Genomic DNA, 55609 nt, shown 5'->3' on the forward strand with positions numbered 1-55609 from the left:
GAGGCGAATCCTACAGCATCCTGAGACGCTGTCAACCCCCTCCGCTTCATTTCGTCATCACCCTGAGGTGAGAGCCAAATGGCGAAGAATCCGTGGACCCCTCGCCCGGCTCAGACCTAAGTGCTTGATTTTCAAGCCGCTTCAGCGTCTGCGCCGGAAGTGGGGCGCATTATAGGGGAGTTTCGGAGCAGGTCAACAGGTTATTTCAAGAAACTTCAATAAAGTGGGATGGGCGCCAGGCGATAACCCGCTTCGGTCGCGATGATCCGGTACTGCTTGATCTCGCCAGGCGTCAGCAGAATGGACTGGGAGATGCTGCTCGCCATGGGTGCTGCGCAACCGCCCGGACCGGAAGAGGTGAGACTCACGGCGACTTCGCCAGGCGGCAGATTGAAGGAGGCACTCTGACCCGCCATGAGGGTGCCGGCCAGTCGCCCCTGGATCACCAGACCTATATCGCATCCGGACCCTGAGTAGGCGTCGCCGCGGGTGATCATGAGGATGCCCGGCTGTCCTGTCCCGCCCTGGGGGACCTGAGCCGAGGCGAAAGAGCTGCAGAGTAAGGCCGTCAGCACACCGATAAGCAACTTCATGACTATCTCCTGCGGGGTCGCCAAGCACCTTAGCACTGCGCAGCCTGCCGTGCGCTGTTTCGCAGCAGGACCGCTTCAGGCGCCGCTTCAGGGCACGAAAACTGAGCAAGCGGTCAGGTTTGGTGCCAGGCCAGGCATCTGAAATTTTCCAGAATCCTTATACAAGGCGTTGAAAAATAACTATTTTCGCCCGCCCACCGGAGCTTGGCGTCGATCTTGCTGAGCACGGCGAACGCTGTACATAACGAGAAAGCACTTCCAGGAGCCTACATGCGCAAGATCCTAACCTCCGCGCTGCTGACCACGAGCCTGATTACAGCCGGTGTAGCCAACGCCGCAGACAGTCCACTGCTGTGGCACGGTGAAAGCCTCACCTATCTATATGGCAAAGATTTCCGGGTCGATCCCCGTATCCAGCAGACCGTCACCTTCGAGCATGCCAGCAGTTGGATCTGGGGCGATCTCTTCCTCTTCGTCGACAGCATCTGGTTCAACGGCGCGACCAATGCCAGCGACGGCCATCAGGGCTTCTATGGCGAACTCAGTCCACGACTGTCCTTTGGCAAGCTGTCCGGCCGTGATCTTTCCTTTGGCCCGGTCACCGATGTGCTACTCGCCACAACCCTGGAATACGACCAGAACGATGGCGAGGGCGCCGGCCGTGATCAGCGCAACTACCTGGTCGGCCCGGGTTTCGACCTCAAGGTGCCGGGCTTCGACTACTTCCAGCTGAACCTCTATTACCGCAAGCCGGATGGCGGCAGTGCGCCCTCGGGTGCCTGGCAGCTCACGCCGGTATGGGCCTACACCCTGCCCCTGGGCAATTCGGATCTGCTCATCGATGGCTACATGGACTGGGTGATGAACAACAAGGGTAGCTACCACGCCAACCTGCACTTCAATCCACAGGTCAAGTACGACCTGGGCAAGGCCATGGGTTACGAGGCCAAGCACCTTTATGTGGGTACCGAGTATGACTACTGGTCGGACAAGTACGGCATCAAGGACAGCGAGGGATTCCGTACCGACCAGAGCGTTTTCAGCTTCCTGGTGAAGTATCAGTTCTAGTCCGGCCAGACCCACTTGCGGCGCTGCGGTCGCTTTCCAGGCCAGCAGCGCCGCCGCGAGGTAATCACCATGACCAGTCCCGTCCGCGATGATCTGCTCTATGGCCTGGACGAACGTCCGGCCCCGTTCGCTGCCTTTTGCGCTGCCCTGCAGCACGTCCTGGCGAGCTTCGTGGGGATCGTTACTCCACCGCTGATCATTGCCGGGGCTCTGGGTCTGCACGAGCACCTGCCCTACCTGATCAGCATGGGGCTGATGGTGTCGGGCGTCGGCACCTTTCTGCAGGCCCGCGGTGCCGGTGGGCTGGGGGCGGGCATGATCTGCCTGCAGGGCACCAGTTTCTCCTTTCTGTCCGCGGTGCTGGCAGCCGGGATGCTGGTCAAGCAGCGCGGCGGGACACCGGAGGACATCCTGGCGATGATCTTTGGCGTCTGCTTCTTTGGCGCCTTCGTGCAGATCGGCCTAAGTCGCTGCCTGGGCCTGTTGCGCCGGGTGATCACGCCACTGGTGACGGGCATCGTCATCACCCTCATCGGCATCAGCCTGATCAGGGTAGGCGTCACCGATCTCGGCGGGGGCACCCGGGCGGCCAACTTCGGCGCGCCGATCAACCTGGCCCTCGGCGGCCTGGTCCTGGTGGTCATCATCGGTCTGAACCTGTCGCGGCGACCCTGGTTGCGGCTGTCGGCGGTGATGATCGGCCTGCTGGTGGGCTCCCTCGCCGCCTGGACCTGCGGCCTGTTGAAACCTCAGCCGCTGCCGGACCTGCCTCTGGTCAGCGTCCCCCTCCCCTTCCATTTCGGCTTCGCCTTCGACTGGTCGGCTTTCCTACCGGTCGCGCTCATCTATCTGATCAGCACCCTGGAAACCACCGGCGACCTGACCGCCAACTGCCTGATCTCGCGGCAGCCCATCGAAGGCCCGGGCTATCTGCGACGGTTGCGGGGCGGGGTCCTGGGTGATGGCGTCGCCTGCCTGCTCGCCGCCACCTTCAATACCTTTCCAAGCACCACCTTCGCGCAGAACAACGGGGTGATCCAGCTGACCGGCGTGGCCAGCCGCCATGTCGGCTACTGGATAGGCGCCATCCTGCTGGCGCTGGGCCTGTTCCCCGTGCTGGGCGCCATCCTGCAGCAGATTCCCAAGCCGGTGCTGGGCGGTGCGACCCTGGTGCTGTTCGGCAGTGTCGCCGCGGCTGGGATACGGCTGCTGGCGCACTGCCCCCTGGATCGCCGCAGCCTGCTGATCATCGCCACCTCCCTTGGCGTGGGTCTCGGTATCGCCAGCCAGCCGACGCTGCTGGATCAACTGCCGCCACTGGTGAAGAATCTCTTCGACACCGCGATCACCAGCGGCGGCATCACCGCCATCCTGCTCAACCTGTTGCTGCCCGAGGAGCGCCGCGCCGCGGTGACGGAATGCAGCTCGCCAGCGCCACACCGGTAAAAGAGCCCTTGTGCCCAGGGCGGCGGGTACGCTATTGATGCCTGCCGCGCCTTTGGATCCTGCAGTTGTCATGACCCCTCTCGTACCCGCCCATCACGCCGGCCAGGACAAGCCGGCCGGACGCATCCGGCAGAAGAATGAGGAGTCGATCCTGAGCGCGGCGGAGGAAGAATTCGCCCGCCATGGCTTCAAGGGCACCAGCATGAACACCATCGCGCAACGCGTCGGGCTGCCCAAGGCCAATCTCCATTACTACTTCAACAACAAGCTCGGCCTCTATATGGCGGTGCTGGGCAACATCCTCGAACTCTGGGACAGCACCTTCAACCACCTAACCGTGGAAGACGACCCCGCCGAGGCCCTGAGCCGCTATATCCGCGCCAAGTTGGAGTTCTCGCGGCGCCAACCGCTCGCCTCGCGGATCTTCGCCATGGAGATCATCGGCGGCGGTCACTGCCTGTACGAGTATTTCGATCAGGACTACCAGACCTGGTTTCGCAGCCGGGCGGCGGTATTCGAGGCCTGGATCGCGGCCGGCAAGCTGGATCCGGTGGATCCGGTCCATCTGATCTTCCTGCTGTGGAGCAGCACCCAGCACTATGCCGATTTCGCCAGCCAGATCTGCCAGGTGACCGGTCGCACCCGTCTGACCCGGCAGGATTTCGACGAGGCGGCGCAGACCCTGACCCATGTCATCCTCAAGGGACTGGGTCTCCAGGCACCATGACCTTTACCCTGATCCAGGATGCCGCCTTCGAAGAAGAGGTGCGCAAGAGTCGTTTCCTCGCCCTCGCCGCACCCGTCACCACGGTGGAGGCGGCCATGGCTTTCATCGAGCGCGTGAGCGTGCCGACCGCGACCCACAATTGCTGGGCCTGGAAGCTCGGCAATCAATACCGCTTCAATGACGACGGCGAGCCCGGCGGCACGGCGGGCCGGCCCATCCTGGCCGCCATCGAGGGGCAGGATTGCGACCAGGTGGTGGTGGTGGTCATCCGCTGGTACGGCGGCATCAAGCTGGGTACCGGTGGCCTGGTACGCGCCTATGGCGGTTGCGCCGCCCGTTGCCTGCAGCAGGCGGCCAAGCAGCCGCTGGTGGTGCGGCAGGATTATGGCTTCGCCTGTACCTATGCGGAATGGCCGCTGATCAAGGCCCGCTTGGCGGGCCTGGCGGTGCTGGTGCTCGAAGAGGATTACCAGGCGCTGGAAATCGCCCTGCGGATTGCCGTGGAGCCGCAACGGCGCGACGAGGTGGCGACCCTGCTGAGCAACCTGAGCAGCGGCCGCATCGTCCTGCGCGCGCTTTAGCGGCACGACCTTTGCTGTCTGGTGGTGCACGCCCTTCCGATTCGCACCGCCCTGGCGCATCCCTGCGCCAATCCGCTGTTGCGCTCTGTCTGGCGGCAAGACTGAACCTGCCGAGAGCTGCCAGGCGCCCCAAAAACGCGCATCAGACAGCCGCCAGGCATGTTTTTGGTGCAACCCTTTGCGACGACTGCCCTGATGAACGAATTGCCTTCTGCCGTGGCGACCCTGGTCCACAGTGCCAATACCCTGTTCCTGCTGCTGGGCGCCGTGATGGTGCTGGCCATGCACGCCGGTTTCGCCTTTCTCGAAGCCGGCACCGTGCGGCACAAGAACCAGGTGAACGCCCTGTCCAAGATCCTCGCCGACTTCGCCATTTCCACCCTGGTGTACTTCTTCGTTGGCTACTGGATAGCCTATGGCGTGACTTTTTTCGCCCCCGCCCAGGTGCTGACCGCCGACAGCGGCTACGGACTGGTGAAGTTCTTTTTCCTGGCGACCTTCGCCGCGGCCATTCCGGCGATCATTTCGGGCGGCATCGCCGAACGGGCGCGCTTCGTGCCACAGCTCTGCGCCACCGCGCTGATCGTGGCCTTCGTCTATCCGTTTTTCGAAGGCCTGATGTGGAACAACAATCTCGGCCTGCAGGATAGGTTCGAAGCGCTGTTCGGTGCGCGCTTCCATGATTTCGCCGGCTCCGTGGTGGTGCACGCCATGGGCGGCTGGCTGGCGCTGGCAGCGGTGATGCTGCTGGGCCCCCGTCAGGGTCGCTATCGCGAAGGTCGGCTGGTGGCCTTTCCGCCGTCGAACATTCCCTTCCTGGCGCTGGGCTCCTGGATCCTGATCGTCGGCTGGTTCGGCTTCAACGTGATGAGTGCCCAGAGCCTGGCCGGCGTCAGTGGCCTGGTGGCCCTGAATTCGCTGATGGCCATGGTCGGCGGGACGGCTGCCGCCCTGCTCCTGGGACGCAACGATCCCGGCTTCCTGCACAACGGCCCCCTGGCGGGCCTGGTCGCCATCTGCGCGGGCTCCGATCTGATGCATCCCATCGCGGCGCTGGGGACCGGCCTGGTGGCGGGAGCCCTGTTCGTCTGGGCCTTCACCGCGGTGCAGACACGCTGGAAGCTGGACGATGTCCTGGGGGTCTGGCCGCTGCACGGCCTCTGCGGCGCCTGGGGCGGCATCGCCTGCGGCCTGTTCGGCCAGACCGCGCTCGGCGGTCTGGGTGGGGTGAGTCTGCTGGCGCAGCTGGCCGGCACCGGCTTGGGCATTGTCGTCGCCCTGCTCGGTGGCCTGGCGGTGTACGGACTGCTCAAGGCGGTGCTGGGTCTGCGTCTGAGTCAGGAAGAGGAATACCAGGGCGCCGACCTGTCGATCCATCGCATCGCCGCCAACAGTCACGACGGCTAGCCGCCCAGGTTACCCACAGGGACCGTGCACAGTGATGTGGATAACCCGTGCATGAAGTCACGAGAACGCCACAGGGACCGGTCTGGCGGCGACTGGTGAAGAAATGAACACACAGCCAGTGTCGTGGCAGAGACCGGAGACGGCGGGACTCAGGTAGCCCACTGGCGAGCGGAGTCGGTAGAGTAGGCGACCCTTTCCCCAGGAGCGTTCCATGCCCGCCCTTTCGACCCTGCTGCCCTGGCTGCGCGAGGTGGACCGCACCACCCTGAAGGCGGATCTGGGTGCGGGTCTCTTGGGCGCGGTGCTGGCGTTGCCCCAGGGCGTGGCCTTCGCCACCCTGGCCGGACTGCCACCGCAATACGGCGTCTATGGCGCGGTGGTGCCCTGCATCGTTGCTGCTTTGGCGGGCTCCAGTCGCCATGTGGTGACCGGTCCGACCAACGCCAACTCCCTGGCCCTGCTGGCAGCGCTGTCACCGCTGGCGCTCGCCGGCTCTGGTCCCTATATCGATCTGGCCCTGGCGGTGACCCTGCTGGTCGGCCTGCTGCAATTGACGGTGGGTGCCCTGCGCCTCGGCGCGGTGGCCAACTTCATCTCGCCCTCGGTGCTGCTCGGCTTCATGAGTGGCGCCGCCGTGCTCATTGGGCTCTATTCGCTCAAGGACCTGCTCGGGCTGTCGCCGCCGCTGGGCACCTCGGCCTTTGGCGTGCTTGGCTATGTGCTCACCCATCCCCTGGCGATCCACTGGCCCTCGCTGGTGATCGGTGTGGTGACCCTGGTCGCCACCCTGCTGCTGCGCCGACTGCGCCCGCGCTGGCCGACCATGCTGCTGGGCCTGCTGGCTGGTTGTCTGAGCGCCTGGATTCTGGAGCGTAGCGTGGCGGGCGCGGCTCAGGGGATCGCTACGGTCGGACGGATTCCCTCGGCGCTGCCGCCCTTCCATCTGCCCGACGTCACCCTGCAGGATCTGGGCAATCTCTCCGGGATCGCTGTAGCCCTGACCTTGGTGGCCCTCGGGCAGTCGCTGTCGATCGCCAAGGCGGTGGCCCAGCGCTCCGGACAGCGGCTGGACGTCAATCGCGAATTCCGTGGCCAGGGCCTGGCCAACCTGGTGGGCGGCTGCTTTTCGGCCTATGTCTCCTGCGGCTCGCTGAATCGCTCCATGCCCAATTTCGAAGCCGGCGCCCGCACCCCGCTGGCCGCAGTGTTCGCCGCCCTGCTGGTGGTAGCCCTGGTGGCCTTCGGGGGTGCCCTGATCGCCGCCATTCCGCTGGCGGCCATCGCCGCCACCCTGCTGCTGGTGGCGCGCGGCCTGCTGGACCTGGGTCGCTGGCGCGAGGTGCTGAAGGTCAGCCGTACCGAGGCGCTGGTGGCCGGGGTGACCTTTCTGGCGACCCTAACCATTCCGCTGGACCGCGCCGTGCTGCTGGGCACCCTGGTGTCCCTGGTGGCCTACCTCTATCGCACCTCGCACCCGGCGATCCGCCCGCTGGTGCCGGACCCCCGCACCCCCGAGCGTCGTTTCACCCCGTTGGACGAACTGGGCCAGCCGGCGCAGGAGTGTCCGCAACTCAAGCTGGTGCGGGTGGAAGGCTCGGTGTTCTTTGGCGCCGTGCCCCATGTGGGCGATCAGTTGGACGGCTTTCGCAGCGCCCAACCCGGCCAGAAGCATGCGCTGTTCATGACCAAGAGCATGAATTTCATCGATTTGGCCGGTAACGACCTGTGGCGGCGCGAATGGCGCGAGCGCCGGGCCCAGGGCGGCGATCTCTATTTCCATCGCCCGCGCACGCCGGTGCTGCAGCTGTTCGCCAAGACCGGGTTTCTCAAGGAGCTGGGCGAAGGCCATATCTTCTCGTCCAAGGATCAGGCCTTGCGCAGCATCTATCCGCGGCTGGATCCGGAAGTCTGCCGCAGCTGCACCGCGCGGACCTTCGTCGAGTGCGCGGCGCGCGCGGCGGAGCAGGCGCCAGGCGCGGACGCTGCCCGAACGGACTGCTAAGCTGGCGGTTTCCTTCTGCTGCTGGAGATCTCCATGACCGCTGTCCTGCGTCTCGCTCGCCGCCTCGCCCTGACCACTCTGCTGTTGCCGGGGCTGGCCCTGGCCCACGGCCATCTCAAGAGCGCCGAGCCCGCGCCCGACAGCACCAGCCCGGCACCGAAGCAACTGAGTCTGAGCTTTTCCGAGGGGATCGAAGCCGCCCTGAGTCAGGTGCAGCTGCAACGGCTGGATGGCCAGGCCAGCACGGCCATCACCACCGGCAAGGTCATTTCCGGCCGCGACGAACGTACCCTGGACGTCCCTCTGGAGGCGCCGCTGGAACCGGGTCGCTACCAGGTGAAATGGCGGGTACTGGCCAAGGACGGGCACAAGACCCAGGGCGATTACCGCTTCACCGTCCAGTAAGGATGGACGGCACACTGGCGACGCCCGATGCCTGGCGTCCCCTCGCCCGTACCCTCTTCCTGCTGCCGCTGCTGCTGACCTGGGGCTATCTGGCGCTGGCACTCTGGCTGGGTCGACCCGCATTGCGTCTCTGGCTGCTGGAACGGGCACGGTCCACCGCCCGCCTGCTGGGCGCACTGCTGCTGCTCGGGGTGCTGAGCCTGTTGCCGCTACAGGCAGCGCTGGTGGGGGATGGCTGGGCGGATGCCTTCAACCTGCCCCTATGGCAACTCTATCTGGGCACGGCGGCCGGCCACGGCTGGCGCTGGCAACTGCCGCTGGGCCTGTTGCTGGCCCTGTGGCTGCTGGTGGGGCCCGGGGTCCGCAGCAACCACTGGCTGTGGGGATTCAGTGGCCTGCTGCTGGCCAGTCTGGCCCTGGGTGGCCATGCCGCCGCGACAGCCGGCTGGCTTGGCGGGGTGCATCAGCTGAATCAGGCGCTGCATCTACTGACCACGGGGCTCTGGCTGGGCAGCCTGCCCGGGGTGCTGCTGTGCCTGGGACGGCCACCGGCCAATCTGAGGGATGACGTCCAGCAGCTGCTGCGCAGCTACTCCCTGCCCGGGCAGATCAGCGTGGCGCTGGCGCTGCTCAGCGGTGCCTTCAATAGCCTGCTGATCCTCGGACCGGACGGCCTGCTGCGTTTGACGCCCTACTCCGGCCTGCTGCTGGCCAAGGTGCTGGCCGTGGCGATCATGGTCGCCCTGGCCCTGGCCAATCGTTACCTGCTGGTGCCCCGATTGGGACGAGGGCCCCGAACATGGCAGCTGCTGCGCCAGGCCACCGCCGTAGAGATCGCCCTGGGGGTGGTTGCCGTGGCACTGGTGGCAGCCTTCTCCGACCTGGATCCCTATAGCTGAAACCGGGGCGACCGCTGTCGCCCCGGCCCTGCCTCAGAAGTAGACGTTCATGCCCAGGTAGATTTCCTTGCTGCTGTCGAGCTGGCTCGAACCGAGCTTGGCGCCGTCCTGGTCGATGTCCGGCTTGGCGTTGCTGCGCAGGTAGCGATAGCCGGCTTCCAGGGAGGTGCGCTCGTTGACCTGCTGCAGGATGCCGGCCTGGACCCCGGCCACATAGCCAAGGTCGCTGTCGTGGCCGAAGCTGGAACCGTCCTGGGTGACCCGGGCGACGCCCAGGGTCCCGCCACCGAACAGCTTGGTATTGCGGCCCAGGGGATAGAAGGCATCGTAGCTGCCAGTCAGGTCCTGCTGCTTGAGCCTCAGGCCAGCGCTGCTGCCACTGGCCTGGTCGAGGGTGGCGTAGTAGCGACCGGCAGTGTTCTGCTGGCCAAGACGCAGCCCCCAGGTATTGCTGCCGTCGAGGGCACCGTCGGTATCGGGGCTGTTCAAGTTGCGGTCGAGGGCGTGGCTGTTGCTGAAGTTGTCATAGCTCTTGCCATAGGTGAGGCCGGCGAAGTTCTGGGTATCGGCGGCAAACGCCTGATGGCTGGCCAGGGCCAGCAGGCCAAAGAGGACGACACGGGATTTCAGGGCGTTCATGGTGAAAAGCTCCTCACGCGATGCGAATACAGCCCGACCGGCTGCGCGGCCATCTTCGGCGGAGGCGGATTAGCGGCGGATTAAGGAGGCTGAATCGGAGCTGAACGCTGAGGCAAGACGCGAGGAGTGAACCGGACCGCCCGTTGCAGGCGGCCCGGTTTCTGGAATCAACGCTGACGGTGGTACTCGGTCACGCGCTGCACTTCTTCCTTGGAGCCCAGGAACACCGCCACCCGCTGGTGCAGGCCATCGGGCTGGACGTCGAGGATGCGCTGGTGACCGTTGGTGGCGGCACCACCGGCCTGCTCGACCAGCATGGACATGGGGTTGGCCTCGTACATCAGGCGCAGCTTGCCGGGCTTCTCGGGCTCACGGGCATCACGGGGGTACATGAAGATGCCACCGCGGGTAAGGATGCGATGGACGTCGGCCACCATGGAGGCGATCCAGCGCATGTTGTAGTTCTTGCCCAGGGGACCTTCCTTGCCGGCCAGCAGCTCGTCCACATAACGCTTGACCGGGGCTTCCCAGTGGCGCTGGTTGGACATGTTGATGGCGAATTCGGCGGTGGTCTCGGGGATGGTGATGTCTTCGTGGGTCAGCACGAAGCTGCCCAGTTCGCGATCCAGGGTGAAGCCCTTGACGCCGTCGCCCAGGGTCAGCACCAGCATGGTCTGGGGACCGTAGATGGCGTAGCCGGCGGCGACCTGCTCGGTGCCCTTCTGCATGAAGGCTTCTTCGGTCACGTCACCGGTGGTGCTGCTGACGAAGTCCTTGCGCAGGATCGAGAAGATGGTGCCGACGGAGACGTTGACGTCGATGTTGGACGAGCCGTCCAGCGGGTCGAACATCAGCAGGTAGGCGCCCTTGGGATAGTGACCGGGGATCTGGTGAACCTGATCCATCTCCTCGGAGGCCATGCCGGCCAGGGTGCCGCCCCACTCGTTGGCTTCCAGCAGGATCTCGTTGGACAGCACGTCCAGCTTCTTCTGCACCTCGCCCTGGACGTTCTCGGTGCCCATGCTGCCGAGCACGCCACCCAGCGCCCCCTTGGACACCTCGTAGCTGATGCGCTTGCACGCCCGGGCCACGACTTCGATGAGGAAGCGCAGGTCGGCCGGGGTCTTGTGGCTGCGGGTCTGCTCGATGAGGTAACGACTGAGGGATATCCGGGACATCGCGGTGCTCCTTGTAATGATGGGCGCGAGTGTAGCGCCAAAGCTCAAGCTCCGTCTCAAGCAGAGCGGACCGTCAGGCCAGGTCTGCCAGCCAGTGCCGATTCCGGGTTTCATCAATGGGGTGATGAGACGCTGGACACCGGCGGCCGACAGGGAACGCACACCTAGGGCGCGTCCGGGGTCTCCACGGCCAGCAGTACGCCTCGACCCGCACGGAGATTTTCGGCGCTGGGGTAGACTGCCGAGTCGGGTTCCAGTTCAGGCTGACGGCTGTCCAGCTGTATCAGCCAGTGATGTCCGTCACGTGACGGGGGCAGGCGCAGGTCGATTTCCTCCCGACGTGGCTGGAAGGCCAGCCAGATCCGCGCGGCCTGGGGTTGGTCCTCGCCATCGAGGGCTTCCAGGGTGAGGCTCAGCGGCAGGCTGCCACCGGCCTGCCAGCGGCCGTCGTCCATCGGCGCGCCGTCGCCATCGAGCCATTCGATCCTCACCCAGCCACGGGGATTAGGGCGGCCCAGCAGTCGCTGGGCTTGCAAGGCCGGCAACTGCTGGCGCAGCGCCATGAGGCGACCGACGAAGGCGCTCTGCCGCTGTCCGGCGGGGCTGCCGGCCTGCTGCCAGTCCAGCCAGGACAGTTCGTTGTCCTGTACATAGGCATTGTTGTTGCCCTGCTGGGTGCGGCCGAATTCGTCGCCGGCGGTCAGCATGGGTTCGCCACCGGCGAGGATCAGGGTCGCCAACAGGGCACGCTGGTCGGCAGCGCGGGCTTCCAGGACGGCAGGGTCGTCGCTCGGGCCTTCGACGCCGTTGTTCCAGCTCTTGTTGTCGGTGGTGCCGTCGCGATTCCCTTCGCCGTTGGCTTCGTTGTGCTTCTCGGCGTAGCTGACCAGGTCGGCGAGGGTGAAGCCGTCGTGGGCGGTGATGAAGTTGACGCTGGTGCGCAGCAGGCGATCGCCGGCGCCGAAGAGATCGGCGCTACCGGCCAGGCGGGTGGCCAGGGCGCCACGCAGCCCCTCGTCACCGCGCCAGAAGCGGCGGACGTCGTCGCGGAAGGCGTCGTTCCATTCCTGCCAGGGCGCGCGGAAGGCGCCGACCTGATGCCCACCGGGACCGATGTCCCAGGGTTCGGCCACCAGCCGCACCTGGCGCAGCACCGGATCCTGGGCCAGGGCCTGGAGCAGTGGTGCATCGCGCTCGAAGCCGCTTTCCAGACGACCGAGCGCGGGCGCCAGGTCGAAGCGGAAGCCATCGACGCCGGCAGCGGTGACCCAATGGCGCAGGCTGTCCAGGGTCAGGCGCAGCGCTGGCGGGCTGTAGAGCGCCAGGCAGTTGCCGCAGCCCATGTCGTTGATATAGCGCGCCGGATCGTCCGGCTGCAGGCGGTAGTAGCCGGCGTTGTCCAGGCCGCGCAGATTGAAGGTGGGGCCCAGTTCGTCACCTTCGCCGGTATGGTTGAAGACCACGTCGAGCAGCACCTCGAAGCCGGCCGCCTGCAGGGTAGCCACCGTCTCGCGCAATTCGCCCAGGGCATCACGCCCGGCCAGGCGCGGATCGACGGCGGCCATGACCACCGGGTTGTAGCCCCAGTAGTTGGCCAGCCCCAGGGCGGGCAGATGGCGATCGTCGGCCCAGGCAGCGATGGGCAGCAGCTCCAAGGTGGTGACGCCGAGGCGCTGCCAGTGCTCGATCAGCGCGGGATGCCGCAACGCCGCCAGGGTGCCGCGCTGGCGGGCCGGGACCTTCGGATGCAATTTGGTCTGGCCGCGGACGTGCAATTCGTAGATCAGCCCGGCATCGCCTCGCTTGGGCGCAGGCGTCAGGGCGTCAACGGGCGGCAGGACGATGGCCTTGGGAACATGGGGGCCGCTGTCGCGCTCGTCCGGGCGGTTGGGGTCTTCGGGGTGGAAGCCATAGGTGCTGGGGTGCAGCTGGAAAGGCCGGTCCACCGCCAGCGCCCAGGGGTCCACCAGCAGCTTGTGCGCATTGAATCTGAGCCCGTCCTGGGGACGATAGGCGCCGTGGGCGCGCAGGCCGTACCTCAGCCCGGGCTTGGCGCCGGGTAGGAAACCGTACCAGACGCCGCCCTCGTGTTCGCGAAAGGCCAGGCGCTGGGTCTCGGCCTCTCCCTTGGCATCGTAGAGGCAGAGGTCGACGGCTTCGGCGGCCGGGGACCAGACGGCGAAGTTGATCCCGCCGTCGACGAGGGTGGCGCCGTAATGGGCGGGATTGCCCGCTTCGAGGCGGGTGGAGGTACGGGGCATGGGGACTCCGGTGACGGGCGTGTGGGGCGGATGCTGCAAGCATGTAGACGGCGCGGAAGGCGTGGGTTCTCCATGGGGGGGGTAGGTGATCGCAGCCATGGCGGTCTGCCGAGACGGCCGCTCCGCTCTATGATCGCGGCCATGGGCCGCTCCTACGGATGCCCTGTAGGAGCGGCCCATGGCCGCGATAGACCCTATAACGACTACAGCGCCCTCCAGATCTCCGTGGCGTATTCGCGGATGGTGCGGTCGGAGGAGAACCAGCCCATGCTGGAAGTGTTGATCACCGCCGATTGCCACCATTTGTCCGGCTGCTGCCAGCGGGTCTCGACCTGGCGCTGGGCGTCCCAGTAGGCGTCGAAGTCGGCGCACACCAGGAAGCGATCGTGCCAGGTCAGGACGTCGAGCAGGCTGTTGTAGCGCGCCGGCTCGTCGGGCGAGAACTGGCCGGCGCGCAAACCAGACAGCACCTGCGCCAGGCGCGGCGAATTCTCGATGATGTCAGAGGAGATGCCACCGCTGCGCTGGCGCTCCTCCACCTCGGCCGCCTTGAGACCGAAGATGAACATGTGTTCTTCCCCGATCAGCTCGCACATCTCCACGTTGGCGCCGTCCAGGGTGCCGATGGTGAGAGCGCCATTGAGGCCGAACTTCATGTTGCTGGTGCCCGAGGCCTCCATCCCCGCGGTGGAGATCTGCTCGGACAGGTCCGCCGCCGGGATGATGACCTCGGCGAGGCTGACATTGTAGTTGGGCAGGAAGACCACCTTGAGCAGGTCGCGGGTCAGGGGATCGTTGTTGACCACCTTGGCCACGTCGTTGGCCAGCTTGATGATCAGCTTGGCCTGGTGATAGCTGGCCGCGGCCTTGCCGGCGAAGATCTTGACCCGGGGCGTCCAGTCGCCGTTGGGGTTGTCGCGGATGGCCTGGTAGAGGGCGATGGTCTGCAGCAGATTCATGAGCTGCCGCTTGTACTCATGGATGCGCTTGATCTGGACATCGAACAGCGCGCCGGGATCGAGATCGATCTCCAGCCGCTGCTTCACCAGACTGGTGAAGGTGTCCTTGTTGCGCTGGCGCTGCAGGGCGAAGCGCTCGCGGAAGTTGGCGTCATTGGCATAGGGCTTGAGCTGCGGCAGGGTCTTCTCGGGGTCGTGCAGCACACCCTGGCCGAGGGTATCCACCAGCAGGTCGGTGAGCGCCGGATTGGCCTGGTGCAACCAGCGGCGGAAGGTGATGCCATTGGTCTTGTTGTTGATGCGATCCGGATAGAGGCGGTGCAACGAGCGGAAGACCGTCTTGCGCATCAGGTCGGTGTGCAGCCCGGAGACGCCATTGATGCTGTGGGAACCAAGGAAGGCGAGGTTGCCCATGCGCACCCGGCGACCCTGGCTTTCGTCGATCAGGGAGACATAGGAGATCATGGCGCCATCGGTTTCGCCGCGGGCGCGCAGGGAGTCGAGGAACTGCGCGTTGATCAGGTAGATGATCTGCATGTGGCGCGGCAGCAGGCGCTCCATCAGCTGCACCGGCCAGGTCTCCAGGGCTTCGGGCAGGAGGGTGTGGTTGGTGTAGCTGAGGGTGCCGACGGTGGTGCTCCAGGCGGCGTCCCAGGGAATGCCGTGGACGTCCACCAGGAGTCGCATCAGCTCGGCCACGGCGATGGCCGGGTGGGTGTCGTTGAGCTGGATGGACACGTGCTCGGGCAGGCTGAGCAGGTCGTTGTGCTGCTTGAGGTGGCGGCGGGTCAGGTCGGCCAGGGAGGCGGCGACGAAGAAATACTCCTGGCGCAGGCGCAACTCCTGGCCGGCTTCGCTGCTGTCGGCCGGATAGAGCACCCGCGAGATGCTCTCGGCGCGGGCCTCGTTGGCCACGGCGCCGACATGGTCGCCGGCGTTGAAGGTTTCCAGGTGCAGGATCTCCAGCGGTCGGGCGCGCCAGAGTCTCAGGGTATTGGCGCCCTCCCCGCCCCAACCGATCACCGGGGTGTCGTAGGCCACCGCGCGGATGCGCTCGCCGGGCGTCCACACCTGGCGCCGCGGATCGCCTTCGCCATAGGGGGCGACATGGCCGCCAAAGCCGATCTCGTACACCACTTCGGCGCGTTCGAATTCCCAGGGGTTGCCGAAATCCAGCCAGTTTTCCGGCTGCTCCAGCTGGAAGCCATCGGCGATCACCTGGCGGAACAGCCCGTGCTCGTAGCGGATGCCGTAGCCATGGCTGGCGATGCCCAGGGTAGCCATGCTCTCCATGAAGCAGGCGGCCAGGCGACCCAGGCCGCCGTTGCCCAGGGCGGCGTCCGGCTCCAGCCCGCGAATGCGTTCCAGATCGACGCCCAGGTCGGCCAGGGCGCGGCGAGTCTCTTCGAGGATGCCGAGGTTGGACAGGCTGTCGATCAGCAGCCGACCGATGAGGAATTCCAGGGACAGGTAGTAAACCCGCTTCTGGCCGGTGCGATAGGCATCGCGGGTGCGACTCATCCAGCGGTCGACGATGTAGTCCCGGGCGGCCAGGGCGGTGGCCTGGAACCAGTCGTGATCCAGGGCGTTGTCGGGATCCTTGCCGACGGCGTAGGTGAGCTTGGAGAGGATGTTGGTACGGAGCGCGGAAACTTCGTTGGGCGAGATGAAGCGGGGTCTCGTCATCAGGATTGACCTCTGCAAGCGCTTAGGAATCAGATCGCGAAGTGGCCGCGGATAATGCGGCGCGTGCCGTTCGCCTTACTTTTAGGCGAAACGTCGGGCACGTCCAAGCTTTTTTCGACACATCAGACGGTTAGCCATCTCTCCTCTCCGCTCTCTAGCCCGAGGTTTTCATCATGTGCAAGACCCTGCTCATCACCGGTGCGAGTCGCGGTATCGGCCGCGCCACGGCCCTCAGCGCCGCCGCCCGCGGCTGGAATGTCGCCTTCAACTATCGCCAGGACGAGGCCGCGGCCCAGGCCACCCTGGCCGAGATCGAAGCCCTTGGCGCGGAAGGGTTGGCCGTGCGCGCCGACGTCGCCGATGAAGCCGAGGTGGTGGCGCTGTTCGAGCGCACGGTGGAACGCTTCGGCGGGCTTGACGGCTTCGTCAACAACGCCGGCATCGTCGACCGCTCGCAGCCGCTGGTGGAGATGAGCGCCGAGCGCTTGCGACGGATGTTCGAGGTCAACGTCTACGGCGCCTTTCTCTGCGCCCGCGAGGCGGCCCGTCACCTGTCCCGCGAACGGGGCGGCCGCGGCGGTGCCATCGTCAACGTCTCGTCCATCGCCGCACGGCTGGGCTCGCCCAACGAATATGTCGACTACGCCGCCAGCAAGGCGGCATTGGACACCCTGACCCTCGGTCTGGCCAAGGAACTCGGTCCGCACGGGGTAAGGGTCAACGCGGTGCGACCGGGCGTGACCCTCACCGACATCCATGCCAGCGGTGGCCAACCGGGGCGCGCCGAGCGCCTGGGCGTGACCACTCCGCTGGGACGTGCGGGCGAGGCCGAGGAGATCGCTGCCGGTATCCTCTGGCTGCTGTCGGACGAGGCCTCCTACACCACCGGCGCGCTGCTGGACATCGGTGGTGGGCGCTAGGGCCTAGTTCCGCCGGGGCGTGAGGGCATTGAGCACCTGCTGCGACAGCGCATGGTAGAGCGGCACCGGCATCAGCCAGCCGGAGACGGCAGCGGCCAGCAGGCAGGCCGCCAGCACCGGCAACGCCATGTCCGGGCTGTGGGCCAGCTCCAGGGTGATGACCGTGGCGGTCAACGGGGTGCGGGTGACCCCGGCCAGGTAGGCGGCCAGCCCCAGCAGGGCGCACTGGGGCAGACTCATGCCCGGCAGCCAATCGACCAGCCAGGGCCCCAGGGCCGCACCGACCGCCAGGGAGGGCGAGAACAGACCGCCCGGTACCCCGGCGAGGTAGGAAACGACGTTGGCGAGGAATTTCCACAGCAGGAAGTCGCCCCCGGTCACGGGTTCGCCGGCCAGGATGGCGTGGGTTTCAGCGTAGCCGGTGCCGAACACGTGCTGGCCGGAAAGCAACCCCAGCGCCGCCAGCACCAGTCCACAAGCGGCGGCGAAAGCCACCGGACGCCGCCCGCGCAGGGCGTTCAGGCGCCCCAGCCAGCCCTGGTCGGTGGGCAGCACCAGGCGACCGTAGCAGCCGCCCAGCAGTCCGCCGACGACCCCGATGACGGCCACCCCGATCCAGCCCAAGCCCCAGGTCAGGCGCAGATCCAGGGCGCCGAGGTAGCTGTAGGGGCCGACGATACCCAGGGTGACGATGCCGCCGAGCAGTACGGCGGTCAGCACCAGGCCGCTGAAGCGCTGCTCGAAGGTGTGAGTCAACTCCTCGATGGCGAAGACCACCCCGCCTAGGGGCGTGTTGAAGGCCGCGGCAATTCCGGCGGCACCACCAGCGAGGATGAGTCCGGACAGGGTTCGGCGCCCGTGCAACCCGAGGCGCTTGCCGAAGCCATAAAGCAGGGCCGCGCCGACATGCACGGTGGGCCCTTCACGCCCCACCGAGCCACCTACCAGCAGGGCACCGGCAGTGAGCAGCAGCTTGGCGAGGGCGATGGGCGGCGCGAGCAGGCGCGCGCGTAGGTCCGCTTCGGGTCGTTCGAGGGTAGCGATGACCTGGGGAATGCCGCTGCCGCGGGCATCGCGCAGCGCACCTTGCGTCAGCCAGACCAGCAACGCAAAACCCAGGGGCGTCACCAGCCAAGGCCAGATCGCACTGTGCTGCAGCATCTTCTGAAAGAGGCCGAAGGAGGCATCGGCCAGCCAGGCGAAGGCCAGACCGGCCAGACCCACCAGCACCGCACCGACCCAGAAGGCGATGCGCTGGCGCCACTGGCGCAACCGACGGCGCCGGCGATGGCGCAGCAGATGCAGCCGACGGCGGGCGGCGACTTCGGGATCGGTATCGGGAAAGACGGGATCGGACATGGACAAGGGGCCACCAAGAGGCAGGAGCCTCCCAGTGTAACCTCTTGTTACAGCGCTGTTGCCAGGCTCTGGATCAGGCCGCGGGCACCAGCTCGGTGGCGGCTTCGTTGCGCTTGAGCACCGCGTAGATCACGCCGGTCACCAGACTGCCGGCCGCGATGGCCGCCAGGTACAGCCAGGCATGGCTGATGGCGTTGGGGATCAACAGCACGAAGAGGCCACCGTGGGGCGCCATCAGCTTGCAGTTGAACAGCATCACCAGGGCGCCGGTGAGGGCGCCGCCAATGACGCTGGCCGGGATCACCCGCAGCGGGTCCTTGGCGGCGAAGGGAATCGCGCCCTCGGAGATGAAGCACAGCCCCAGCACCGACGCCGCCTTGCCCGCCTCGCGCTCGCTCTGGGCGAACTTGTGCCGCGCCAGCAGGGTGGCGATGCCCATGCCGATGGGCGGCACCATGCCGGCGGCCATGGTGGCGGCCATGGGCCCGTAGGTCTTGGACGCCAGCAGGCCGACGGTGAAGGCGTAGGCGGCCTTGTTGATCGGGCCGCCAAAGTCGATGCACATCATGGCGCCGAGGATCAGGCCGAGCAGCACGGCGTTGCTGGTACCCAGGTTGTTGAGGAAGTCGGTGAGCCGACTCAGGGCGCCGGCCACCGGGGTGCCGACCAGGTAGATCATCACCAGGCCAACGATGAGGCTGGCGAACAGCGGGATGATCAGGATCGGCTTGAGCGCCTCGACGCTGGCCGGCAGCTTGACGTGCTGGGCGATGGCCTTGGCCACGTAGCCCGCCAGGAAGCCGGCGATGATGCCGCCGATGAAGCCGCTGCCCAGGCTGGCGGCCAGCCAGCCACCGATCATGCCAGGCGCGAGACCCGGCCGGTCGGCAATGGAATAGGCGATGTAGCCGGCCAGCACCGGGACCATCAGCTTGAACGCCGATTCGCCGCCGATCTGCATCAGCGCCGCGGCCAGGGTGCCCTGTTCCTTGAAGGCCTCGATGCCGAAGACGAAGGACAGGGCGATCAGCAGACCGCCCGCCACCACCATCGGCAACATGTAGGACACCCCGGTGAGCAGGTGCTTGTAGACGCCCGCGCTTTCCTTCTTTGCGGGTTTGGCGCCCTCGCCCGCCGCTGGCGCAGCACTGCCGGCCAGGGTCTCGCCCTCGGCCAGCGCCTTCTTGATGGTCGCCTCGGGTTGCTTGAGGGCGACCCCGGTACCGCAGCGATAGACGCGCTTGCCGGCGAAGCGCTCGACGTTGACCTCGATGTCGGTGGCCAGCAGCACCACGTCGGCATCGCGAATGGCCTCGGCCGGCAGCGGATTGCGCGCCCCTACCGAGCCCTGGGTTTCCAGGTGCAGGCGATAACCGAGCTTCTTGGCCGCGTTCTGCAGCGCCTCGGCCGCCATGAAGGTGTGAGCGACACCGGTCGGGCAGGCGGTGATGGCCACCAGCCGTGGCGTCTCGCTGGCACTGGCCGGTACGCTCGGCGCAGCGTCGCTGGCCGCCGGGGCCTGTTCCAGCACCTTGGCCTCGCTGGCGGCGCGCTGCAGGAAGGCATCGACGTCGCGCAGGGCTTCGGCCGGCGCGGCGCGGTAGACACGCTTGCCGACGAAGCGGGACAGATCGACCGCCCCGGTATGGACCACCACCACCAGTTCGGCGCGCGCCACCTGATCGTCAGTCAGCAGGGTGGCCTCGGGGCCGTCGTGGATCTCGACGCTGGTGGTCCAGCCGCGGCGCTGGGCGGCGGCGTCCAGCAGGCGCGCGCTGAGCACGCTGGTGACCATGCCGGTCGGGCAGGTCGTGACGATGGCGATGTTCATGGGGTTACCCCTGATTCTTGTTCTAGCGGAAAGTCGGGAAGGACGCGTACCCGCACCTGGTCTTCGAAGGTGGCGAGTTGCGCGGGATCATTGATGCCGAAGCCGATCTGGGTGACCGCCAGGGCCGCGATGGCAGTGGCCGTGGTCAGGGTGCGCTCCGGCGACTGGCCGGTGAGCAGGCCGTGCAGCATGCCGGCCAGCAGGGAATCCCCTGCGCCAACGGTGCTGGCCACCGTGACCTTGGGCGGCTGCGCCTCCAGGGTCAGGGCGCCATACCAGCGCACGCCATCGGCGCCCTGGGAGATCACCAGGTGCTCGATGCCCAGCGCACGCAGCTGTTCGACCAGCAGCGCCTGCTCGGTGGCGGTCTCGGCGGGTGCACCACAGGCTTCGGCCAATTCTTCGGTATTGGGCTTGATCAGCCAGGGACCGGCGGCCAGGGCGGCGCGCAGGGCGGCGCCACTGGTGTCCAGGGCCACCGGCAGGCCCAGCGACTTGAGCCGACCGACCAGCGCGGCCAGCCACTCGGGGGTCACCCCGCGCGGCAGGCTGCCGGCCACCACCACGGCGTCGTGGCCAGGGGCCAGGCGATCGAGGGTTTCGAGCAATTCCTGCTGGGCGGCGGCGGACACCTCCGGGCCGGGTCCGTTGATGTCGGTGATGCGCCCAGCGGCCTCGGCCAGCTTGAGATTGCTGCGGGTTTCGCCGGCGACCCGGACGAAGGCATCGGTGAAGCCGCGGCGGGCGAACAGGGCCTCGAAGGCGGTGGCGTTGTCAGCACCGAGAAAGCCGCTCACCGTCAGGTCGTGGCCGAGATCGGCCAGCACCTGGGCGACGTTGATGCCCTTGCCGGCGGCATGGACGATCACCGCCTCGCTGCGATTGACCGCGCCGGGCTTGAGCTCCGGCAACTGGACGGTGAGGTCCAGCGCCGGATTGAGGGTCAGGGTGAGGATACGGCTCATCGCAGGGCCTCCACGCTCTGCCGCACTTCCGCGGCAGTGGCCAGTTCCAGGGCGCGGGCGGCGCAGGACTGCACCAGACGCAGCTCCAGTTCGCGCACCCGGGCCTTGACCAGCGGCACGCTGCGGGCCGAGACCGACAGCTCGTCGACGCCCAGGCCGACCAGCACCGGCACCGCCAGGGGATCGGCCGCCAGCTCGCCGCAGACGCCTACCCACTTGCCGTGGGCATGGGCGGCGCGCACCGTCATGTCGATCAGGCGCAGCACGCTGGGGTGCAGGCCATCGGCCTCGCCGGACAGCAGCGGATGGCCGCGGTCGATGGCCAGGGTGTATTGCGTCAGGTCGTTGGTACCGACGCTGAAGAAGTCCACTTCCGGAGCCAGCACCGGGGCCAGCAGCGCAGCCGAGGGCACCTCGATCATGATGCCGACCTGCAGATCGGTGGTGGGGATCTCCTGACGCAGGCGGTCGAGGATGTCACGTGCCTGGCGCCATTCCTCGATCCGGCCGATCATGGGGAACATGATCCGCAGCGGGCGGCCATCGGCGGCCTTGAGCAGAGCGCGCAGCTGGGTTTCCAGCAGTTCCGGGCGGCGCAGGGTCAGGCGGATGCCACGGATGCCGAGGAAGGGATTCTCTTCCGGCGGCAGCGGCAGATAGGGCAGCGGCTTGTCCCCACCGACGTCCAGAGTACGCACCACCAGCGGCTTGCCGGCCAGGCCATCGAGGGCGCGGCGGTATTCCGCTTCCTGGGCGGCTTCGTCGGGTGCACTGTCATGGCTCATGAACACCAGTTCGGTCCGCAGCAGGCCGACGGCTTCGGCGCCCTGCTCCACCGCGGCGGCGGCCTGGGCGGTGTCGCCCAGGTTCACGGCGATCTCGACGTGGTGGCCGTCACGGGTGGTGGCGCTTTCGAAACGGCGCGCTTCCGCGGCGCGGCGGCGTTCGGCCTGGACCTCCCGCTCACGTTGGACGGCGTCGATGCGACGGGCATCCGGAGCGATTTCCAGGGTGCCCTTGTCGCCATCCAGCAGCAGCACGCTGCGTGGCGCCAGATCCAGCACGCGGCGACCGGCGCCGACGATGGCCGGAATGCCCAGGGCGCGGGCGACGATGGCGCTGTGGGAGCTGGCACCGCCACGGGCGGTGAGGATGCCACAGACGCGCTCGCGATCCAGTCGGGCCACATCGCCCGGGCCGACCTCGTCCATCACCAGCACATAGGGTTCTTCGGGTTCACGGGCGGATTCGACGCCGCACAGCTGGGCCAGTACCCGGCGACCGACGTCGCGCAAATCGGCGGCGCGTTCGGCGAGTAGCTTGTCGTGCAGGGCTTCCTGCTGGCTGGCCGCCTCCTCGATCTGGGCGTCCCAGGCCGCGGCGGCGCTGGCGTTGGCCTTGAGCCGGGCGGCGATGCCCTGCTGCAGATCCGGATCTTCCAGCATCTCCAGGTGGGTCAGGAAGATCTCGCGCAGGGCACTGGCTTCGCTGCGCGCGATGAGCGCCTCGATGTCGGCGCGTACCGCAGCCAGGGCCGCATCCAGCCGCTGGCGTTCGGCGGCGGCGCCTGCGCCGGTGGCCGGATAGTCGAAGTGCTGGGGCGCCACCACATGGGCCGGGCCCACGGCCAGGCCGGGGGCGGCGGCCACGGCCTGAGCGCGATCGCCCGGGGCCAGCGGCAGTTGTTCGGACGGGTCCACCAGGCTGATGGCGGTGACCCGGGCGGCACCGGCGGGGGCCGGGGCACTGGCGGTGACCGGTTCCACCTCTTCACCGAGACCGGCCTGCACGGCGCCGATCAGATCGTTCAGCGCGGCCGCGGCCGGGGTACCGGGTTCGACGAGGAATTCCAGGGTCTGGCCACGCCGGGCACCCAGCGCCAGCAGCCGCGACAGACTCTTGGCCGAGACCGGGGCGCCGCCATCGACGCGCACGCGGATCTCGCCGTCATAGGCCTTGGCCAGCCGCGCCAGCTCCTTGGCCGGACGGGCGTGCAGGCCATGGGCATTGGCCAGCACCACCTGGGCGCTGGGCCAGTCGGGGGCGACTTCGCCGCCCAGGGCTTCGAGCACGGCGCGGCGGGAGGTGGCCTGGGCCAACTCCTGGCCACGACCGGCGACGAGCAGATCGCAGAGGCGTTCGAGCAGGGCGCGATGGCCCTCGCCCAGGCTGGCCAGGCAGAACAGGCCACGCACCGGCTGCTCCTGCAGCTGCAAGGCCTGCAGCGGGGTGACGAAGGCCAGGCCGGGGCGCTTCACCGCGGTCTCGCTGTTCAGCCACCAGAGGCCGTCGCCCAGCGGCAGCGGCTGGCTGGTTTGCAGGGCACCGGCGAAGCCGGCACCCACGCACTCCATGTGCTTGAGCATCCGGGCGCCCTGCCAGGCCAGGTCTTCCAGGTCCTCGGCATCGATGGCCAGTTGCACCAGTTCTTCGTCCAGTGCCAGCGCCTGGGGCGCGCCCTGCAGCAGGTCGAGGATCTGCTGGGGTTCACGGGCCTCGCGCAGGGCCTGCTGCAGATCGCTCTCGCCCAGGGCGCGGGTCAGCAGCTGCAGGATGCGCAGGTGTTCGTCGGATTTGGCGGCGATGGCGATGGCCAGGTAGGTCAGTTGACCATCACCCCAGTCTACTCCGTGCGGGAATTGCATCATCCGCACGCCGGTGACATGCACCTGGTCGCGGGTCTGCGGCGTACCATGGGGAATGGCGATACCCTGGCCGAGGTAGGTGGAGCCCTGGGCCTCGCGGGCCTTGAGCCCTTCGAGATAACCCGGGGCGACCAGGCCATCGGTCACCAGGGACTCGGCGAGCATGGCCAGGGCGGTCGCCTTGTCCGGCGCCTGCTGGGCCATGCGGATATGCTGGGCATTGAGTTCGAACATGGAAGGATACCTCCGGCGCCGCGCGCCTGATCCTGGCGCCGTGCCTTTCTTGTAATAGATGCTTGCCGGCTCGCTCAGCCCTGCAATCGCGCCCGGAGAGGCGTGGCAGGGCCCTTGGCAGATTCGTGCCAGCCCTCGGACAACAGAAAGCTGAAACGTTTCACCCAATGGGACTGGAACGTTACTCGATAATCGCCGATCCTTGAAGCACAACACACAATAAAGACCGTCTCGTTCATGGCGTACAGCACAGGCGATTCAGGTCCGATGAGGAACAGGCGTGAAACTCAGCGACATCGCCCAATTGGCCGGCGTATCCCTTACCACCGCCAGCTATGTCATCAATGGCAAGGCGGCGCAAAGGCGCATCAGCGCCGCGACCGTGGCGCGGGTCATGGCCGTGGTGGAGGCCCACGGCTATCAGCCTGATCAGCGCGCCGCCGGCCTGCGCCGCGGGGCGACCCACACCCTGGGCTTTCTGCTGCCCGACCTGGAAAACCCCAGCTATGCACGCCTCGCCAAGCAGCTGGAACGACGGGCACGGGCCCGCGGCTACCAGTTGCTGATCGCCTGCACCGACGACAATCCCGACAGCGAGCGCCAGCTCATCGCGCTGTTTCGTGCCCGCCGCTGCGACGGCCTGTTCACCGCCAGTAGCCTGGCCGAGGACGACGCGCCCTACCGGCAACTGCAGGAACACAACATCCCGATCATCGCCATCGACCGCCAACTCGATCCCGCGCAGTTCTGCTCGGTGGTCAGCGACGACCACACCGCCGGGCGGCAGCTGGCCGCCACCCTGCTGACCCCGGATACCCATAGCATCGCCCTGATCGGGGCGCGTCCGGACCTGGTCATCAGCCGCGAGCGCGCCGCCGGCTTCGCTGCCGCCCTCGCCGATCACCCAGCGCGCCATTGGGAGCGTCATGCCCCTCACTACAGCCGCGACGGCGGCCGCACCCAGGCGCTGGCCATGATCGAAGAACTCGGCCACTGGCCCGAGGCCCTGCTGACCACCTCCTACGTCCTGCTGCAGGGTGTGCTGGACGTGCTGCGCGATCATCCGCTGGCCGCGGGTGACACCCTGCGCCTGGCCACCTTTGGCGACACCCAGTTGCTCGACTACCTGCCGTTCAAGGTCAACGCCATTTCCCAGCAGCACGAGGTCATCACCGAGCGCGCCCTGGAACTGATGCTGGACGCCCTGGAAAACGACCACTACCTGCCCGGTGTCCAAGCCATCCCGAGGGTCCTCAAACGCCGCCTGTCATGAGCCTGCTGATCGACACCCACAATCACCTGGACTATCCGGGCTTCGACGCCGAACGGGCGGCGCTGCTGGCCGACTGCGCGCGACTCGGCGTGGTGCGCCAGGTACTGATCGGTGTCGAGCGCAGCCAGTGGCCGCAACTCTGGAGGGTTGCAACAGCCCATGACGGCCTCTATGCGGCTCCGGGCCTGCATCCGCTATACCTGCAGCGCCACCAGGAGGCCGATATCGAGGCGCTCAGGGCCTTCTGCCTGGAACGTCGAACCGATCCCCGGCTCTGCGCCCTGGGCGAGATCGGGCTGGACTATTTCATCGAGACGCCCGACAAGGCGCGCCAGGCCTGGTTCTTCGAACAGCAGGTGCGCCTGGCCATGGAGCTGGAGTTGCCGGTGCTGCTGCACGTGCGCCGCGCCCATGCCGATGTGGTCAAGATCCTGAAACGCCTCAAGCCACCCCGGGCCGGCATCGCCCACGCCTTTTCCGGCAGCTTCGAGGAAGCCCGCGAGTATCTGCGTCTGGGCTTCAAGATAGGTCTGGGCGGCGCGCCCACCTGGCCCCAGGCCAGGCGCCTGCAGCGCGTGCTGCCGCAACTGCCCCTGGATGACATCGTGCTGGAGACCGACGCCCCGGACATGCCACCCGCTATGCACCCGGACGTGCGTAACAGCCCCACCCATCTGCCGGCCATCTGCGCGGCTCTGGCGCCGCTGTGGCAGGTCTCGCCTGAGACGCTGGCAGCGACCACCACGCGCAATGCCTGCGCGGTGTTCGGCTGGGAAGCGGATCGCCTGCGCTAGGCCTCGTGGCCCTGCAGCTCGGCATGTAGACGCGGCCAGTCGAACGCCGAGCCCGGATCGGTCTTGCGTCCGGGGGCGATGTCACTGTGGCCCTGGATACGTTCGGCAGTGATCGCCGGATAGGCGCGTTGCAACGCCCGCGTCAGCCGTCCCAGGGCGCGGTACTGGGCGTCGGTGTAGGCCAGGTCGTCCGTACCTTCCAGCTCGATGCCCAGGGCGAAGTCGTTGCAGTTCTCGCGCCCCTCGAAGGAGGAGACGCCGGCATGCCAGGCGCGTTGCTCACAGGACACGAACTGGGTGACCACCCCGTCGCGTTCGATGAGAAAGTGCGCCGCCACCTTCAGTTCGGCGATCTCCGCAAAGAAGGGATGGGCCGAATGATCCAGGCAGTTCTGGAAGAAGGCCTGGACGCAGCCGGTGCCAAATTGCCCGGGCGGCAAGCTGATGTTGTGGATCACCAGCAAGGACACCTCGGTCCCTGCCGGGCGTTCGTTGTGGTTGGGCGAAGGACAGAGCCGCGCCTCGCGATACCAGCCATCGACGAACACCCCGTCCATCAACGGGCCTTGGCCTTGAGCGCGTCGCGCAGGGCATTGGCGTCGCTGAATTCGCGCTGGCTGACGAAGCGGCCATGGTCGAGGGTCACCCAGAGCACCTTGCTGGCATCGCCAGGAAAGCGCGGCACGATGCGCGATTCGCGATCGAGCAGTACCCGATAGCCGTACTTGCGCATGGCCGGCACGGCGAACATCCGGGTAATGGCCGCCGGCATGCTGCTGATGTCGGCGACATAGGCCACCCGGGTGCCGTCGATATAGTTCGCCGGCTGCTCGCGCATGGCTTCCTTGACCAGCCCCGAGCCACTCATGCTGCGCGCCACCAGCAGAACCTGCAGCTGGTCGTCGAAGGTATAGGGCCGATCACGCTGATCGAGCAGGGTGAAGGGCACCACCCGCTCACCCGGTTCGAGCGCCAGGGCGGTCAGGGGCAACAGCAGGCACGACAGTAACAACGCCAGAACTCTTGCGCGCATGGCATCCTCTCTTGAACGGTCCATCAAGGCCGCTATCCTGCCCTACCGCTCGGATTGGCACCACCATCGCGTCGAGGAGCCCCATGATCCCGCTCAAAGAACTGCTCGCCCAGGTTCCCCAGTCCGGCGAGGTGCGCTGGATCGGTGTGCGACCCGCCTCCCGCGCACCTATGGTCGAGATCGACGCGGTGGAAGCCCGGCGGGACGCCGGCCTCACCGGCGATCACGCCCGCCCTACCCCGCGCAACCAGCGCCAGGTCACCCTCATCCAGTGGGAGCACCTGCCGGTGGTGGCCGCATTGATCGGCAAGGCCGTGGCACCCGCCGACCTCCGCCGCAATCTGGCCATCGCCGGAATCAATCTCTTCAGCCTGAAGAACCGGCGCTTTCGCATCGGCCAGGCGGTGCTGGAGACTACCGGCTGGTGCCAACCCTGCGCACGCCTGGAAGAACGTCTGGGCGTGGGTACCTTCCAGGCCATGCGTGGTCATGGCGGTCTCACGGCCCGGGTCCTGGAAAGCGGCATCATCCGCCTGGGCGATCGGGTGGAGGTCCTGGATTGACCCCAGTTTCCCTAGGGTCGAATGGCCAGGCCAGCCCGGTTAAACTAGCGCGACCTCTCGTCGCCGCGTACGTCCTTGCCAGAGCAGATGCAGGCCGCCTCCCTTGAAAGTGACGACTTTTCGCCCATCTTCTCTGCTAGATGACTCGATTCTCGCGCGCTCCGACGACCCTAGATTCCACCGGCCTGGGACTGCGCCCGCTTGCGGCGACGCGCCCGGTCCGGCCAAGGCTTTCCTTCTCTAAGAGTGCTCTCCATGACCCATCGCATCGTTATCGTCGGCGGCGGCGCCGGCGGCCTGGAACTGGCTACCCGCCTGGGCCGTAGCCTGGGCAAGCGCGACCAGGCGCAGATCGTGCTGATCGACGCCAATGCCACCCACCTGTGGAAACCCCTGCTGCACGAGGTGGCCGCCGGCTCCCTCAACTCCACCGAGGACGAGCTGAGCTATGTCGCCCAGGCCAAGTGGAACCATTTCGACTTCCAGCTCGGACGCATGACCGGCCTGGATCGCGAGCGCCGCAAGGTGCAGCTGGCCGCGATCGAGGACGATGGCGCCATCTTGGTCCCGGAGCGGGAGATCGGCTATGACTCCCTGGTGCTGGCCATCGGCAGCACCACCAACGATTTCGGCACCCCGGGCGCCGCGGAAAATTGCATCTTCCTCGATACCCGTGCCCAGGCCGAACGCTTCCACCGCAAGCTGCTGACCCACTACCTGCGTGCCCACGTCAGCGAGCAGCCGGGTGAGTACATCGAGGTGGCCATCGTCGGTGCCGGCGCTACCGGCGTGGAACTGGCGGCCGAGCTGCGCAACGCCGCCGAAGAGCTGCAGGCCTATGGCATGGATCGCATCCGCCCCGAAGACCTGCGCATCACCCTGGTCGAGGCTGGTCCGCGCATCCTGCCGGCGCTGCCCGAACGCATCGCCGGCCAGGCGCACCGCACCTTGGAAAAACTCGGCGTGCGGGTGCTGACCGGCTCGGCGGTGAAGGAAGTCCGCGCCGACGGCCTGCAGACCGCGGGCGAATTCGTCCCGGCCAGTCTCAAGGTCTGGGCTGCCGGTATCCGCGCTCCGGCCTTTCTCAAGGACTTGGCGGGGCTGGAAACCAACCGCATCAACCAGCTGGTGGTCAACTCGACGCTGCAGACTACCTGCGACCCGAATGTTTTCGCGCTTGGCGACTGCGCGGCCTGCCCGCTGACCCCCGGCGACACCCGTACCGTACCGCCCCGGGCGCAGTCCGCTCACCAGCAGGCCTCGTTGCTGGTCAAGACCTTCAAGGCCCGCCTGGAAGGCAAGCCGCTGCCCGACTACGTCTACAAGGACTATGGCTCGTTGATCTCGCTGTCGCGCTTCAGCGCGGTCGGCAATCTCATGGGCGGCGCCCTGGGTAGCCTGACCCTGGAAGGCTGGCTGGCGCGGACCTTCTACGTCTCGCTCTACCGCATGCACCAGGTCGCCCTCTATGGCCCGCTGCGTGCCCTGGCGCTGTTTGCCGGCGACCACCTGAGACGCAAGACCGAGCCGCGCCTGAAGCTGCACTAGGCCCCTTGGCTCACGCACAAAAAAGCCGTCCCTTGGGACGGCTTTTTACTGTCGCAGCGACCTCAGGAAGGCGACTGACCCCGCAGGCTGCCGATCACCGAGGTCATGGCCCGGTCGAACAACAGGGCATCGTCCAGCAGCCGTACCCGGCCTTCCTGGTAATCCAGCGCCAGTTCCTCACGGGTGCGGTCCAGCACCTTCATGCCGGTGCGATTGACGAACACCAGGCGGCCCATGGGGCGAATGACCGCGGCCAGCTTGCAGCGCAGCTTCTGCTCGACATCGAGGATTTCGAGCCAGGCGCCCACTGACAGGCTATCCACCCACTCCAGGGAGTCACTGGTCAGTCCGGTGATCCGCTCCGCGCGAGGCAGCTCGAAGGGCTCAGCGGCAGGCGCCGGCACGGGCACCGCGACCGCGGCCTCCACCGCCGCCACTTCTGCCAACTCGGGACGGGTCTGCTGGAAGGTCTGGACGTGCAGGGATTCGAGTTCAGTGAAGAATTCGGAGGTGGAGAACGGATCGAAGGCCGCGCTGGCCAGGCCTTCCCGCAGTGCCTTGAGCAGCCCGGGCACCATCTCCAGCAAACGCTGGCGCGACGCTACGTCGTGGTGGGGCTGGATGCTCCAGATCAGATCGTCCATGGTCTTGAGCGCCGCCCGCCATTCGCTGGAGTCGTAACCCTGCTTCAGGCAGGTCAGCAACAGCACCTGACTCCAGGCTTCGCGTAGGACGCGTTGCACGGCGGCCGGCAGCTGATGTTCCTGCAGGCGCTGGCTCAGGACGTGCTCGACCTGCAGGCGTGCGATCTCGGCCCGTGCCCGCCCCTCCTCGGCATCGCGGGTACGCTGTTCGAGCAATTCGCTGCGACGCTGCTCGTCACTGACATAGGCCATGAAGTCGGCCAACAGCTCAGCGAAGATCTCCGGATCGTCGACGAAGTCGGACAGCAACCGCTGCACGATCTGCTCGATCTTCTGATAGAGACCGTCGCGTTGCAGATCGCTCTGCTCGCCCCAGCCCAGGGAAGCGGCGGCGATCTCGTTGAGCAGGCGCCGCGCCGGATGGCTGCCGCGACTGAAAAAGGTCTTGTCGAGGACCGCCACCTTGAGCATGGGAATCTGCAACCGGGCGATCAGCGCCTTGAGCGAATCCGGCAGGGTGAGGTCGTCGAGAATGAATTCGAACAGCATCGCCACCAGATTGATGACGTCTTCGTCGACCTGCCCCACCACGCGCTTTCGACCCGAGCGCTCGCTGATGCGGCCCAGGGCCACACCCAGTTGCGCCTTGAGGTCATAGCCATCCAGGGACTGGCTGGAAATCTGCTGCTGCAGGTGAGAGAGCAGGCGCATGAGGTCGTAGCTGGTGATGACCTGGCCATCGCCGGTCGCAGCCCCCTCATCGGCCGCCATGCCGCCACCCAGGGTGGCGCTGCCCGGGGTGCGCAGCTGGGCCAGCAAGCCCTGCAGGGTGCCAAAGAGCTCCTGGCCATCGTCTTCGCCGTTGACGTGGGCCGGGGTGCGCCCGCTATAGCCCTTGGCCGAGCGATTCGGTACCTGCTGGGGAATGGCCTTGAGCTGGGGCAATACCCCGGCATCGACCAATTGCCGATTGGATTCCGCGTACAGCTGACCGAGGCCGTTGAGCACGAAGCGCTCGAACAGCTTGTAGATGATCAGCTTGACCTTGATGTCGGTGTCGAGATCGCGGCAGGCCTCGACGAAGGCCTCGCACAGCCGGCGTGGCCCTAGGGGATGGGTCGAATCATCCAGCTTGCTGGCCAGCTGGGTGTTGAATCTAATGGTCAGGTGGCTGATCGCCATGGCGTTGTTGCTGAGCGCCTTGGCCACCATGGTGTCCACGGCGACGCTCTCTTCCAGGGCATCGTTCTGCACCAGACTCAGGTCTTCGTAGGAGACGCTGTCCAGACGCATTTCCGGCTTGCTGCCGACGAGATTGTTCAGGGCGGCGAAGCGCTCGAAATACTGCTGGAGAAAGCTGCGCTCGATGCTCTTGCGTCTGAGGCGAAGGTCGCGCATCGCTTCGAAGTAGAGACTTTGTTCCTGGTTGCTGCCGGCCCGATCGGCCATTTCAAACAGCGCATCGTCGGCGTTGTCGAACAGCTGCTGCAAGGAGGCATTGAGTCGCTGAGCGGCGCGATCCCTGACCGGTAAAAGCACAGCAGGCAATCGGGAAGAAGATTCCCCGAGCGCCTTGAAATGAACTACGTTTACGTCGTTCTGCACCACCGCCTCCCACAACCGTTCTTGCGTTCGGCTGAATCGCGTTCCACTACAGGAGCATTGAACAACGTTGGCCGCCCTGGCCGCGAGGTGAAACGTTGTCGATGTGCCATTATTTGCTCTGCTAAGGCATCGACCAATCGGCATCTGCACAGTACATGACAGGGTTCACAAGGCACCTGTCGGTCAGCGCCTGCCCATCAAATAATTCAACGTTGTCTATCTCAGATCGTCAACCTCACCTAAAGTTGCCCGCTCGCCTCCTGCAGCCCCTTTTCGGAGTCTTTTCATGTCCAGCGCTACCCTTGCCGATCTCGCCCAAGTCATCACCGATAACGTCGCCGCCGCGCTGCGCGAAGACGTCGGCAGTGGCGACCTCACGGCGGGCTTGATTCCCGCTCACCAACAGGCACGCGCGCGGATCATCACCCGTGAAGCCGCAGTGGTGGCGGGTACGGCCTGGGTCGACGAGGTGTTCCGGGTGCTGGATCCCGCGGTCGAGGTCCGCTGGCAGGTGGCGGACGGCGAACGGGTCGCGCCCGACCAGGTGGTGTTCGAACTCCAGGGCCCAGCCCGTGCCTTGCTCACCGGCGAGCGCAGCGCGCTCAATTTCCTGCAGCTGCTGTCCGGCACCGCCACCCGCTGCCGCCACTATGCCGACCTGGTGCAGGACACCGCCGTACGGCTGCTGGACACTCGCAAGACCCTGCCCGGCCTGCGCCGCGCCCAGAAATACGCGGTCACCTGCGGCGGTTGCTACAACCACCGCATCGGCCTGTTCGACGCCTTCCTGATCAAGGAAAACCACATCGCCGCCTGTGGCGGCATCGCCCAGGCCGTGGCCACCGCCCGGCACTTGGCGCCAGGGCGCCCGGTGGAGGTCGAGGTGGAAAGTCTGCAGGAGCTGGAACAGGCCCTGACCGCGGGCGCGGACATCGTCATGCTGGACGAGCTGAGCCTGGCCGACATGCGCACGGCGGTCGCCCTGACCGCTGGCCAGGCCAAGCTGGAAGCCTCGGGCGGCGTCAACCAGGACACCCTGCTCGGCATCGCCCAGACCGGCGTCGACTACATCTCCATCGGCACCCTGACCAAGGACGTCAAGGCCATTGATCTGTCCATGCGCATCCTGGATTGAGTGGGATAGGCAAAGGGCGTCGCGGCGGCTAGACTCCGCAGCCGCGCTTCCTGCGCACCGGCTTCGAGCGGTCCTGACGACCGCTCGCCTCTCGCGACACTCGAACAAGATCGAACCCGTGACCAAAGATCAACTTCGCGCTGAACTGGAACGCCAGGCCCAGCGCTATCAGGATGTCTACGGTGGCGAAATCGTCACCTACGCCGCGCAACCCAAGCCCGATCGCAAACCCTGGAAGAAACGGCCGACCGTGCAGGACGAGGTGTTCGCCTCGGAAGTGCGCAAGATCGCCGATCTCAAGGCCAAGACCAGCGCCGAAGCCGCCGCTCAGGACAGCTGAGTCACGTCCGTATCCCCACTGTCCGGGGCGTTTATCGCGCTGTCCTCGGTGTCTTGTGGTGCCTGCAGTTGCCGCCACAGCGCCGCGGCGGCACTGAAATCGGCGCCGCCCTCCTCCGCCATGGCCTGCAGGTCATAGCGGGCGAGGCAGCCCTCGCCCAGCCGTGGCGGCGCCGCTGCGGTACCCGGCTCCGCAGGACGCTCGCTGTCAGTCGAAGATGACGGTCTTGTTGCCATGGACCATGACCCGCTCTTGCAGGTGGTATCTCAGGCCGCGGGACAGCACCATCTTCTCGACGTCCTTGCCCAGGCGCACCATGTCTTCGACGTTGTCCCGGTGGCTGACGCGTTCCACGTCCTGCTCGATGATCGGCCCGGCATCCAACTCTTCGGTCACGTAGTGACAGGTGGCGCCGATCAGCTTGACGCCGCGCTGCGCCGCCTGGTGATAGGGCTTGGCACCAACGAAGGACGGCAGGAAGCTGTGATGGATGTTGATTACCTGGTGGGCATAGCGTGCGCAGAGATCCGGCGGCAGGATCTGCATGTAGCGCGCCAGCACCACGGTATCCGCCTGATGCAGCTCGATCAGCCGCGACACCTCGTCGAAGGCCGGCTGCTTGTCGGCGGGATCGACCGGCACGTGGAAGAAGGGAATGCCGTGCCATTCGACCATGCTGCGCAGGGTGTCGTGGTTGGAGATGACGCAGGGAATCTCGCAATCCAGCTCACCACTGTGCCAGCGGTGCAGCAGGTCGGCCAGGCAGTGGGATTCGCGACTGGCCATGAGCACCACGCGCTTGCGCTGGGCCGAATCGGTGATTCGCCATTGCATGGAGAATTCCCGCGCAATGGGCGCGAAGGCCTGACTGAAGCCGGCCAGATCGAAGGGCAGTGAATCGGCGCGGATCTCATGGCGCATGAAGAACCAGCCACTCTCCGTATCCGAATGGTGACTCGCTTCGGTGATCCAGCCGTTATAGGTCGCCAGGAAGTTGCTGACCTTGGCCACGATACCTACCCCGTCCGGACAGGCGATCACCAGACGAAACGTTTGCATAGCACAACCTCGAACGAAAAGGGGCTGCATTCTAGGCGCACTCGCGGGCAGCGTCGAGCGGCGCAAGGGACTGCCGCACATGGCTGTACGGCGACGGTAAAGACTTTGCAAAGGACAAGTAATGGCGGACAAGTTCCACTGTCATCTGGTCGAAAGTTGCCCGTCTCCTGGTAATTCCCTTGTTGTGACGACCGCCGCCTTAATTATCGACTTGCCACTCGGACCGTTTACTTATTCCGATAGTCAATCTATGATCGATCCAGACTTTCATCTCTGCATCACTCAGAACAAAGGCCGTTTATGTCGCTCATCAACGAATATCGTCAGACCGAAGAAGCTATCAAGGAACTGCAGGAGCGCCTGAAGTCGCTGCAAGAGGACGACAAACTGCAGCGCGAACTGGAATTCGAAAAGAAACTGCGCGCGCTGATGGGTGAATATCAGAAATCCCTGCGTGACATCATCGGCATTCTCGATACCGAAGCCAAGCCCGCACGCCAGGCGCGCGCTGCTAAGTCCAGCAGTGGCAATACCCCCAAGCGTGCTCGTAAAGTGAAGCAATACAAGAATCCGCATAATGGCGAAGTGATCGAAACCAAGGGTGGCAATCACAAGACCCTGAAAGAGTGGAAAGCCAAGTGGGGTTCGGACGACGTCGAATCCTGGGCAACCCTGCTGGATTGATCAGAAGAAACGCCGGCTAGCCGGCGTTTTTTTCGCCTGCGTGGTGCGCGGTTAGCTTGGGCTCCGCCGCTTTAAACCCTGGCGTTGTCTCTGCAGTCTTCACCATCCCCTCGCGTTGGCGGCCTCTCGAATCGCCTTGATCCTGAGCACGGCCCTCTCCTAGCCTGCGCTGCCGCAATAAAGAGCCGGCTGGATTCTGTCCTCGACGTGGTAGTCCAGACTCTTTTTCTGTTAACAAACGTCTCTGATCGACGCCTGTTTATCGCGACTTTATGTCACATCGATAACGGGGTTATCCAACTGTTGCATCACGCCCCTGACATGGGCTGACCAGGCCTCGAGAATCGGCACCAGATCAGCAGCGACCTCAAACCGCAGTTGTTCGGTCAAGGTGAGGAACTGCTTGCAGGTCATATGGCCTTGGCCGTCTTCACCCAGTAGTCGCTGCCGACAGAATTGCCGCCAACGGGCACCCTCTTCCGCCGTCAGCAACTCGGAAAAGTTGCGCGCTCGATAACGAAAGAACAGCTCGGGATGCCGCTCGTCCTGGAACGCCCACGTTCGACTGCCAAGTTGCTCCGCCGGACACTGCTGAACTTGCTCGCAGAGTTGCCGTTCCTCGGCAGAGATGAAGCCGTCGTACAGTCTCAATTCGGCATCCTGTTCTTGCGCTGTAAAGCCGGACGCCTCGGCATAGAGTGCCTGCACCTTGGGTTGCCAGTGCGCACGCTGGTCGAGCAGTTGCCGGACGCGCCGCCAGACGGCTGCCAGATCGAACTGCAGGCGCTCCGTATCCACCGGGCGCAGCACGCTGAAGGGCGCCAGAATCGGACACTTATTGATCTGTACCAGCTTGAGCGGTACCGGTAGTTCACCCTCGGCCAGCGCCTCCCGCCGGGTATAGAGGCGTTCGCGCAGGGCCTCGACGTCCAGTTCCAGCAACGGCTCCGGCGCCAGACCAAGATCACAGACGATCAGCGCATTGCGATTGACCGGATGCCAGGCCAACGGCAGGACGGGGGCGAGAAAGTGCCGCTCAGCGCTGAAGCGCCCAGAGACATGCAACAGGGGTTCGAGCAGACGAATACGCGTCAGCGCTGCCTTTTTCTGACGCTGCGTCCAGAGATAGTCGTAGAGCCTGGGCTGCCGCTGCTTGACCAGGCGCGCCAGGGCCAGGGTCGCGCGGACGTCCGCCAGGGCGTCATGGGCCTGGGCATGGTCGATGCCATTGGCGACGGTCAGGCGGTCCAGGCGCAGGGAAACGCGCTGCTCCTCCTGCGGCCAGTTCAGACTCTCCGGGCGAAAGGCATAGAGCGCCCGGATCAGACCGAGTACATCCCAGCGACTGTTGCCCTGCTGCCATTCGCGGGCATAGGGATCATGAAAGTTGCGGTACAGGCTGTGCCGCACCATTTCGTCGTCGAATCTCAGGTTGTTGTAGCCGACCGTGCAGGTGTTGGGACGCCGCAGCTCCTCGTGCAGGCGCTGGACGAAGTCGCGCTCGCGCAGCCCCAGGCGCTGCAGGGTGGCCGGCAGGATCCCGGTGACCAGGCAGGCCGCCGGATGGGGCAGGACATCCTCGCTCAACCGGCAATGCAGATTGAGCGGCGCCTCGATTTCGTTGAGGTCCAGATCGGTACGCACCCCGGCCACCTGCAGCGGTCGATCCCGCCGTGGATCGATCCCCGTGGTCTCGAAGTCGTACCAGAAGATACTTTGCGTCACACCGCCCTCCCCTAGAATCGGCGCAGTCTAGCATCGTCGTGCGCCTTGCTCCCGAGCGCCCCCACCCGCTAGGCTCTGGTGTCTGTCTACCCGCGTATCCTCTCTTCCCATGCGTTCAGTCGATCGGCTCTCCGCTCGCTCCAGGTGCCGAGGTATCGCCGCACGCCTGGGTGCCGCCGTCTGGGCGCTGACCCTGTCGCTGGCCTGCCTGGCCCAACAGGAGCCGCTGTCCTGCCCCCTGCCGCCGCAGGCCGACAGCGGCCCGGCCAGCCTGCGCCTGACCCATCAGGGACTCGACAGCCACACCGCCCGCCAGCTCGCCACCCAGCTCGCCAGCAGCAGCAACGCCGATCCCCAGGCCCTGGCGGTCGCCTACCTGCACCACTTCGGCAGCCGGGTGCAACGCGGCCAATCCGAGCAACTCGACGAACTACCCGCCGCAGGCGTCAGATTCTGGCTGGCCGGCAACCCACCGCTGGCGGATTCCCAGGCCCAGGCGTTGCTGGACTGGGTCGAAGCGGGCGGCCATCTGGTGGCCGTCGCCGATGACAGCACCCTGGCGCTCAGCGCGACCCTGGGCGTGCGTCCCATGCCGACCCGTGAGCTGGGCGGCGCCGCCCCGCCGATCATGGCGCTGCCACTCTGGCCCAATCTGACCCAGCTCTATCTCGCCGAGGACGATGCCCCCGCCTATCTCGGCTTCGACGACAGTCGCCACCTGTTCGATGTCGGCGACCAGGCGCTGGCCTGGGCCAGCAGCACCAGCGCCACCCATATGCTGATGCTGCCCTGGGGCGATGGCAGCGTGACCCTGCTGTCGGACACCGATCTCTGGAGCAACGCCCACCTCGGCCAGTACGACAATGCCTGGCTGCTGTGGTATCTGACCCAAGGCGCGCCGGTGACCCTGATCGCTCCCGCGCCGCCGATCCCGCTGTGGCTAGCGGCCTTGCAACGCTATGGCCTGGCGCTTCTGCTGGTGACGCTGGCGACGGGACTCTGGCTGAGACGCCGGCAGCGGGATCCGGCACCTCGTCGCGACCCCGAGCGCTGGCCCGAATTGATCGCCATTCTGCAGCGCGACATCCAGCGCGAGCTGCAGCGCCGCCGTCCCGAACTCGCCGACCAGGGCGTGGCCGAGCGCTGGCAGCATCTTGCGCGGCTGAGCGGCCTGAGTACCCGCGCAGTGGGCGAGGCGATGCGCCCCAGCCCGACGCGCCTTTCCGCTCGTGACTTCACCCGTCGCATCGCCCAGCTGCGCCTATTGCGCCTGGCCCTGCGCCCCCCGTTCCCGAGGACTTCCGATGACCGACAGCTCCCCTCCTGACGCCGCTCAAGCGGACCCTGGCGAAACCGGCGTCAAGGCCCGCGCCCTGACCCGGCTGCAGGCCCTGCGGCAGGCGCTGCTCAAGGTGCTGCCGCAGCAGGACGCCGCCGTGGAAGGCCTGCTCGCCACCCTGCTGGCCGGCGGTCATCTGCTGCTGGAAGGGCCGACCGGCGCGGGCAAGACGCTATTGGCCCGCGCTCTGGCCGCCAGCCTGGATGCCGGGTTCGCCCGACTGCGCTGCCATCCGGCGCTGACGCCTGGCGAGGTGGCGGGCGAAATCGTCATGGACGCCGGCAGCGACAGCGCCCGCCTGCGCCGGGGCCCGCTGTTCAATTCCCTGGTGCTGCTCGAAGACCTGCACCGGGCTCCGCCACCGGTCCTCAATCTGCTGGACGACGCCCTGCAAGGTCGCCAGCTGAGCCTGGAAGGCCGCCAGGTACCGCTGCCCGCGCCCTTCATGGTGATCGCCACCCGCAGCCCCGGCAGCGACCTGCCCCTGGCGCTGCGGGATCGCTTCCTGGTGCAGCTGCGGCTCGAGTGGCCGGCGGAAGGCCAGGAACTCGCCGCCCTGCGCCAGGCCGTGCAACAGGGTCACACCGATCCCCTGGAAGCGGCAGCCCTGCGCCCGCTGCTGCAGGCGCGCGATCTGCCAGCCCTGCAGCGGCTGGTGGCAGGGATCCCGGCGGCGGAGCCGATCCTCGATCATGCCGTGCGCTTGATCCGTCTCACCCGGGAGTGGCCGGCCTTCGAGCAGGGCGCCGGACCGCGCGCCGCCCAGGCCTTGCTACGGCTCGCCCAGGCCCAGGCCTTCCTCCGCGGTGGCGACAGTGTGACGCCCGAGGATGTGCGCTCCCTGCTGCCCGCCGTGTTGCGTCTGCGCCTGCGGCTGACGCCGGAGCGCGAATTCGAAGGCGACAGCCTGGACGGCCAGATCCTCAAGCTGCTGGGACAGTGTCCGGCACCGCGCCCATGATCCGGCGCCGCCTGCCGCTGGCGCTGGTCGCCCTGGCGCTGCTGAGCCTGATCCTGGGGGGATTGGCGCCCCTGCGCTGGCAAGGGCTGCCCGCGACCGGCGCCCTGCTGCTCCTGGGGCTGGCCGTCCTCGAATGGCTGAACGCCCGCCGGCTGGGGACCAGGGGGCATCCGTCGCCTCTCGCGCCGGCATCTCGGGCACGCCTGCGGGCGGACACTACCCTGCACCTGCTGATCGCCGACATGGCTACGCCAGGACAAGGAAAAGCCGGCCGGCCCGAAGACCACCATCAGGCGCTGAGCTTCTGGCGGGCCCTGGCAGCCAGTGGCAATGAGGTGCGGCTCTATGGCCTCGATCCCGAACTGCGCCTGCTGGCGGCCGCCACGCCTGATCGCCCCTTTACGCCAGCTGCCCTACCGGAGCTGACTGCAGATGCGACGGCCGACCTCAAGGCGGCGCTGACACGGCTCTGCCGCCAGGCGCAGCCCGGCAGTGTCCTGGTGATCATGGCACCGCTCGATGACAGCCTGGTGGCTTGGCTCGCGCGGCTGGAGCTGGCCCGGCGCGGCCTACAGCTCTGGCTGGTCGACACCGCGCTACGGCGGATGGCAGAGCCTGGCGACATCCGCACCTGGCGCGATGCCCGTCGCTATGCCGCAGCCTGGAAGACCAGCATTGAAAGCGAGCAAATGGCCGCGCGGCTGGAGCGACGAGGAATTCGCCGGCTGCCCCTCAGCGAAACAGCGGATCTACCCGTTCGCCTGCTGCAGCTGTGGAACGCCGGCGAGCGGAATCAGATCGCCGACTGAGAAAGGCGGCCGAAGGTGAAATAGTGCTGCAGTACGCCGATCAACTCGGCGAATTCGGCTGGCGGTTCGGCGACGCTGAAACCCGAGTCATAGTTGCCCGGCGTCACGTCTTCATGACTCCATTGGCAACGGGCGTCGAAGTCGACGAAGTGCAGCTGGCCGTCCTGGCCCGGAATCTTCAGGCGGAGCTCGAAGCGCGCATTCACCAGCATGGGCAACTGGCTGATCATCAGCAGTCCCTCGCGGGAAATGTTGCCGATGTAGCCCATGGGCTTGTCGGTGAAGCGGTTGAACACCTTCAGATAGTAGGGCAGCTGGTGGCGCTCGATACGACGATTCTGAGTCATGGTGCGATTCATCCTGCACACGGTAAAGCCACGTTACCGACAACGTCCTGGAAAGCTCAGCGCTGCGGTAGTTTTCGCACCGGCTGGGGCGTCGCAACGGCCGTTCCGCCATCTAGCCCCAATTGGCGCAGGGTGTCCAGTCGGGCCTGGGCCCGATAGGCGTATTCGCTGGCCGGAAAACGGACCTGGATGAAACGATAGGTCTGGGCCGCGTCGGCGTACAGTTGCTGCTGCTCCAGGCACTGGCCGCGCAGCATGGAAAATTCCGGTTGCAGCCAGGGCCGTGCCCGGCCTTTGCGCTCAGCCTGGGAGATCTGCAGCAGAGCATTGGTGCAGTCGCCTTCGCTGTAGGATTTATAGGCGGCATCCAGATAGGAATTCATCGAAACGCTGGTGCAGCCGCTGAGGCCGAACAGCAGGAACAGGCAGAGATAAGGGCGCATGAAAAGTCCTCCTGTTCGCTAGATCGGCGCCGGGGCCCGCTTCTTGAGGGCAAACGACCATTGGTGTGACAGAGCTGCGAAAAGCCGTCATGTGCTGGCCACGCGACAGCGCTACAATGAGGTGCGCTCCGTGTTCTACGTCGACTCGGCGCCGGGCACCTGTTCACGCTCTCGCGAGCTAGAGACAAACAAGGCATTTCCAACGCCGTTTGGCCGACGCGCAGCAGATCGTGAACAGGTTCCGAGGCGTCGACTCATGATTGCAATCCGCTAAAGGAAAGACTGCATGATTTATCGCCGTACCAAGATCGTCGCCACCCTGGGCCCGGCCAGCAATTCTCCGGAAGTCCTCGAGCAGCTCATCATCGCCGGCATCGACGTCGCCCGCCTGAACTTCTCGCATGGCACGCCCGACGAGCACCGGGCTCGTGGTCAGCTGGTACGGGATCTCGCCGCCAAGCACGGTCGCCATGTCGCCCTGCTCGGCGACCTCCAGGGTCCGAAGATCCGCATCGCCAAGTTCGTCAACAAGCGCATCGAACTCAAGGTCGGCGATCCCTTCCGCCTGTCCATCGCCCATCCCCGCACCGAAGGCACCGAAGAAGTGGTCGGCATCGACTACCCGGGCCTGGTCACCGACTGCCGCGTGGGTGACGAACTGCTGCTGGACGATGGCCGCGTGGTCCTGCGCGTGGAAGGCATGACCGCCACCGAACTGCATTGCACCACCCTGATCGGCGGCCCGCTGTCCGATCACAAGGGCATCAACCGTCGTGGCGGCGGCCTCACCGCCCCGGCGCTGACCGACAAGGACCGCGAAGACATCAAGCTGGCCGCCTCCATGGAGGTCGACTACCTGGCCGTGTCCTTCCCGCGTGATGCCGAAGACATGCACGAAGCCCGTCGCCTGATGGAAGCCGCCGGCGGCAAGTCCTGGCTGGTGGCCAAGATCGAACGCGCCGAAGCCGTGGCCGACGACGAAGCCCTGGACGGCCTGATCCACGCCAGCGATGCCGTGATGGTGGCCCGGGGTGACCTGGGCGTGGAAATCGGTGATGCCGAGCTGGTGGGCATCCAGAAGCGCATCATTTCCCACGCCCGTCGCCTCAACAAGGCGGTGATCACCGCGACCCAGATGATGGAGTCGATGATCAGCAGCCCCATGCCGACCCGCGCGGAAGTCTCAGACGTGGCCAACGCCGTGCTGGACAACACCGATGCCGTGATGCTCTCCGCCGAGAGCGCCGCCGGCCAGTACCCGGTGGAAGCGGTCAAAGCCATGGCGCGCGTCTGCGTCGGTGCCGAGAAGCAGCCCACCAGCAAGCTGTCCAGCCACCGCCTGGGCCATACCTTCACCCGGTGGGACGAGAGTATCGCCCTGGCCTCCATCTATGTGGCCAACCACTTCCCGGGCGTGAAGGCCATCATCAGCCTGACCGACACCGGCTACACCCCGCTGATCATGTCGCGCCTGCGCTCCTCGGTGCCGATCTTCTCCTTCGCCTCGAGCCGCGCCACCCAGGCCCGCACCGCGCTGTTCCGCAACGTGCACACCATCCCCTTCGACCCGACCACCATGCCGGCGAACAAGGTGAGCCAGGCGGCGGTGGACGAGCTGCTCAAGCGCGGCATCGTCGAGCACGGTGACTGGGTCATCCTGACCAAGGGCGACAGCTACACCAAGCGTGACGGCACCAACACCATGAAGATGTACCGCGTGGGCGACCTGCTGGTCTGATCCCTGCCGCCGGTCCTTGACCGGCGCTGACGAAAAAGCCCCGAACAGGCGACTGCTCGGGGCTTTTTCTTGGACCAGATAAGACCTGGCTGGCCTAGAAACCGCCCAGGGCGAGGTACGCCAGGTGCAAGGCGGCCGCGCCGAGCACGCCCAGGCTGCAAGCGATCAGGATGCCACGCTGCAACGAGCGCAAGCGCCCTTCCCGTCGGGCCTCCAGGCGGCTGGCCTTGATCAGGGCTACGCTGGCTAACGGTTGTTCACGCATCATCTCGCTCCTCACCCCGTTAAATGCACTATATTCTCATTCTCACATAGATCAAGGGAGTCCGACGAGCGTCCGGCCGACTGTGGCAGAATAGCCGGTTTGGTGCGAACAGCCTGGGTGAACGATGGCGTTACGTTTCGAACGGCTCAAGTGGCAGGACTGGAAAGGCGCCTTCACGGAGCGCAACTACGAGCGTGGTCGGCGACTGGCGCTCGACGGCCTGGTGCAACTGCGCTCGGCCGCCAAGGGCCAGCTCTATGCCGAGTGCCAAAGCCCGGCCGGGCCGGCCTATCGGCAGGCGATCAGCCTGCGCGCGGGCGAGACCGCCTGGCGGGTCGACGCCCGCTGCACCTGTCCGGTCGGCCGCAACTGCAAGCATGCCGCCGCCGCCCTCATCGAGCTCGAACGGCTGCAACGCAGTGAGGCCGAATTGCCGGCCATGCCGGTCGCCAATCCGGAGCTGCCGCAACCGGTGCTGACCCTCGGCAGCCATACCCAAATCGATTACGACCGCCATATCGGCAAGATGAGGCCCACGGTGCGCCATCGCGCCGCCCTGGCCTTCGCCTATGGCCCACGGCGGCTGTTCGGCGCCCTGCCCCGCACCCCCGATGCTAGCTATCCCACTCGCCAGCTGCAGGCCGAACAACGCTGGCGGCAGACGCTGCTCGATCACGGGCTGCGCCTGGCGACCCGCCGCAGCGCTGCGCTGCCCGAGGACAGTGGCGAGATGTTCGAACTGCCGGACGACCCCGCTTGGCTCAGATTCGTGCAGCAGGTCATCCCCGGCCTGCGCGAAGCCGGCTGGCAGATCGAAGCCCAGCCCGAATTCACCTTCGATCTGACGCCGGTGGCAGGCTGGTACGGCCACCTCGAAGAGGTGCAGGGCCACACCGCCGCCGATGCTCAGTTCGATGTCGAGCTGGGCATCCGCCTGGGCCAGCGCCGCGTCAGTCTGATTCCGCTGCTGATCGACGCCATCCGCCGCGAACCCTCGCAGTACGAACCGGCGATGCTGGCCAAACGCGCCGACGACGAACCCGTGCTGCTGCGCATCGATCCTCCGCGGGTTACCGGCCAGCAGGGCCGGGTGCAACGGGTCGCCGTGCCCCTGGGGCGACTCAAGCCGATCCTGCAGATCCTTGGTGAACTCTATGCCACCGACCGTCTCAGCCAGGACCGTGCCCTGCGCCTGCCGCGCCTGGACGCCGCGCGCCTGGCCGAACTGGACGAGCGCCTGCCGCTGGAATGGGAAGGCGGCGAACGCCTGAGAAGCTTCGCCGAGCGCCTGCGCAGCTATGCCGCCGAGCCGGTGGTCCTGCCGGACACCCTGCATGCCGAATTGCGTCCCTATCAACGCGAAGGCGTGGCCTGGCTGCAGGCCCTGCGCGAACTGGACGTCGGCGGCATCCTCGCCGACGACATGGGCCTGGGCAAGACGCTGCAGACCCTAGCGCACATTCTCGTCGAACAGGCCGCCGGCCGCCTGACCGCGCCGGCGCTGATCGTCATGCCGACCAGTCTGATCCCCAACTGGCAGGACGAGATCGCCCGTTTCGCCCCTGGTCTGCGCGTGCTGACCCTGCAGGGCAGCGCTCGCAGCAGTCGCTTCGAGCGCATTCCCGAGCACGACGTGGTGCTCACCACCTATGCGCTGCTGCCCCGTGATGCCGAGCGCCTGGCCAGCTACGACTTTCACCTGCAGGTACTGGACGAAGCCCAGTCGATCAAGAACGCTGCCACCAAGGCCGCCCAGGCCGCACGCCACCTGCGCGCCCGCCATCGCCTCTGCCTGACCGGCACGCCGCTGGAAAACCACCTGGGCGAACTCTGGTCGCAATTCCACTTCCTGATGCCTGGCTGGCTGGGCGACGAGAAGGGCTTCAAGCAGGCCTATCGCATCCCGGTAGAGCGCGAAGGCGATGTGCAACGCCTGGCGGCGCTCAAGGCACGGGTGCGGCCCTTCATGCTGCGCCGTACCAAACAGCGGGTCGCCAGCGAGTTGCCGCCCAAGACCGAGATCATCCAGCTGGTGGAACTCAGCACGGCGCAACGCGAGCGCTACGAGGACCTGCGGCTGCTGCTGGACGAACGCGTCCGCGCCGAGATCGCCCGCCAGGGCATCGGCCGCAGCCAACTGCTGATCCTCGATGCCCTGCTACGGCTGCGCCAGGTCTGCTGCGATCTGCGCCTGGTGCCAAACGAAGACGACAGCGTGGCCAAGCCCTCGGCGAAACTGGCGGCGCTGAACGAACGACTCGACGCCCTGCTGCCCGGCGGCAGCCGGGTCCTGGTGTTCTCCCAGTTCACCAGCATGCTCGATCTCATCGCCGCCGACCTCGATCAGCGCGGCATCGAGTACGTCACCCTGACCGGCGAGACGCGGGATCGGCGCACCCCGGTGCAACGCTTCCAGAATGGCGAGGTACCGGTGTTCCTGCTCAGCCTCAAGGCCGGCGGCAGCGGTCTCAACCTGACCGCGGCGGATACCGTGATCCACTTCGATCCCTGGTGGAATCCGGCCGCCGAACAGCAGGCCAGCGACCGCGCCTACCGTATCGGCCAGGACCGGCCGGTGTTCGTCTACAAGCTGATCGCCCGCGGCACCCTGGAAGAACGCATCCAGCAGCTGCAACAGGAAAAGGCGCGCCTGAGCGCGGGCATCCTCAGCGAGAACAGCGGCGACTGGCGTCTGACCGAAAGTGACCTGGCCCAGCTGCTGGCGCCACTGGATCGCTAGGCCCCGATCGGCTGGTCATCCTGACGGCGCGGCACCTGGCTCGGCCAGCCGCGTCGCCAGGAGCGAAGCGGATAGGGACTGCGCAAGCTACTTGTCGCCCTCGCCCACCACATCCCCCGTCGCATCGAGCACCTTGCTGGAAGGAAACTTGTTCGAGGCGACGCGGACCGCCAGTACCGAGAGCGACAGCAGAAAGATCCCGCCGCAGAGATACAGCAGCCCGGCATCCGGTGGCCGATGGTGCGAGACATCGCCGATCAGATAGCGGGTCAGGGCAGTGATGGCGATGTAGAGCAGAAAGCGGATGGGCAGGTGGTTGGTCTTGAAGTAGATGCCGACCATGGCACCCAATTCCAGGTAGATGAAGAGCAGGAGAATGTCATCGATGCTCGCCTGGCCCTTGTCGACCATGCCCATGAAGGCCATCACCGAGGCCCAGGCCGTGGCCGCGCCGATGGCGAAGAGGCCGAAGTAGTGGAAACCTTCCACCATCAGGTTGCCAAGGGAGTTCGCCCCGTCGTGCATGCGTTTGCGACCGCTGTCTGCCCACTTCATGGCCGGCTGCTTCCTCCACAAGGGTGAAGACGTCCATTCGAAGATTCGTCCATGCTGGAATTCCCACTCTCAAGATTGCTCTGGCACCAGCCGTTCTTATAGCGGGAAGCCGGACCGCCGACCAGTGCACAACTGTCGCAGACTGGACGGCCCGGCGCTGGCAGGCTAAAACCTGAGGAAAAGGCCCCAAGGGCCCTGGAGTCTGCTGTGGACGCGCGTCTATTCTGCCTCGCCTGCCTGGACCGGCCCGATCCCCGGCTGCTGGAAGCCGCCCTGTGGATCGCGGCCGAGCACCATGAACAGATCGATCCCTCCGCCCTGCTGCACTCGCTGGATGAGCTGGCCCTGCGTCTGGTCGCCACCCTGGATGGCGATGCCAGTCACGCCGAGCGTGCCCAGGCCTTGTTACGGCAACTGTGCGATGCCGGCTTTCGCGCTGCCGAGTGGCCCCTGAATCCCACCGCCGCCCTACTCGATGAGGTTCTGGCGCGACGGCGCGGCCAACCCCTGTCGATCGCCCTGGTGGCCCTGGAACTGGCCCGACGCCTGGAGATCGACCTGCAGGGCATCGGTTTTCCCGGCCATTTCCTGCTGCGCGTGCCGGGCGCGGATCACCTGCTCGAACCCTTCGGCGGGCGACGCCTGTACATGAACGACTGCCGCCAACTCCTGGTGGATCAATTCGGCCCCACCGCGCAGTTGCAGGCCAGCTACCTGGCGCCCCTGGGGCCGCGGCAGATGATGCAGCGTCTCTCGCGCAATCTGCGTGAATTGCATCGCCAGAGCGACCAGCCGCTGGCCGCGCTCAAGGATGCCCAGCGCGTCATCGAACTGGGAACGGTCGGGGTCATCGATCATCTGGCGCGCGCCGATCTGTACCGCCAACTCGACTGCCCCCAGGCCGAGCGCTACGACCTGCAGCACGCCCTGCTGATCAGCGAAGACGATGCCGAACGCGAGCAGGTACGGCGGCGACTGGAGCAATTGAGCGCCCCTTCCGCCACCCTGCACTAGCCGCGCAGCAGCCAGAGCACCAGCTGCGCACCGAGCAGATTGCTCAGGCCGGCCAGTACCATGACCAGGCCGGCCACAGTGCCCTCTTCCAGGCCGACCTCGTAGGCCTTGCTGGTGCCCACGCCATGGGCGCCCATGCCGAACAGGGCGCCACGGGCCAGCGCCGACTTGAGCGGCAGCAGCTTGATCAGCAGGCTGCCGAGGATGGCCCCACCCAGTCCGGTGATCATCACGAAGGCCGCGGTCAATTCGGGGACGCCGCCGACGGTCGCGGACATCGGCATGGCGAAGGGGGTGCTGATGGAGCGCGGCAACATGGACAGCAGCACCTGGTCGTCGAGCAGCAGCAGCCGGGCCAGCAGCCAGGAACTGCCGATGGCCACACCGCTGCCGACGCAGAGTCCGGCCAGCAGCGCCTGCCAGTAGTGCGCCAGCAAGCGGCGTTGCTGCCAGATCGGCACGGCGAAGGCCACTGTCGCCGGTCCCAGCAGGGTGATCAGCCAGTGGCTGTAGTGGGCGTATTCGGCATAGCTCACCTGCTGCCAGAGGGTGGCGGCATAGAGCAGCACCGTGACGAAGATGATCGGACTGACCACATACCAGCGCAACCGGGCATAGAGCAGTCGACTCACCACATAGCCCGCCACCGTCAGCAGCAGCCAGAAGAGTCCGGGCAGATCAAGCATCGCGACGCCCCCGGCGGCGGAACATCCAGTCCACGGTATAGGCGGTGGCGACCATTGTCAGCACGGTGCTGAGCAGGATCGCCAGCAGGATGCGCACGCCCTCCTGCCGCAGCAGCGGGCCATAGTCGAGCAGACTCAACAGCGCGGGAATGAAGAACAGCAGCATTTCGCCCAACAGCAGGCGCACGCCGCCCTGTAACCACTCGGGCTCGACGATGCGCGCGGCCAGCAGCAACAGGAGAATGGCCAGCCCTACCACACCGCCCGGTACCGGCAAGGCGAAGGAGGTCGCCAGCCAGGTACCCACGCCCCACAGCGCGCCCAATCCGCACAGCTCCAGAGCCAGGCGCAGATATCTATTCACCCAGGGCTCCATCTCAAACAGTCATCAGGCGCTCAAGGATACCGAGGCTGAGGGGACGAGGACAGCAAACCGGGCCAGGTGGCGGGATCTGGACGGGTAAAGCAACTTTGCCGCCCGGGCAAGATCAGCCCAGTGCGGCGATGACCTCGGCGACCCAGCGCTCGGCATCTTCGTCCGGCGTCACCGTTTCGCTGGCGTCGATGCGCAGCATGGGCAGCAGTTCGCGCAGCCCCAGCTCGGCGAACAACTCGTGCATCAGCTCGCCGCCACCGCAATAGGTGTCGCCATAGCTGGAATCACCCAGGGCCAGCACGGCGCCGGGCCGTCCGGACCAGGGCGGCAGCCGATCGCGCAGCTGGAAATACAGCGACTCGAGATTGGCGGGCAGTTCGCCCATGCCGGTGGTGGAGGTGATGGCCAGCAGCGCCTCGGGTGCGAAGGCCTCCAGGCTGGCGAGATCGGCATTGGGCTGGTGCCAGACCTCATGGCCTGCCGCGCTCAGCCGCGCCTTCACCTGACGGGCGATATCTTCCGCGGTGCCATAGACCGAGCCATTCAACAGTGCGACTTTCATACGGACCTCTTGCGTGGAATCCCGCCCAGTATGCCTGGCCCGGCAGGGCTTGGCGCTCCGTCAGCAAGACGCCTCCGCTGGCAACCCCCGCTGCAGCCAAGGGTCTCAAGGCTTGTTATGCTAGCGCCGCCTGCTACCCCAGGCGTTTTCGCCACCTGTCCGCCTACCCGGCGGCGTGACGGCATCCGGCCTATCCGGCCCGATCGCCCGGAGTTGGAGCATGAATCAGCCTGTTACCCTCATGGTCGCGCGACGCGTCGCGGCCGGCCAATACGACGCCTTTCTGGTCTGGCTGCGCGAAGGCGAAGCCCTGGCCACCGGGTATCCCGGCTATCTCGGCTCGGGTGTCCTGTCCCCGCCACCGGGCGACAACCTGGTGCAGATCATCTTTCGCTTCGCCTGCCCCCAGACCCTCGACGAGTGGGAACACTCGGACACCCGGCGCCTCTGGCTGGAGCGTGGCCAGGGCCTGTTCGAAGCGCCCCAGGCACGACGGGCTCAGGGCATGGACGACTGGTTCGGTGCCGGCCTGCAGCCGCCGCCGCGCTGGAAGCAGAGCATCGCCGTCTGGCTGGCGTTCTTTCCCATCTCCCTGCTGTTCAATGCCGCCTTTGGCGATTACCTGGCACATCTGCCGTTGCTGCCACGCATCCTGCTGAGCACCCTGATCCTTACCCCAGTGATGGTCTGCGTCTTCATTCCCCTCATCACCCGGGCGTTGAAGGGCTGGCTGCACAACGCCTCATCGCGGGCCAATGGCTGGCGAGGCAGCGCTCGCTAGGTCGATAGCGGATCAGCCTGCATCCTGACGAGTCAAATGCGTACAATAGCGGCCAGCCTCATGACCGCTTCGCTCATCAGGATCGGGTACCCTTCATGTCCGCAACCCTTCCCCTTCTGGTCACCGGTGCCAATCGCCGCGTCGGTCTCGCCTTGACCCGCCGGCTGCTGGCCGAGGGCCAACCCGTCATTGCCGTCTATCGCGACGATCCCGGCCCCTTGCGTGACCTCGAGCTCGAAGCCTATCAGGTCGATCTGACCGAAGAGGCGCAGCGTGACACCCTGCTGCAGCAGCTCCATGAACGTCACCTCGCACTGCGCGGTATCGTGCACAACGCCTCGGTCTGGGCTGAAGATGGCCTGGACAATCTGCGGCTGCTCTATCGCCTGCATCTGGAAGCGCCCTACCATCTCAACCTGGGCCTGCAAGATCTGCTCTTGGCCGCACCCCGGGCCGACATCATCCATATCGGCGACGACAGCGCGACCCGTGGCAGCCGCAATCACATCGGCTACGCCGCCACCAAGGCCGCTCTGCACAACCTGACCCTGTCCTTTGCCGAAGCCCTGGCGCCCACGGTGCGGGTCAACACCATCGCGCCAGGGCTGCTGATCTTCAAGGAAGGCGCCGACGAGGCCTATTGCCAGGCGACCCTGGACAAGGCGCTGCTGGATTTCGAACCCGGCGCCGATCCCATCGTGGATACCGTGCTCTATCTGCTGTCGACCCAATACGCGACCGGCAGCACCTTCACCGTCAACGGCGGGCGCCACCTGCGCCATGGCCGTCGCTAGCAAGAGGAATCAGTCATGACCGAACAAGACCGCCTGGAACTGGAGGCCGCCGCCTTCCGCACCCTGATCGAGCACCTGCGCAAGCGTACCGATGTGCAGAACATCGACCTGATGAATCTGTCCGGCTTCTGCCGTAACTGCCTGTCCAAGTGGTACAAGGCCGCAGCCGACGACAAGGGTCTGGAGCTAAGCCTGGATGACGCCCGCGAGGTCGTCTACGGCATGCCCTATGCGGACTGGAAAGCCCAGCATCAGACCGAGGCCTCCCCGGCCCAGGCCGCGGCCTTCCAGGAGCAGCAGCGCAAATGAGCGACCTCTCCCGCTTTCGCGCCAGCCTGGCCCAGGGCGATCACGCCTTCGCCGACACCCTGGCCTTCGTCGCCGAGCACTACCACTACCAGCCCACCGCCTTTCGCAACGGCGGGGTGGACAATGCCGCCGGCCAGAACGAAGGCTCCTGCAAGACCCTGTGTCTGGCCAAGCTCGAAGGCCTGAGCGATGAGGAAGCCCTGCTGGCCTTTGGCGAGCACTACCGCAGCGTGTTGCAGACGCCGGAGGGCAGCGATCACGCCAATATCCGCGCCCTCATCGCCCAGGGCCTGGCCGGCGTGAGCTTTCAGGGCGAGCCCCTGACGCGTCGCTAGACCTTTCGGCGATCATAAAAAAAGCCCTGCGAATGCAGGGCTTTTGCTTGGGACCGGGCTCAGACGGCAGCCGCAGGTCTCATATAGGAAATGGGTGCCAGACCGGAGTCTTCGAAGGTCACCACTTCCCAGGCATCACGATCGGCCAGCAGCGCACGCAGCAGGCGATTGTTCATGGCATGGCCGGACTTGTAGCCGCGGAATTCGCCGATGAGGCTCTTGCCGAGCAGGTAGAGGTCGCCGATGGCGTCGAGGATCTTGTGCTTGACGAATTCGTCTTCGTAACGAAGGCCGTCTTCGTTGATCACACCCTTCTCGTCCACCACGATGGCGTTGTCGACGCTGCCACCCAGGGCCAGGTTGTGCGAACGCAGGAATTCCAGGTCACGCATGAAACCGAAGGTACGGGCACGGCTGACTTCCTTGAGGAAGGAGGTGCTCGAGAAATCCACCGAGGCCTTCTGGGTACGGTTGTTGACCACCGGGTGATCGAAGTCGATCTCGAAGGTCACCTTGAAGCCATCGAAGGGCACGAAGGTAGCGCGCTTGTCACCGTCGACGACGCTCACTTCACGCTTGATGCGGATGAACTGCTTGGCCGCTTCCTGCTCCTGCAGCCCCGCGGACTGGATCAGGAACACGAAGGGACCGGCGCTGCCGTCCATGATCGGGACTTCGACCGCGGACAGCTCGACGTAGGCGTTGTCGATACCCAGACCGGCCATGGCCGACAGCAGGTGTTCAACGGTACCGACCTTGACGCCACTGTCACTGAACAGATTGGTCGACATGGTGGTTTCACCCACGTTCTCGGCCCAGGCCGGGATTTCCACGACCGGATCGAGATCGGTGCGACGGAACACGATCCCCGTATCGACGGGAGCCGGCTTCAGGGTCAGGTACACCTTCTCCCCGGAATGCAGGCCGACGCCGGTGGCGCGAATGGTGTTCTTGAGGGTGCGTTGTCTAATCATGCCAGGGCCGCTCGGTCGCAGGGTGCGAATGGTGTTCAACGAAGTCGCGATGATAGCAGAAGCGAAAATCGATGCCCACTAATCACACCCTGGCTTGTGATATACCCGATCAATCAGCCTGACGACGCAGGAAGGCCGGGATGTCCAGGTAGTCCAGGTCGTCGTTGGGATTGACCTTGGTCGCCGCTGCCGAGCCGCCATGCTGCTGGCTGCCACGACCGGAGCGCATCGAGGTCGGGTACTTGAGGTCGTCGTAGTTGACGGGAGCGGTTTCCTGACGGGCAGCGGCCAGGGTCTGAGCGGTGTTGTCCACCACCTTGACCGGCTTCTCGATGCGCGCGCCCAGGCCGGTGGCGACCACGGTGACGTGCAGCTCGTCGCGCATTTCCGGATCGATCACCGCGCCAACCTTGACGGTGGCGTGTTCGGAGGCGAAGTCCTCGATGATCTCGCCGACGGCGGCGTATTCACCCAGGGACAGATCCAGGCCAGCGGTGATGTTGACCAGGATGCCGCGAGCGCCGTGCAGGTTGACGTCTTCCAGCAACGGATTGCGGATGGCGGCTTCGGTCGCTTCGCGCGCACGGTTCGGACCGCTGGCATGACCGGTACCCATCATGGCCATGCCCATCTCGCCCATCACGGTCTTGACGTCGGCGAAGTCGACGTTCATCAGGCCGGGACGCTGCATGATGTCGGAGATACCGCGAACGGCGCCGGCGAGAACGTCGTCAGCCTTGGCGAAGGCGGCCAGCAGGCTGGCGTCCTTACCCAGAATGGTCAGCAGCTTCTCGTTGGGGATGGTGATCAGCGAGTCGACGCATTCGGACAGGGAGCGAATGCCTTCGTCGGCGACCTGCATGCGCTTGCGGCCTTCGAAGGGGAACGGACGGGTGACCACGGCAACGGTCAGGATACCCATTTCCTTGGCCACTTCAGCGATGATCGGCGCGGCACCGGTACCGGTGCCACCGCCCATGCCGGTGGTGATGAAGACCATGTCGGCACCTTCGAGGACTTCGGCGATGCGCTCACGATCTTCCATGGCCGCCTGGCGGCCGATTTCCGGGTTGGTGCCGGCACCCAGACCCTTGGTGACGCCTGGGCCGAGTTGCAACACGGTACGGGATGTGACGTTCTTCAGGGCCTGGGCGTCGGTATTTGCACAGATGAATTCGACGCCTTCAACACCGCTTTTGACCATGTGGTTGACGGCGTTGCCACCGCCACCGCCCACGCCGATGACTTTGATCACGGCGCTTTGTGGAATGTTGTCTACGAGTTCGAACATGGTCCCCTCTCTTCCTTTCGGATCTTCGCCTACTGCCGCGGTTTAATTGTGAATTACAAGTTGCCCTGGACCCAACGCTTCATGCGTTCCAGGACTGTGGATTTGGTTTCGCTGCTATATCCGCCAGAAACAACCGGCAAAGGATCGGTCTGCTTTTGCAGACCATAGAGCAACAGGCCGACGCCTGTGGAATAGATCGGGTTGCTGATTACGTCAGTCAGACCCTTGACCGTCTGGGGCACCCCCAGGCGTACCGGCATATGGAAAATCTCTTCCGCCAGTTCGACCGCGCCTTCCATCTTCGCAGTACCACCGGTGAGTACGATCCCAGCGGGGATCAGATCCTCGTAACCACTGCGGCGCAGTTCCGCTTGCACCAGTGTGAATAGCTCATCGTAACGGGGCTCGACCACTTCCGCGAGGGCCTGACGCGACAATTCTCGCGGCGGACGATCACCCACGCTGGGCACCTTGATGGTTTCGCCCGGTCCAGCCAGTTTCGCCAAGGCACAAGCATACCGAATCTTGATTTCTTCGGCATATTGCGTCGGGGTTCTCAAGGCCATGGCAATGTCATTTGTGACTTGGTCGCCAGCAATGGGTATTACCGCCGTATGGCGGATGGCGCCTTCGGTAAAGATGGCTATGTCGGTAGTGCCGCCACCGACATCCACCAGGCAGACGCCCAGTTCCTTTTCGTCGTCGGTCAGTACCGAATAGGCCGAGGCCAACTGTTCCAGAATGATGTCGTCGACTTCCAGGCCGCAACGGCGAACACATTTCTCGATGTTCTGCGCGGCGTTGACGGCGCAGGTCACCACATGGACCTTGGCTTCCAGGCGCACGCCGGACATGCCCAGGGGCTCGCGTACCCCTTCCTGGTTGTCGATCACATAATCCTGGGCCAGGGTGTGCAGTACGCGCTGGTCGGCGGGAATGGCTACCGCCTGGGCGGCATCGAGCACCCGCTCGATGTCCGCAGGACTCACTTCACGATCGCGGATCGCCACGATGCCGTGGGAATTCAGGCTGCGAATGTGATTGCCGGCAATGCCGACGAAGGCCGAATGGATCCGGCAACCGGCCATCAGCTGGGCTTCTTCGATGGCCCGCTGGATGGAGGCGACGGTGGACTCGATGTTGACCACCACGCCCTTCTTGAGCCCGCGCGACGGATGGGTGCCGATCCCGACGATCTCGATCTGACCATCGGAAGACACCTCGCCGACCAGAGCCACGACCTTGGAAGTGCCGATGTCGAGGCCGACGATCATCTTGCCGCTTTGCACGCTTGCCATAGTAAAAAACTTCTCCTCAATGCTTGGCCGGTTCGGTCACGGGGGTGGCGGCGACAGCGGGATCACGCCAGGCCACGGCCAGACCGTTCGGATAACGCAGATCGATCCGCGCGATATTGTCCATCTGTGCCTTGAGCACCTGATCGTACAGGCGCATGAAGCGCCGCATCTTTTCCACCAGCTGGTCGCGGCCGAACACCAGTTCCAGGCCCTGACCGGTGGTGAGGTACCAGCTGCCACGCTCGTGCATTTCCAGGCGCGCCACGGTGTAACCAAGCGGCCGGAGCATCTGGCTGAACATCTGGTACTGCTGCATCACTTGCTGCTGGGCCCGCTTGGGGCCGTACAGCCGCGGTAGATTGTCATAGTTGGCCAGATCCTGCGGGGCAAAAGCCTCACCCTGGTTGTTCAGCAGCGCCTCGTCGCCCCAGCGGGCGATGGGCATCTGCTCTTCCAGGCGGATGCTGATCTCGTCCGGCCAGACGCGGCGCACCTCGGCATGGGCGATCCACGGCATGGTTTCCAGTTCATGGCGCATGTCGGCCAGGTCGACCTGGAAGAAGGTGGTGCCGACGAAGGGCGCGATCCGTTGCTGTACCGCCGCCTGGCTGATGTAGGAGAGATCGCCCTTGACGCTGACCTTGGCGATCGGCCGGTCGGCATAGGGCAGCAGCCGCTGGGCGCCTTCATAGGTGCCGAAGCCCAGCCCCAGCAGCAGGAACGGCCAGAGGATGCGTTTGAGCAGACCCAGGCTGGGACGCGGCAGGCGCGTCGACAGCGGCTCTTCGGCGACCAGACGACTGGCTCCGCGTTGCTCGACGTTGCGCGACCGACCGAAGCCGGGCTGGTTGTGACGTAGGGTGGCGACCAAGGTTCAGCCCTCCACGTGCGCGCCGGCAACAGCGGCTGCCGGCAAGGGGTTGTACGGATGACGGCTCATGCCGAACTCCCGGCGGTCGCGGCGGTGGCGAACAGCGGGTGGTTGAGCAGTTGCGGTGCCAGTGCGCCGATGTCGCCCGCGCCCTGGCAGAGCAGGATGTCGCCCGGGCGCAGCAGCGGCTTGACCAGCGGGGCGATGTTGCTGCCGCGCTCCACATAGATGGGATCGAGCTGACCGCGCTGGCGGATGCTGTGGCAGAGCTGGCGGCTGTCGGCTCCAGGAATGGGTTCTTCGCCGGCCGGATAGACTTCCATCAGCAAAAGGACGTTGGCATCGGCTAGCACCTGGACGAAGTCTTCGTAGAGATCGCGAGTGCGACTGAAGCGGTGCGGCTGATAGACCATCACCAGCCGGCGCTCGGGCCAGCCACCGCGCACGGCCTTGATCACCGCGGCGACTTCGCGCGGGTGGTGACCGTAGTCGTCCACCAGCATGACGCTGCCACCGGCGACCGGCAGTTCGCCGTAGACCTGGAAGCGCCGCCCTACCCCCTGGAAGCCGGACAGGCCATTGAGGATGGCCTCGTCACTGACGCCTTCGTCGGTGGCGATGGCGATGGTGGCCAGGGCGTTGAGCACGTTGTGCACGCCCGGCATGTTGACCGAGACCGCCAGGGGCGCACGGCCCTCGCGCAGCACGGTGAAATAGGTGCGCATGCCGTCCTGGCGGATGTCCACGGCGCGCACGTCGGCGTCCTCGGCGGTGCCGTAGGTGACGGTGGGCCGGGCGACCTGGGGAATGATCTCGCGCACCACCGGATCATCGACGCAGAGCACCGCCAGGCCATAGAACGGCAGGTTGTGCAGGAAATCGACGAAGGTGCGCTTGAGCCGATTGAAGTCAC

The 55609-nt window shown here is 66.0% G+C and carries 53 protein-coding genes (1 of these 53 cut by a window edge); 26 read left to right on the forward strand and 27 right to left on the reverse strand.

Features of this window, described 5'->3' with window-relative positions; translation table 11 throughout:
* Positions 1 to 215 precede the first annotated feature (215 nt).
* Complete coding sequence (locus FEZ61_RS12745) at positions 216 to 593, reverse strand: hypothetical protein (protein WP_173148921.1); 378 nt, start codon at positions 591 to 593, stop codon at positions 216 to 218.
* Between the two features lie 270 nt (positions 594 to 863).
* On the opposite strand from FEZ61_RS12745, the gene FEZ61_RS12750 reads away from it, so the two are divergent.
* The 8 genes from FEZ61_RS12750 to copD all read left to right on the forward strand — a co-directional run bounded on the left by FEZ61_RS12750 (position 864) and on the right by copD (position 9128).
* A complete protein-coding gene (locus tag FEZ61_RS12750) occupies positions 864 to 1661 on the forward strand; it encodes an outer membrane protein OmpK (RefSeq protein ID WP_173148923.1) in 798 nt (265 codons plus the stop codon).
* Positions 1662 to 1730: 69 nt separating this feature from the next.
* Entirely contained in the window at positions 1731 to 3107 is a 1377-nt protein-coding gene (locus FEZ61_RS12755; RefSeq protein WP_173148924.1) for a nucleobase:cation symporter-2 family protein, read from the forward strand.
* Positions 3108 to 3177: 70 nt separating this feature from the next.
* A complete protein-coding gene (locus FEZ61_RS12760; RefSeq protein WP_068383336.1) occupies positions 3178 to 3834 on the forward strand; it encodes a TetR/AcrR family transcriptional regulator in 657 nt (218 codons plus the stop codon).
* Positions 3831 to 4415 (forward strand): YigZ family protein, encoded by a 585-nt coding sequence (locus FEZ61_RS12765; protein WP_068383338.1) that lies wholly within the window; start codon positions 3831 to 3833, stop codon positions 4413 to 4415. Before FEZ61_RS12760 ends, FEZ61_RS12765 begins: the two co-directional genes overlap by 4 nt.
* Before the next feature lie 195 nt (positions 4416 to 4610).
* On the forward strand, positions 4611 to 5822 hold the full coding sequence (locus FEZ61_RS12770; protein ID WP_017640661.1) for an ammonium transporter: 1212 nt from the start codon (positions 4611 to 4613) through the stop codon (positions 5820 to 5822).
* Positions 5823 to 6033: 211 nt separating this feature from the next.
* Positions 6034 to 7824 carry a SulP family inorganic anion transporter gene (locus FEZ61_RS12775; protein WP_173148926.1) on the forward strand — a complete coding sequence of 597 codons (1791 nt, stop codon included), beginning with the start codon at positions 6034 to 6036 and terminating at the stop codon, positions 7822 to 7824.
* A gap of 33 nt (positions 7825 to 7857) precedes the next feature.
* Positions 7858 to 8229, forward strand: a complete 372-nt coding sequence (gene copC / locus FEZ61_RS12780; RefSeq protein WP_017640663.1) for a copper homeostasis periplasmic binding protein CopC — start codon at positions 7858 to 7860, stop codon at positions 8227 to 8229.
* Between the two features lie 2 nt (positions 8230 to 8231).
* Positions 8232 to 9128: a copper homeostasis membrane protein CopD gene (gene copD / locus FEZ61_RS12785; protein WP_173148928.1), complete on the forward strand. Its 897-nt coding sequence runs from the start codon at positions 8232 to 8234 to the stop codon at positions 9126 to 9128.
* Between the two features lie 33 nt (positions 9129 to 9161).
* On the opposite strand, the gene FEZ61_RS12790 is transcribed toward copD, so the two are convergent.
* From FEZ61_RS12790 to FEZ61_RS12805, 4 genes are all read right to left on the reverse strand, one after another.
* Complete coding sequence (locus FEZ61_RS12790; protein WP_064307929.1) at positions 9162 to 9767, reverse strand: outer membrane beta-barrel protein; 606 nt, start codon at positions 9765 to 9767, stop codon at positions 9162 to 9164.
* A 167-nt stretch (positions 9768 to 9934) separates the two neighbouring features.
* Positions 9935 to 10945 carry a class 1 fructose-bisphosphatase gene (locus FEZ61_RS12795; protein ID WP_007162011.1) on the reverse strand — a complete coding sequence of 337 codons (1011 nt, stop codon included), beginning with the start codon at positions 10943 to 10945 and terminating at the stop codon, positions 9935 to 9937.
* Between the two features lie 164 nt (positions 10946 to 11109).
* On the reverse strand, positions 11110 to 13206 hold the full coding sequence (glgX, locus tag FEZ61_RS12800) for a glycogen debranching protein GlgX (RefSeq protein ID WP_173148930.1): 2097 nt from the start codon (positions 13204 to 13206) through the stop codon (positions 11110 to 11112).
* Between the two features lie 203 nt (positions 13207 to 13409).
* Positions 13410 to 15851, reverse strand: coding sequence for a glycogen/starch/alpha-glucan phosphorylase (locus FEZ61_RS12805; protein ID WP_068383348.1), 2442 nt, complete (start codon positions 15849 to 15851; stop codon positions 13410 to 13412).
* Positions 15852 to 16024: 173 nt separating this feature from the next.
* Here FEZ61_RS12805 and FEZ61_RS12810 point away from each other — a divergent pair, with 173 nt between their 5' ends.
* Positions 16025 to 16771, forward strand: a complete 747-nt coding sequence (locus tag FEZ61_RS12810; protein ID WP_068383350.1) for an SDR family oxidoreductase — start codon at positions 16025 to 16027, stop codon at positions 16769 to 16771.
* Positions 16772 to 16774: 3 nt separating this feature from the next.
* Here FEZ61_RS12810 and FEZ61_RS12815 read toward each other — a convergent pair whose 3' ends face one another.
* The 4 genes from FEZ61_RS12815 to ptsP form a co-directional block, all read right to left on the reverse strand.
* Complete coding sequence (locus tag FEZ61_RS12815) at positions 16775 to 18130, reverse strand: chloride channel protein (protein ID WP_173148932.1); 1356 nt, start codon at positions 18128 to 18130, stop codon at positions 16775 to 16777.
* Between the two features lie 73 nt (positions 18131 to 18203).
* Complete coding sequence (locus FEZ61_RS12820; RefSeq protein ID WP_173148934.1) at positions 18204 to 19961, reverse strand: PTS fructose-like transporter subunit IIB; 1758 nt, start codon at positions 19959 to 19961, stop codon at positions 18204 to 18206.
* A complete protein-coding gene (gene pfkB, locus FEZ61_RS12825; protein ID WP_093256294.1) occupies positions 19958 to 20926 on the reverse strand; it encodes a 1-phosphofructokinase in 969 nt (322 codons plus the stop codon). The genes FEZ61_RS12820 and pfkB overlap by 4 nt, the downstream gene beginning before the upstream one ends.
* A complete protein-coding gene (ptsP, locus tag FEZ61_RS12830) occupies positions 20923 to 23805 on the reverse strand; it encodes a phosphoenolpyruvate--protein phosphotransferase (RefSeq protein WP_173148936.1) in 2883 nt (960 codons plus the stop codon). The genes pfkB and ptsP overlap by 4 nt, the downstream gene beginning before the upstream one ends.
* A gap of 280 nt (positions 23806 to 24085) precedes the next feature.
* Here ptsP and cra point away from each other — a divergent pair, with 280 nt between their 5' ends.
* Both cra and FEZ61_RS12840 read left to right on the forward strand, forming a co-directional pair.
* Positions 24086 to 25078: a catabolite repressor/activator gene (gene cra / locus FEZ61_RS12835; protein WP_064307921.1), complete on the forward strand. Its 993-nt coding sequence runs from the start codon at positions 24086 to 24088 to the stop codon at positions 25076 to 25078.
* Positions 25075 to 25872, forward strand: a complete 798-nt coding sequence (locus tag FEZ61_RS12840; RefSeq protein WP_068383361.1) for a TatD family hydrolase — start codon at positions 25075 to 25077, stop codon at positions 25870 to 25872. Before cra ends, FEZ61_RS12840 begins: the two co-directional genes overlap by 4 nt.
* Here FEZ61_RS12840 and ampD read toward each other — a convergent pair.
* Both ampD and FEZ61_RS12850 read right to left on the reverse strand, forming a co-directional pair.
* Positions 25869 to 26429, reverse strand: coding sequence for a 1,6-anhydro-N-acetylmuramyl-L-alanine amidase AmpD (gene ampD, locus FEZ61_RS12845; RefSeq protein ID WP_153015303.1), 561 nt, complete (start codon positions 26427 to 26429; stop codon positions 25869 to 25871). The genes FEZ61_RS12840 and ampD overlap by 4 nt on opposite strands.
* Entirely contained in the window at positions 26429 to 26905 is a 477-nt protein-coding gene (locus tag FEZ61_RS12850; protein WP_173148938.1) for an FAD/FMN-containing dehydrogenase, read from the reverse strand. The genes ampD and FEZ61_RS12850 overlap by 1 nt, the downstream gene beginning before the upstream one ends.
* An 83-nt stretch (positions 26906 to 26988) precedes the next feature.
* Between FEZ61_RS12850 and FEZ61_RS12855 the strand changes: the two genes are divergently transcribed.
* Positions 26989 to 27468: an MOSC domain-containing protein gene (locus tag FEZ61_RS12855; RefSeq protein ID WP_173148940.1), complete on the forward strand. Its 480-nt coding sequence runs from the start codon at positions 26989 to 26991 to the stop codon at positions 27466 to 27468.
* 255 nt (positions 27469 to 27723) lie between these two features.
* On the forward strand, positions 27724 to 29016 hold the full coding sequence (locus FEZ61_RS12860) for an NAD(P)/FAD-dependent oxidoreductase (RefSeq protein ID WP_173148942.1): 1293 nt from the start codon (positions 27724 to 27726) through the stop codon (positions 29014 to 29016).
* 62 nt (positions 29017 to 29078) lie between these two features.
* Here FEZ61_RS12860 and FEZ61_RS12865 read toward each other — a convergent pair whose 3' ends face one another.
* Complete coding sequence (locus FEZ61_RS12865) at positions 29079 to 31265, reverse strand: DUF1631 domain-containing protein (RefSeq protein ID WP_064307937.1); 2187 nt, start codon at positions 31263 to 31265, stop codon at positions 29079 to 29081.
* 286 nt (positions 31266 to 31551) lie between these two features.
* Between FEZ61_RS12865 and nadC the strand changes: the two genes are divergently transcribed.
* Entirely contained in the window at positions 31552 to 32400 is an 849-nt protein-coding gene (gene nadC, locus FEZ61_RS12870; RefSeq protein ID WP_173148944.1) for a carboxylating nicotinate-nucleotide diphosphorylase, read from the forward strand.
* Between the two features lie 118 nt (positions 32401 to 32518).
* Entirely contained in the window at positions 32519 to 32740 is a 222-nt protein-coding gene (locus FEZ61_RS12875; RefSeq protein ID WP_017640681.1) for a hypothetical protein, read from the forward strand.
* On the opposite strand, the gene FEZ61_RS12880 is transcribed toward FEZ61_RS12875, so the two are convergent.
* On the reverse strand, positions 32728 to 32976 hold the full coding sequence (locus tag FEZ61_RS12880) for a hypothetical protein (RefSeq protein ID WP_173148946.1): 249 nt from the start codon (positions 32974 to 32976) through the stop codon (positions 32728 to 32730). The two genes, FEZ61_RS12875 and FEZ61_RS12880, sit on opposite strands and share 13 nt — an antisense overlap.
* Complete coding sequence (gene purU / locus FEZ61_RS12885) at positions 32948 to 33799, reverse strand: formyltetrahydrofolate deformylase (RefSeq protein ID WP_017640683.1); 852 nt, start codon at positions 33797 to 33799, stop codon at positions 32948 to 32950. Before purU ends, FEZ61_RS12880 begins: the two co-directional genes overlap by 29 nt.
* A 300-nt stretch (positions 33800 to 34099) precedes the next feature.
* On the opposite strand from purU, the gene mvaT reads away from it, so the two are divergent.
* Entirely contained in the window at positions 34100 to 34483 is a 384-nt protein-coding gene (gene mvaT / locus FEZ61_RS12890; RefSeq protein ID WP_064307916.1) for a histone-like nucleoid-structuring protein MvaT, read from the forward strand.
* 270 nt (positions 34484 to 34753) lie between these two features.
* Here mvaT and sbcB read toward each other — a convergent pair whose 3' ends face one another.
* Positions 34754 to 36208, reverse strand: a complete 1455-nt coding sequence (gene sbcB / locus FEZ61_RS12895) for an exodeoxyribonuclease I (protein ID WP_173148948.1) — start codon at positions 36206 to 36208, stop codon at positions 34754 to 34756.
* Positions 36209 to 36317: 109 nt separating this feature from the next.
* Here sbcB and FEZ61_RS12900 point away from each other — a divergent pair, with 109 nt between their 5' ends.
* Genes FEZ61_RS12900 through FEZ61_RS12910 form a run of 3 tightly spaced genes read left to right on the forward strand, consistent with a single transcriptional unit; the run spans position 36318 to position 39317 of the window.
* On the forward strand, positions 36318 to 37535 hold the full coding sequence (locus FEZ61_RS12900) for a DUF4350 domain-containing protein (protein WP_173148950.1): 1218 nt from the start codon (positions 36318 to 36320) through the stop codon (positions 37533 to 37535).
* A complete protein-coding gene (locus FEZ61_RS12905) occupies positions 37513 to 38508 on the forward strand; it encodes a MoxR family ATPase (protein ID WP_017640687.1) in 996 nt (331 codons plus the stop codon). The genes FEZ61_RS12900 and FEZ61_RS12905 overlap by 23 nt, the downstream gene beginning before the upstream one ends.
* The gene (locus FEZ61_RS12910; RefSeq protein WP_178121547.1) at positions 38505 to 39317 is read left to right on the forward strand and encodes a hypothetical protein; all 813 of its coding nucleotides are present in this window, start codon (positions 38505 to 38507) and stop codon (positions 39315 to 39317) included. The genes FEZ61_RS12905 and FEZ61_RS12910 overlap by 4 nt, the downstream gene beginning before the upstream one ends.
* Here FEZ61_RS12910 and FEZ61_RS12915 read toward each other — a convergent pair.
* Together FEZ61_RS12915 and FEZ61_RS12920 are read right to left on the reverse strand one after the other, a co-directional pair.
* Positions 39302 to 39664, reverse strand: coding sequence for a PilZ domain-containing protein (locus FEZ61_RS12915; RefSeq protein WP_026083800.1), 363 nt, complete (start codon positions 39662 to 39664; stop codon positions 39302 to 39304). The genes FEZ61_RS12910 and FEZ61_RS12915 overlap by 16 nt on opposite strands.
* Positions 39665 to 39720: 56 nt before the next feature.
* Positions 39721 to 40107, reverse strand: a complete 387-nt coding sequence (locus FEZ61_RS12920) for a hypothetical protein (RefSeq protein WP_017640690.1) — start codon at positions 40105 to 40107, stop codon at positions 39721 to 39723.
* Between the two features lie 286 nt (positions 40108 to 40393).
* On the opposite strand from FEZ61_RS12920, the gene pyk reads away from it, so the two are divergent.
* Positions 40394 to 41845 (forward strand): pyruvate kinase, encoded by a 1452-nt coding sequence (pyk, locus tag FEZ61_RS12925; protein WP_007162037.1) that lies wholly within the window; start codon positions 40394 to 40396, stop codon positions 41843 to 41845.
* Between the two features lie 94 nt (positions 41846 to 41939).
* Here the strand turns inward: pyk and FEZ61_RS12930 are convergent, their stop codons facing one another.
* Positions 41940 to 42113: a hypothetical protein gene (locus FEZ61_RS12930; protein WP_173148919.1), complete on the reverse strand. Its 174-nt coding sequence runs from the start codon at positions 42111 to 42113 to the stop codon at positions 41940 to 41942.
* Between the two features lie 121 nt (positions 42114 to 42234).
* On the opposite strand from FEZ61_RS12930, the gene FEZ61_RS12935 reads away from it, so the two are divergent.
* Positions 42235 to 44850, forward strand: coding sequence for a DEAD/DEAH box helicase (locus tag FEZ61_RS12935; protein ID WP_173148954.1), 2616 nt, complete (start codon positions 42235 to 42237; stop codon positions 44848 to 44850).
* A gap of 87 nt (positions 44851 to 44937) precedes the next feature.
* On the opposite strand, the gene FEZ61_RS12940 is transcribed toward FEZ61_RS12935, so the two are convergent.
* Positions 44938 to 45405, reverse strand: a complete 468-nt coding sequence (locus FEZ61_RS12940; RefSeq protein ID WP_017640693.1) for a phosphate-starvation-inducible PsiE family protein — start codon at positions 45403 to 45405, stop codon at positions 44938 to 44940.
* 207 nt (positions 45406 to 45612) lie between these two features.
* On the opposite strand from FEZ61_RS12940, the gene FEZ61_RS12945 reads away from it, so the two are divergent.
* Positions 45613 to 46419 carry a transglutaminase family protein gene (locus FEZ61_RS12945; protein ID WP_017640694.1) on the forward strand — a complete coding sequence of 269 codons (807 nt, stop codon included), beginning with the start codon at positions 45613 to 45615 and terminating at the stop codon, positions 46417 to 46419.
* Here the strand turns inward: FEZ61_RS12945 and FEZ61_RS12950 are convergent.
* The 3 genes from FEZ61_RS12950 to FEZ61_RS12960 form a co-directional block, all read right to left on the reverse strand.
* The gene (locus FEZ61_RS12950) at positions 46416 to 47105 is read right to left on the reverse strand and encodes an LrgB family protein (RefSeq protein ID WP_173148956.1); all 690 of its coding nucleotides are present in this window, start codon (positions 47103 to 47105) and stop codon (positions 46416 to 46418) included. The genes FEZ61_RS12945 and FEZ61_RS12950 overlap by 4 nt on opposite strands.
* Positions 47098 to 47469 (reverse strand): CidA/LrgA family protein, encoded by a 372-nt coding sequence (locus FEZ61_RS12955; protein ID WP_346342865.1) that lies wholly within the window; start codon positions 47467 to 47469, stop codon positions 47098 to 47100. The genes FEZ61_RS12950 and FEZ61_RS12955 overlap by 8 nt, the downstream gene beginning before the upstream one ends.
* A gap of 124 nt (positions 47470 to 47593) precedes the next feature.
* Positions 47594 to 48043: a flavodoxin gene (locus FEZ61_RS12960; protein ID WP_173148960.1), complete on the reverse strand. Its 450-nt coding sequence runs from the start codon at positions 48041 to 48043 to the stop codon at positions 47594 to 47596.
* A 220-nt stretch (positions 48044 to 48263) separates the two neighbouring features.
* Between FEZ61_RS12960 and FEZ61_RS12965 the strand changes: the two genes are divergently transcribed.
* The 4 genes from FEZ61_RS12965 to FEZ61_RS12980 all read left to right on the forward strand — a co-directional run bounded on the left by FEZ61_RS12965 (position 48264) and on the right by FEZ61_RS12980 (position 50262).
* Positions 48264 to 48824, forward strand: coding sequence for an antibiotic biosynthesis monooxygenase (locus tag FEZ61_RS12965; RefSeq protein WP_173148962.1), 561 nt, complete (start codon positions 48264 to 48266; stop codon positions 48822 to 48824).
* Between the two features lie 95 nt (positions 48825 to 48919).
* A complete protein-coding gene (gene folM / locus FEZ61_RS12970; RefSeq protein ID WP_173148964.1) occupies positions 48920 to 49618 on the forward strand; it encodes a dihydromonapterin reductase in 699 nt (232 codons plus the stop codon).
* Between the two features lie 15 nt (positions 49619 to 49633).
* Positions 49634 to 49927, forward strand: a complete 294-nt coding sequence (locus FEZ61_RS12975) for a DUF1244 domain-containing protein (protein ID WP_173148966.1) — start codon at positions 49634 to 49636, stop codon at positions 49925 to 49927.
* Entirely contained in the window at positions 49924 to 50262 is a 339-nt protein-coding gene (locus FEZ61_RS12980; protein WP_173148968.1) for a HopJ type III effector protein, read from the forward strand. The genes FEZ61_RS12975 and FEZ61_RS12980 overlap by 4 nt, the downstream gene beginning before the upstream one ends.
* 59 nt (positions 50263 to 50321) lie before the next feature.
* On the opposite strand, the gene lpxC is transcribed toward FEZ61_RS12980, so the two are convergent.
* The 5 genes from lpxC to murC form a co-directional block, all read right to left on the reverse strand.
* Positions 50322 to 51236 carry a UDP-3-O-acyl-N-acetylglucosamine deacetylase gene (gene lpxC / locus FEZ61_RS12985; protein ID WP_017640702.1) on the reverse strand — a complete coding sequence of 305 codons (915 nt, stop codon included), beginning with the start codon at positions 51234 to 51236 and terminating at the stop codon, positions 50322 to 50324.
* 109 nt (positions 51237 to 51345) lie between these two features.
* On the reverse strand, positions 51346 to 52527 hold the full coding sequence (gene ftsZ, locus FEZ61_RS12990) for a cell division protein FtsZ (protein WP_017640703.1): 1182 nt from the start codon (positions 52525 to 52527) through the stop codon (positions 51346 to 51348).
* A 53-nt stretch (positions 52528 to 52580) separates the two neighbouring features.
* Entirely contained in the window at positions 52581 to 53825 is a 1245-nt protein-coding gene (gene ftsA / locus FEZ61_RS12995; protein ID WP_017640704.1) for a cell division protein FtsA, read from the reverse strand.
* 16 nt (positions 53826 to 53841) lie between these two features.
* Positions 53842 to 54696: a cell division protein FtsQ/DivIB gene (locus tag FEZ61_RS13000; protein ID WP_017640705.1), complete on the reverse strand. Its 855-nt coding sequence runs from the start codon at positions 54694 to 54696 to the stop codon at positions 53842 to 53844.
* Positions 54697 to 54761: 65 nt separating this feature from the next.
* Positions 54762 to 55609, reverse strand: the 3' portion of a protein-coding gene (gene murC, locus FEZ61_RS13005) for a UDP-N-acetylmuramate--L-alanine ligase (protein WP_017640706.1). The gene runs 568 nt beyond the window's last position; 848 of the gene's 1416 nt are visible here — the last part of the coding sequence; its start codon lies off the right edge, out of view; the stop codon is at positions 54762 to 54764.

Origin of the sequence: Pseudomonas sp. MS15a(2019) (assembly GCF_013277805.1) — a bacterium.
Lineage (GTDB): Bacteria > Pseudomonadota > Gammaproteobacteria > Pseudomonadales > Pseudomonadaceae > Chryseomonas > Chryseomonas benzopyrenica.

Excerpts from the sequence above, each read along its gene's own strand:
- FEZ61_RS12850 (WP_173148938.1), bottom strand. The coding sequence starts at position 26,905 with ATGCGCGCAAGAGTTCTGGCGTTGTTACTGTCGTGCCTGCTGTTGCCC.
- FEZ61_RS12880 (WP_173148946.1), bottom strand. The coding sequence starts at position 32,976 with ATGGCAACAAGACCGTCATCTTCGACTGACAGCGAGCGTCCTGCGGAG.
- FEZ61_RS12980 (WP_173148968.1), top strand. The coding sequence starts at position 49,924 with ATGAGCGACCTCTCCCGCTTTCGCGCCAGCCTGGCCCAGGGCGATCAC.
- pyk (WP_007162037.1), top strand. The coding sequence starts at position 40,394 with ATGATTTATCGCCGTACCAAGATCGTCGCCACCCTGGGCCCGGCCAGC.
- FEZ61_RS12915 (WP_026083800.1), bottom strand. The coding sequence starts at position 39,664 with ATGACTCAGAATCGTCGTATCGAGCGCCACCAGCTGCCCTACTATCTG.
- nadC (WP_173148944.1), top strand. The coding sequence starts at position 31,552 with ATGTCCAGCGCTACCCTTGCCGATCTCGCCCAAGTCATCACCGATAAC.
- FEZ61_RS12975 (WP_173148966.1), top strand. The coding sequence starts at position 49,634 with ATGACCGAACAAGACCGCCTGGAACTGGAGGCCGCCGCCTTCCGCACC.
- FEZ61_RS12935 (WP_173148954.1), top strand. The coding sequence starts at position 42,235 with ATGGCGTTACGTTTCGAACGGCTCAAGTGGCAGGACTGGAAAGGCGCC.
- FEZ61_RS12820 (WP_173148934.1), bottom strand. The coding sequence starts at position 19,961 with ATGAACATCGCCATCGTCACGACCTGCCCGACCGGCATGGTCACCAGC.
- FEZ61_RS12900 (WP_173148950.1), top strand. The coding sequence starts at position 36,318 with ATGCGTTCAGTCGATCGGCTCTCCGCTCGCTCCAGGTGCCGAGGTATC.
- FEZ61_RS12810 (WP_068383350.1), top strand. The coding sequence starts at position 16,025 with ATGTGCAAGACCCTGCTCATCACCGGTGCGAGTCGCGGTATCGGCCGC.
- FEZ61_RS12765 (WP_068383338.1), top strand. The coding sequence starts at position 3,831 with ATGACCTTTACCCTGATCCAGGATGCCGCCTTCGAAGAAGAGGTGCGC.
- FEZ61_RS12790 (WP_064307929.1), bottom strand. The coding sequence starts at position 9,767 with ATGAACGCCCTGAAATCCCGTGTCGTCCTCTTTGGCCTGCTGGCCCTG.
- FEZ61_RS12815 (WP_173148932.1), bottom strand. The coding sequence starts at position 18,130 with ATGTCCGATCCCGTCTTTCCCGATACCGATCCCGAAGTCGCCGCCCGC.
- ftsA (WP_017640704.1), bottom strand. The coding sequence starts at position 53,825 with ATGGCAAGCGTGCAAAGCGGCAAGATGATCGTCGGCCTCGACATCGGC.
- FEZ61_RS12755 (WP_173148924.1), top strand. The coding sequence starts at position 1,731 with ATGACCAGTCCCGTCCGCGATGATCTGCTCTATGGCCTGGACGAACGT.
- FEZ61_RS12760 (WP_068383336.1), top strand. The coding sequence starts at position 3,178 with ATGACCCCTCTCGTACCCGCCCATCACGCCGGCCAGGACAAGCCGGCC.
- FEZ61_RS12920 (WP_017640690.1), bottom strand. The coding sequence starts at position 40,107 with ATGCGCCCTTATCTCTGCCTGTTCCTGCTGTTCGGCCTCAGCGGCTGC.
- FEZ61_RS12965 (WP_173148962.1), top strand. The coding sequence starts at position 48,264 with ATGAATCAGCCTGTTACCCTCATGGTCGCGCGACGCGTCGCGGCCGGC.
- folM (WP_173148964.1), top strand. The coding sequence starts at position 48,920 with ATGTCCGCAACCCTTCCCCTTCTGGTCACCGGTGCCAATCGCCGCGTC.
- copC (WP_017640663.1), top strand. The coding sequence starts at position 7,858 with ATGACCGCTGTCCTGCGTCTCGCTCGCCGCCTCGCCCTGACCACTCTG.
- mvaT (WP_064307916.1), top strand. The coding sequence starts at position 34,100 with ATGTCGCTCATCAACGAATATCGTCAGACCGAAGAAGCTATCAAGGAA.
- ftsZ (WP_017640703.1), bottom strand. The coding sequence starts at position 52,527 with ATGTTCGAACTCGTAGACAACATTCCACAAAGCGCCGTGATCAAAGTC.
- FEZ61_RS12910 (WP_178121547.1), top strand. The coding sequence starts at position 38,505 with ATGATCCGGCGCCGCCTGCCGCTGGCGCTGGTCGCCCTGGCGCTGCTG.
- FEZ61_RS12905 (WP_017640687.1), top strand. The coding sequence starts at position 37,513 with ATGACCGACAGCTCCCCTCCTGACGCCGCTCAAGCGGACCCTGGCGAA.
- FEZ61_RS12930 (WP_173148919.1), bottom strand. The coding sequence starts at position 42,113 with ATGATGCGTGAACAACCGTTAGCCAGCGTAGCCCTGATCAAGGCCAGC.
- FEZ61_RS12805 (WP_068383348.1), bottom strand. The coding sequence starts at position 15,851 with ATGACGAGACCCCGCTTCATCTCGCCCAACGAAGTTTCCGCGCTCCGT.
- FEZ61_RS12855 (WP_173148940.1), top strand. The coding sequence starts at position 26,989 with ATGATCCCGCTCAAAGAACTGCTCGCCCAGGTTCCCCAGTCCGGCGAG.
- ptsP (WP_173148936.1), bottom strand. The coding sequence starts at position 23,805 with ATGTTCGAACTCAATGCCCAGCATATCCGCATGGCCCAGCAGGCGCCG.
- FEZ61_RS12795 (WP_007162011.1), bottom strand. The coding sequence starts at position 10,945 with ATGTCCCGGATATCCCTCAGTCGTTACCTCATCGAGCAGACCCGCAGC.
- FEZ61_RS12775 (WP_173148926.1), top strand. The coding sequence starts at position 6,034 with ATGCCCGCCCTTTCGACCCTGCTGCCCTGGCTGCGCGAGGTGGACCGC.
- lpxC (WP_017640702.1), bottom strand. The coding sequence starts at position 51,236 with ATGATTAGACAACGCACCCTCAAGAACACCATTCGCGCCACCGGCGTC.
- FEZ61_RS12750 (WP_173148923.1), top strand. The coding sequence starts at position 864 with ATGCGCAAGATCCTAACCTCCGCGCTGCTGACCACGAGCCTGATTACA.
- copD (WP_173148928.1), top strand. The coding sequence starts at position 8,232 with ATGGACGGCACACTGGCGACGCCCGATGCCTGGCGTCCCCTCGCCCGT.
- pfkB (WP_093256294.1), bottom strand. The coding sequence starts at position 20,926 with ATGAGCCGTATCCTCACCCTGACCCTCAATCCGGCGCTGGACCTCACC.
- FEZ61_RS12950 (WP_173148956.1), bottom strand. The coding sequence starts at position 47,105 with ATGCTTGATCTGCCCGGACTCTTCTGGCTGCTGCTGACGGTGGCGGGC.
- FEZ61_RS12745 (WP_173148921.1), bottom strand. The coding sequence starts at position 593 with ATGAAGTTGCTTATCGGTGTGCTGACGGCCTTACTCTGCAGCTCTTTC.
- FEZ61_RS12770 (WP_017640661.1), top strand. The coding sequence starts at position 4,611 with ATGAACGAATTGCCTTCTGCCGTGGCGACCCTGGTCCACAGTGCCAAT.
- ampD (WP_153015303.1), bottom strand. The coding sequence starts at position 26,429 with ATGGACGGGGTGTTCGTCGATGGCTGGTATCGCGAGGCGCGGCTCTGT.
- FEZ61_RS12860 (WP_173148942.1), top strand. The coding sequence starts at position 27,724 with ATGACCCATCGCATCGTTATCGTCGGCGGCGGCGCCGGCGGCCTGGAA.
- purU (WP_017640683.1), bottom strand. The coding sequence starts at position 33,799 with ATGCAAACGTTTCGTCTGGTGATCGCCTGTCCGGACGGGGTAGGTATC.
- FEZ61_RS12840 (WP_068383361.1), top strand. The coding sequence starts at position 25,075 with ATGAGCCTGCTGATCGACACCCACAATCACCTGGACTATCCGGGCTTC.
- glgX (WP_173148930.1), bottom strand. The coding sequence starts at position 13,206 with ATGCCCCGTACCTCCACCCGCCTCGAAGCGGGCAATCCCGCCCATTAC.
- FEZ61_RS12960 (WP_173148960.1), bottom strand. The coding sequence starts at position 48,043 with ATGAAAGTCGCACTGTTGAATGGCTCGGTCTATGGCACCGCGGAAGAT.
- FEZ61_RS12940 (WP_017640693.1), bottom strand. The coding sequence starts at position 45,405 with ATGAAGTGGGCAGACAGCGGTCGCAAACGCATGCACGACGGGGCGAAC.